Below are 57,671 nucleotides of genomic sequence, written 5' to 3'. Positions count from 1 at the left end.
CTATCAGCTGGAATCTCTGGAATCATGAGAGTCTGGGGCATCTCAGCAAATTGATGAAGCAGATCTACAATCTCACCCAACTTGACATGATGAGTGATAGGTACTGCACAATAACGACCTTCAGGAGTGAAAATTGTATCTACTCCATCAAAGTCACAATGGTGTTCTTCGCCTTTGAGTGCACAAATCATTTCCTCAACAAGGTCATCGATATAGAGAAGCTCCATATCAACGGCTGGGTCATTTACCTGAATAGGGAGATCGTTGGCAATGTTGTAGCAAAAGGTAGCTACGGCTGAGTTGTAGTTAGGACGACACCATTTGCCATAAAGATTAGGGAAGCGATAAACAAGAACCTTTGCTCCTGTCTCTTCACCATACTGAAACATCAGTTCTTCACCAGCCTTCTTACTCTTCCCATACTCGGAAGTGCCAAAGCGACCGGCAAGGGTGGCCTGAATAGAAGAACTAATCATCACCGGACAGTTGTTTTTGTATTTTTTGAGAGCTCTCAGAAGAATGCTTGCAAATCCGAAGTTACCTTCCATGAATTCTTTGGGATCTTGTGGACGATTAACTCCGGCAAGATTAAAAACGAAATTGCAATCTTTACACCAAGCATCAAGCTGCTCTGGAGTAGAATCTATGTCATACTCGTAGACCTCGGAAATAGTTAGATTGCCATAACACTTTGCCTTACCATCCTTGATGTTATTGAGTTGAGCGCAAAGGTTTTTTCCTACAAAACCTCGTGCTCCGGTTACTAATATCTTCATGCTAATTCCCATTAAAATTTACGCCAAACCATCTTGTTGACGATACCTACATAACTTTGAATGATCTTAACTACCTTAGTTGAGACATTCTCTTCAACATAATCGGGAACTGGTATACCGTGGTTGCCGTCTTTACAGAGATTTACTGCGGTATCGACTGCCTGAAGAAGAGAGTACTCATCAATACCTGCAATGATGAAGTCAGCCTTGTCAATTGCCTCTGGCCGCTCGGTAGAAGTACGGATGCAGATGGCAGGGAAAGGATGACCTATGGAAGTAAAGAATGAGCTTTCTTCTGGGAGTGTACCGCTATCACTAACTACAGCAAATGCATTCATCTGAAGGCAGTTATAGTCATGAAACCCAAGGGGTTCCTGCTGTATCACACGTTTATCAAGCTGAAAGCCCGATACTGCTAAGCGGTTGCGTGAACGCGGATGACAGGAGTAAAGAATTGGCATATCGTACTTCTCGGCCATTTTATTGATTGCAGTAAAAAGGCTGAAAAAATTCTTCTCAGTATCAATATTCTCCTCTCTATGTGCTGAAAGAAGTATATACTTACCTTTTTCCAATCCAAGACGTTTATGAACATCAGAAGCTTCAATCTCTGCAAGATTCTCCCGGAGTACCTCGGCCATAGGAGAACCAGTAACGTATGTGCGCTCTTTAGGAATTCCACAATCGGCAAGGTAGCGACGTGCATGCTCTGAGTATGCCATGTTGACATCTGAGATGATATCTACGATGCGGCGGTTGGTTTCTTCTGGAAGACATTCGTCTTTGCAACGGTTGCCGGCTTCCATGTGGAAGATAGGAATATGGAGACGTTTTGCACCTATGACTGACAAACATGAGTTAGTATCGCCAAGTACGAGTACGGCATCTGGCTTAATGGCTACCATCAGTTTATAGCTTGCATTGATTATATTGCCACAGGTTGCACCTAAGTCATCACCCACTGCATCCATGTAAACTTCCGGATCTTTCAGTTTTAGATCTTTAAAAAATACGCCATTGAGATTATAGTCATAATTCTGACCCGTATGGGCAAGGATAACATCAAAATACTTACGTGTCTTGTTGATCACAGCAGCGAGACGGATAATCTCAGGGCGTGTACCAACGATGATGAGTAATTTTATCTTACCATTATCCCGAAAATGGACATCGGAGTAATCAGTACGTAGTTTCATCTTAATATGAAGATTAATTATTATTCTATATATTCAATTCAAACCGTCTCACCACCTGAATCAACGAATGCAAAAAAGCCGATTTGGGTTGATACTTCTTCTCATACTCCTTCGCAGCATCCCGATAAACCGGGTTCTTGGTTGCTATATACATGGCCACCTGAAGGCAGGCCCACGAATCGGTAGCTTGTTTACTGGGAGTATCTTGCGCTATCTCATTCAATTCCTTTTCCACCAGGGCTTGCATTTTCTTGCAGCCGTCCTTGTCTTGGAGCAACCGGGCACAGATCAGCATCATGGCTCTGAAATGGCGGCGACCGGTAGGCGATGAAACGGTGGAGAACCTATATTCCCACACTTTCTTTAATATCTTTCGGTCTTCCTCTTTTTGAGCATCAGTATAAGATGCATCGGTGTGGTGATCAATAACGGTTTTGATGTGGGTTTTCACCCATTCCACAAATTTGTATTCCTGCTTCTTTCGGTCGGGCGAAGTCGTTCGTTCTATATCTTCCTCCTTTAGGTCTTTGATGCGAAGCAGCATCGTGCCGCCAACCACATCCAACCCCACTGTGAAGCGGATGCCGTTCTTGGTACGCTTGCGCTCTATGATGCGGGCTTCCCAATCTTTAAAAGGAGTTGTTTTGAGTTTTACTTTCTCGTTTAATTCCAGATCATCTACGGTGGACCAGATTTCGCAATCAATGCGGCTATCGGCACACATGGCCCTGAATGCCTGCATCTCTTTGTCTCTGATCGTAATAGGCTGCCTGGCATGATTCAGGTAATACCTGAGTTTCGATAATGTCCATGGGTTTCGTTCTTTCAGCAAATCCATTTGCCCTTTGGTTCCTTTCACAAAGAGAAACCGGCGAAGCGACGAATATTTCTGAAGAATTTCCTTATCACTAATATGATAAGTCTTGAACGTAACGTAGGGTATAAAAAACTGAATGGCAGAACCATCCGGTAAGGCTTCGTTTATTTTTATAAGTGTATCGTGAATCTGTTGAGGTTCCGAAGACGTCATGACAATCCAGGATTCCTCTATAGTGTGACTCTCATCGGACATTTTCAACATAGCATTTAGTGATTAAACACTTCGCATACTCCACACGCTATTTTCAAGTCGTGTGTAAAATGCTCATAATCAATTAGATAAAGTTTTCAGTTTTTCATTTCACTTGCCGAAATTCCCGAGACCATCATTGGCTGTTTTCAGCGGAAAACTTATCTTGTATTTGTGCCCTATTATATATATACATATTATATAAGGCTAGAATGATTTTTGCTCTTATTGAACAGCAATCGCCGACAAAGATAATTTTTTTTTCTTAGCTTCAAAAGACTTTTTCACTATTTTTGCACTCTCAAAACAATTTAGTAGAGACAAAGCAGCTATTCCTTCATAAAAATGAAACATGTTTGCAAAAAACAAGGTAAAAAGAGCTATTCAAGTAACCAACCAATTAAAAAACATATTGGCAACAGTCGAATACTTCTACAATAATCCCGAAGTACTTTCCACACGAAATCTTCGTATAATACGAAAAATATGCAAATTGCTCATGGGAATCATCAATATGTTAAACAATCAAAAAGATGACAACTTATGATTTTTGTACACCTACGGACTTATAACCAACTAAAAATGAAGCAATTAACATTTTATAGGTGTACAAAAACAGCTGTTTTTGCCAAAAATATTCTTTGTACATTTACATCGAGATTAAACGTCTAATTTATGGAAAATAACCGTTTACAAAAAGAAAACGCTATGAAAATAACGTATTTCATCAATGTGAGAAGTAAAGTATGCGAAAGCATGAGTTTAGAACAATTTATTGAACGCACCCGCAACGGTACGTGGCAACGCATGACCGAAGAATACCGACAGGCACTGGCCGACGGTAACGAGCAGCGGGCCGCACGGCTCAAGGGCAACCTGCCGGCCATTGCACCCGCAGGAATTTTCGAGGGCGGACACAGTGCTGCCAACCTGGTGCAGCTCAGCGGATTAGTCGATATCGACATCGACAAGTGCAGCGAGCGGATCGAAGAAATCCGTGAACTACTACACCGGCTTCCCTACGTGGTGTACACGCAAGTCAGTCCGTCGAACAACGGGGTGAAGTGCCTCGCGCGGGTCAGCATCAGCCAAGCCTCACAGTACACCCCGCTCTTTCGGCTCATCACCACACACATCAGCAACCACATTCAGTTTCCGTGTGACATGCAGTGCTCGGACGTAAGCCGGTTGCAGTTTGTGTGCCACGATCCCACCGTGTATTACCGTCCCGATGCCATCACCTTTCAGGAACACCTGGACATGGAAGGTGAATTGCCGGTTGAGTTCCCCGAACCGCCACCTGCCACACCGGTACTAACCGATGCAACAGCTCTGCCGGGCAAGGGAACCGCACTGGCGGTACTCGAAGAGGTACTCCGCGAAATTCCCTTTTTGCGGGGACACCGAAACGAGTGCATGCTGCGCTTAGGACAGCGCATACGCGTAAAGGATTTTTCACACGAGGAAGTGGAGAAGATGATTTCCTTAGCCGGTGAGAAGTTGGCTCAACCCGATTTTCCGGAGGAAGAGATACGCCGAACGTTACTATCTGGTTATCAGTATGTTAGCCGTAAGAAAAGTGAAAGCAACAACTCCGCAGAGGGTTCACCAAGGTTCACTTCTCTCGGGGCGAACCCTGCCGCTGGAGAGGACGGTTCCGAAGAAGATGATTTGTTCGATAATACGAACCAATTACGCAACGAGGCACCTTACATTCCCGACGAGGTTTATGAGCAGCTTCCTCCCCTTCTACAAGATGTGGTCAAACATCCGCGTACCCGTCGCGAGCGAGACATCATGCTGATGGCCGCCATTAGCAACCTCAGCATTGGTCTGCCTCATGTGAAGCTCAGCTACGCCAACTCTCTGCACGGCACGCAACTCTTTTTTGCCGTTATAGCTCCCGCCGGGGCAGGTAAAGGGTGTGCGTTCAAGGTCAGTGCCATCATCAATGGCGTTCATCGTCATTATGAGAAAATCTATCATGTGGAGTTGAAAGAGTTCCAAACCAAAATGCAGGTATGGGACGCCGATCGGGATGCAGCTGTCCGCAAAGGCAACTTTAAGGAGCTGAATCCCAAGCCCGAACCTCCCAAAGGCATCTACATCAACATTGCAGCCAACACATCGAAAAGCCGCATCGTGGAACACCTTTGCAACAACGGACCCCTGGGCGCTGTGATGAACTGTGCCGAGATCGACACCCTCTCCTCCTCCAGTAGTCAGGAGTACGGTAAGTTTGATGATTTGCTGCGTTGTTGTTTTGACGGCGACCGCTACGTAAGCTCTTTCAAAATCAGCAACGAGCCCATCTGTGTGGAAGAACCTCGCATGGCACATTGCCTGGCAGGTACACCCGATCAGTTCGTGCGGTTTATCGGAACGTTGGAAAACGGATTGTACAGTCGCTTCATGCTCATCACCATGGGTAACACTGACGAATGGTTGTCGGCCGCTCCGCGTGAAAATGTGGAAGACAGCAACGTACACTTCGCCCGCTTGTCCGATTGGCTATTGAAAATCCACCTCACCCTGGATAAAAGTCCTACGCACGTAAACTTTACCACCGAGCAATGGGCCTCTCACGACGCCTTTTTTAGGGAGAAGCTGAAAGAAGTGCGCGAGCAGGAGAACGATAACATCGATGCCATTGTGAAACGTGCCGGTGTTATGGTGTGCCGCATGGCAGCTCTGTTCACCACCCTGCGCAAGTACGATGAATACCTGTTGCTGCCCGAGCGTATTTGTGAAGATCGTGATTTTAACAATGCCATGAGCATCATGACTGCCTTGCTGGAACACAGCCTGCTGCTGAGCAGTTCGTTTCCGGATGCCAGCAGGAAGAAAGCGAAACCGCTGACTCCTTTTAATAAAATTTCGAACATCATGAAGATTGTACCTGCAACATTTAGCCACAAAGATTTTATAGTAGCAGGAGCTTCACTGGGTATACACCGCAGCACTTGCAAACGACTTATAAAAAAGGCTATAAACTTGGAATACGTCGAGAAACAGGAGGTTTGGTATATCAAAATAGAGAAAGGAGGGAAAAAAAGAAACGCTAAGAGAGAGTGAACCCTGAGTGAACCTCAGCGAACCCTGAAAGCCCCTCCGGTCCGGGTGAGAAATTCGTTTCTCGAAGGGCCGGAAAATAATAAATTTTAGTAACACGAATACCGCTTTGTCTCTTTATTGAATTGTTTGGAAAACCTCTTTATGTTTTCAAAAAACGCCTTTATGTTTTTGGAAAACATAAAGGCGTTTTTATAAAGTCTGTCTAAGGCTCCCCCAGGAAGTGCGCTATGAGTTCCACTTCCCTTTTGAGAAACACATGCCGGTGTTTGTCATACCCAATGCGTTGCAGTTCTCCCGTGAGTTCCCGGTTTTTGCGTATCCACCTGTACAGTCGTTGCAAGGCCGGTGTGGCACACAAACCCGGTGCATAGAGCATGGCAAGTTCCACCTTGGCATAGGATCTGAGGCAGAACACCTCTTCGTTCTTTTCGTCTTTCATACTTATTTTATTACCAATTATTCTTCCATAAAGATAATAAAAGAAGGGGTTTTAAGCAAGTATATTGTCAAATACTTGACAAGAATTTCACAAAAGGCACTATATCTCTGCTAACACTGGCTTTTTCGAGAGCCTCCATATATTCACTTCTTCTTTCAACGGGAATAATCAACCAATCATACCCTCCTGATGCCAACATGGTATTCATCAAAAATCGTCCCACTCGCCCGTTACCATCCATATAAGGGTGAATGTATGTAAAAAGAAAGTGCCCTAGTATGGCCCGTACGCCGGCCTCGGGTTCTTCTTTCAATAGTGAGAATAATGTGTTCATTGCATCACGTAGCGCATCGGGACTGAGAGGTGTGTGCATAGAATTACGTATATAAACCTGATGTGAACGATAACCCACAACATCCGAAGGTTTGATAATGCCGGCTGTCACACAGGGCATAAACATTTCACTGTGCCATATCGACAAATCGCGTTCTGCTATTTCAGCACTATCTTCGCCCTGAAAAATAGCGGAAACACTCTTCTTTACCGCTTGAAAAGCTTGCCAATAGCCACGTGCTGCCAGTGCATTTCTCGCATCCAGATCATCTTTATCCGGCTTCCATTCACCGCTTCTCACTTTATTTATTAATTCATCTGTTACACGATAGCCTTCAATAGAAAGAGAATGATAGGCATCCAATTTATATTGTGCCTCCATTTTTTGCAAAAAAGAATCACCGGAAAGATTGGATTTTTTCTGCAAAAAATAATTCATTACATCAACTCTCATATCCTTCCACATCAATCGTAAACGCGTAGCATAAGGTGAAGAAGACAACTCCATGTTGACAACCTCCGCAAAAGGATCTTCTTCCCGAACGTCATATCCGATACGTTTCATCGTTTCCCTTATCTCATCGGCGAAATCACTTCTTCCAATGTTGCGGAATGCCCCTATGACCCGCCCCGCCCGAACCGTCTGTCCGGTATCAACCAAGATTTTTATTATATCCGAGGGGTCGGTTATCATGGCCAATGCTGTTCGCATCGTAAGCGGATCATTGCCATACATTGACGGTGCAGCTACAATAATAGCCTCAGAAAGAGTATAAAGATTTAGCTTATATCTATTATTCGTATCTATTTTTACCGGTATTTCTGCCGAGAGGTTAAACAGGGATGTAGGGGCTATAAGCTGCAGAGAATTGTTATTCCCTTTGGGAGATCTGATCAATGTTTGTATAGGCACCGTAGTGGAGCCTGTATAAATAGCCAATGATTGTTCTGCCGACAAGCACCACTCATTTCCATATCTTTCGTTAGCATACCTTGAGATGAAATTCCAAAAAGAAGCATACCATGCAGTAGTATCTCCAGGAAGTGTTCTCGGATCTGTTACTACATACCACCCTTTAATTATTGGATATAAAAAATTATTAGCGACCAATCTTTTCAAATGAACAGGAGATAAATCACTGCTTTTGACCACCATAAAATCGTCGTCCTTCTGAATTTCTTTCAATACATCCAATGACTTTGCCAGTAATTCGGTTATGTTTGCCATAATTCTATATGTATCAATACACGTAATTAAACCCGTTGAATTACACGTTTATTAAAACGTAGTATCACACGTTTATTATGCAAATATAGTTATTTATGTTAGAAACCGGACATGAATTACAGTTTTTCCTAACAGGAATTACATGTTTTTATGGTATTTAATGTCTTATATATAAATTATTAAGCCCTAAAAAGGCGGTTAATGTATTAAATATCAGTTGTTATTTCATTTCCGAAACAAGAACTGACCAGGTAATCAATTACAGTTTTTCCTAACCTGAATTACAGTCCAGCAGCGGTGTAGTTGTCTGCTATTCATTTTTGTCTGATCGATAAGAAGTAATAAAAAAAGCGGGAGTTGACTCCCGGAAAAAACCGTTCATCAACTCCCGTCAACCTCAAGCATTGTCTTTTCTATCTCATTCGTTTTATTATTTGGGATCTCTAGCGTCCAGTATCATCTTTTTCTGATTCAGAAACTCAACTTTTTCCTCATCCGTATCGAATATGACCAGTTCATACTGGCCCATCTTTTTTACGTGAACAATTTCATCATGTTCTATCTTGGTGATGTTTTTCACTTCAAAATTCGGAATAAAAAGTGCGTTAGGGTACATTAAAGTTAAGTCACTGATCTTTATCAACCAAATAAGTTCTTTTTTCATTGTATTACATTAAATATTTATAATATAATAGCGGTAGTCATACTCCCATTTGTTAATCGGCTCAAAAATAATAAATAATAAGCTATAATCAGCTCAACTTGATCTGATTTTAATCACTTTAAATGCTATTTTGACCCGATTACTTTTAGTGTATTGCCAATTACACCTTTTTTAATGTCTTATATATCAATTGTTAAGCCTTAAAAAGTAGGTTAATGTATTAAATATCAGTTTTTATTTCATTATTATATAGCTTACAGTGCCGCAGCTATTTTACGTACCTTTTTGAGTTTTTCGATGAATGAAGGTGTACGTTTGGTAGTAATCATATTGTAGCGCGCTTGCATTTTAACCAATGGCTCTGCCGGCAAATCCAAGACGGCTTCAATAAGCAAAGCGTATTCAACGGTTAATTGACGTTTAGCATTCAATATTTCGTTGAGTTGTGAATAGGGAACACCCATTTGCGAAGCAAGTTTTCGTTGTGAAATGCCACGGTATTCAATTTCGTCTTTCAACACTTCACCCGGATGTGTCGGAATGAACGGTTCAATATTGTTTGCAATCATATTTTGTCTTTTTTGTACTACAAATATACTATATTTTTCATGAAATCAGCATATCGTTTCTATCTATTTCATCAAACGTCATCAATTCCCGTCAAACACCATCAAACCCCGTCATTGGAGGTTGGTGCCTGTCGTACCTTTACAGAGTCATAAAGAAACATAAGTATTCACATTTAAAGATTTAAGATTATGCCAAATTCAGTCAATTACTCTGTAGTGGAGCGCAAGAACCCTTCCAAGAAGGATGCTCCGTTGAAATTTTACGCCCAGGCGCAATCCAATGGCGATGTAGATACCGACGAAATGGCTCGTCGTATCGAGAAGTCGTGTACCGTGACCCGCGCCGATGTCGCTGCAGTCCTCACAGCGCTGGAAGATACCATAGTAGAAGGATTGCAGAAAGGCGAGATTGTTCGCCTGGGTAATCTCGGTAACTTCCAGATTGGTCTGAGCAGCAAAGGAGCCGATACCGCCAAAGAGTTCAGCGTGAGTCTGATCCAGAGTGCGAAGATCAATTTCCGTGCCGGCAGTGCTTTGAGAGATGCGGTACACGGACTGAGCTACAGCCGCGTGCGCACCATTCAGGCGCAGAAAGAAACCGGTCAGAAGGAAGACCCTACCCTGCCGGTTGATCCCGTTGACCCCACCAATCCCGGTGGTGAAGACGTGGACGACCCCAACGGTTAATCCCCAGTATTCACCCTTTAATACATGAAGAAGATGAGAAAAGTAATCCAGTTGCTAGTTGAGTGCGTTATCGTGCTGCTTCCGTTTTTCAAGAAGAGAATATGCGAACCATCGATCTCATCGTAGTGCATTGCTCCGCCACGCGCGAAGACCGGCCTTTCAGCCGTGAAGCCCTTGAAGCCGCCCACCGTGCGCGCGGCTTCAGCGGCATCGGCTACCACTTCTACGTGCGCAGAGACGGTCGCATAGAGAGTTGCCGGCCGGTAGAATTTCCGGGTGCACATGCCCAAGGTTACAACACCCGTAGCATCGGTATCTGCTACGAAGGCGGACTCAACACCCGCGGTGACCCTGCCGATACCCGTACCGAGTGGCAGAAGCACTCCCTGAAGGTACTCATCAAAGCCCTCCTGATGGATCACCCCGGCAGCCGCGTGTGCGGCCATAGGGACCTCAGTCCCGACCTCAACGGAAACGGTAAGGTTGATCCCTGGGAGAGATTGAAAGAATGCCCGTGCTACTCAGTTACCGACGAAAGTTTCTAAAAAAGCATGCCCCGATACGCTTTAATCAGTGTACCGGGGCATTTTGTATTAAACATACGTATAGGTGATAAGAAAAGCAGTTTACCAGCTTTTAACGTCAGAGATAATCTGGAGTTTTTGCAACTCCTTTAATATTTTGTTTTCTCGGCGATTATTGCTACGCTGACCATGCGCCAGGGAATAGATGCGCCAAGGAGTTACCCGGTATTTCAGAGCGAGACGAATGTACACAACTCTGTTACTGGAATACATAAATTTCAGGATTGTCATTTTCATATAAAAAAAGCATTAGGTTATTCTTCTGAATTGTACAGTAGCAAATATACTATAAAAATATTAAAAACAGAATAAATACTTGTTCAATAATAAATTGTTTCTATATTTGCAGCCATGTGGTGTTCGAAGGGCAAATTGAACACTACATATAACTATCATCTCAATAAACAAGTCTCCGTGTACCGGAGCATCAACCTTGATGTTCCGGTAGCTGAGCTTCCAAATAAAAAGGGAGTTAACTCACGGCATGACTCGCTCATTAACTCCCTCAGAGTTCTCCTTTTCAAAAAACTATCATCTAAAACAAGCGTTATTTAGAGAACTCCTTTATTTATCTCAATGGATTCTTATCTGACATATACCATTTTACAAATTCGGTGATTCCGTCATGTAAGGACACACAAGGCTTGTAACCAATTTCAGTCTCTAATTTCGTGGTATCCGCATACGTTTGATACACATCACCCGGTTGCATCGGCAGAAACACTTTTTGAGCTTCACGGCCAACGGCCTGCTCAATCTCATTGATGAAATCCATTAACTTCACCGGACTGGAGCAACCGATGTTGTATATGCGGAAAGGTACTTCATTTTCGCAATCAGCCACAACAGGCGCTTTATCCAGCACCTGAATGGTCCCTTTTACAATATCGTCTATGTAAGTAAAGTCACGCGAGAGGTTTCCGTTATTGAATACCTGAATGGGTTCACCACGAGCTATGGATTTGGTAAACAGCATGGGAGCCATATCCGGTCTACCCCAGGGACCATACACCGTAAAATAGCGTAGACCGGTAGCCTTCAATCCGTACAACTTACAATAAGCGTGTGCCATCAATTCATTGGCACGTTTACTAGCCGCATACAAACTAACGGGAGAACCTACGTGATCGGTCTCACTGAAAGGTACCTTACTGTTCATACCGTACACACTGGAGGAAGATGCAAAAACCAATGAATCGACCTTGTAATTGCGACAACACTCCAATACATTCATAAAGCCAACCATGTTGCTGTTCATGTAACTGTAAGGGTTGGTTATGCTGTACCTTACGCCTGCCTGTGCCGCCAAATTGACCACCGCATCAAACTTCTCTTCGTTGAAGAGTTGTTCCATCGCTCCCTTATCCGAAATATCCATTCGCATAAACTTATAGTTTGTAGGGAATAAGGAGCTATGAAAATAGACGTGAAAAGGCATGTCGAGCGTACCGGCATCAATTCCGCCCTCTCGTAATCGTCCGTATTTTAAACGTATGTCATAATATTCATTGATGTTATCTATTCCGATAACCTGGTCGCCTCTCTGAGCCAACATAAAAGCCACCCGACTACCAATAAATCCGGCTGCACCGGTTACTAATATTTTCATAAAGAATCAGTTTTCGTTATTTATAGATTTCCTGTGCCTGCTTGTATGTATCCATCGAACCGATATCAAAGCGGGTTCCGGGCATCACCCAAGCATGAACAGTGGTTTTATCGACCAAATAATGAGCCAGGTTACCCGGTGCATCAAACCCGCATCCGTGATGGAGGCAATCTTTGATCAAAGGCAGATCACGTTTCTGATAGATGTAAAATGGAGGAACTGCCCAGTGGCTAACCGGTTTCTCGGGTTTCTCCTGCATCTCTAGTACTTTCATGTTTTGATCTACCGCAATGACTCCGGTTCGTTGCAACTTCTTCAATTCCGCTTCGTTGTGACACATGATCATGGAAGTTCCCTTTGCGTGAAACTCTTCCACAAATCCACGAAAAGAAAAGTCCAGGATGTTATCGGCCGCCAAGACCAGAATATCGTCATCTATAGAACATGCTTCAATTGCCAACAACAAATCACGAACGGCCCCTAAACGGTTTTCGTTGGTTGTAGTCCCGTCATCCATAATTCGCACCGGCTTGCGATAGGTTTGCCGGCTCACCCACTCTTCAAAGTGATGAGCAAACTTATGGTTTGTCACAATGATGTGTTCGGAGATCTCGTCTATACCATCAATATCATCCATGATACGACCCAGGATGGTGCTTTGGCCGATTTGCAGAAGCGGTTTAGGGAAATTCTCCGTTAACGGATATAAACGGGTAGCATATCCAGCCGCTATAATTATATTTTTCATTGGTTCATCATTTAAAGGAAATCCACTCCATCGGAAGTGGCACAGAAACAACATTCAAAGGTGTCTTTGTATTCTGGGTAACGTTTTAAGTATTCCGTGGTCACAAACTGCCTGATCTCGTTTTCCATGGCTGGATCAACCAAGGCAATGCATGCCCCTTTGAAACCGGCACCGGAAAAGCGACCGCCATAAATACCCGGACATTGCTTCATGATTTCATACAAGGCAATGAGTTCGGGAGAGCCACATTCATAGTTACGGATGCTACTCTGACAACTTTCAAACATCAGTTGCCCGAATTTGGTGAGATTTCCTTCCCTCCATGCATTCACGCCCTCATTGACCCGTTCACATTCCGTGTAAAAATGTCTGGCCCGATTGGCGAAACGTGCCGGCATAGTGGCTTCGTGTTTACTGAAAAACACAGGGGAAACGTTCCGTAAAAAAGTAGCCGACAAATCGTTGAGCGGCCTCTCTTCATACGCCTCTACCATCCAAGCAGCGGTTTTACATTCGCTCACGCGCAGGTTGTAGTCGGTACCCGTTAATTTACGTGTGACGCCGCTAAAGAAAATAGCCAGTGAAGCCGGAAACGGAGTACCTTCTTTTCCCCCGAAAGGAATCAATTCGTACGAACTATCCTGCGTATCGAGGTAAAGCAATTTATCTTTTTCACAAAGCACCACACAAGCCTGATCTAAAATACCATTGGTCAGTCCGATGTATTCACGTTCGGCCAGCGAAGCATATTCAATGACCTGCATCGGTGTCAACTCGATGTGATTGACCTTAGCCAGAGCTTTGACAAAACCGCAAAGCAAGGCTGCCGAGGAGCTTAATCCACCAATAGGCATGGTTCCGCGCAACACACCCCGTACCCCCTTTTCCAAGCGGTGATCTTTGCGCAATGCCCAACAGGCACCCCGCAGGTAATCACCCCAAAAACCTTGTTTTTCATCCATGTCTTTGCTCACAGAAAAAGTGCACAAACCTTCAAAGCTCAAACTGAGGAACTCTACCTTTCCACTTTCGGTAGCCGAAAACAGAAAATCAATTCCTTTGTCGAAAGCAAATCCGGAAACGATTCCTTTTTGGTGGTCAACGTGCGCTCCCAGCGGACATACCCTGTAGGGAGAATAGAGTTCGTACAACGCATCTCCTTTACCAAAAAAGGTTCTGTAAGCTGTATGTAATGTCTGCATCATTATCTTCCTATACAAGAATAATCAAATCCTATTTGTTTCATTTCTGTGGGATCATAGATGTTTCGTCCGTCAATCAACAAAGGCTTATTCATGGTTTTCTTCAAGACGCCCCAACTGGGTAATCTGAATTGTTTCCATTCGGTAATCAGAAGCAAAGCATCCGCATTCAGCGCTGCATCATACATATCAGTAGCGTATGTAACCACATTACCGATGCGTCTTTCACACTCTTCCATGGCAACGGGATCAAATACACGCACCTGGCAACCGGCTTTCAATAACAACTCGATGGTAACCAATGAAGTAGCTTCACGCATATCATCCGTCTCGGGTTTAAAAGCCAAACCCCATATCGCAATATTCTTTCCTTTCAAATCGCCTTGGTAATAAGCATTCAATTTGTTGAATACCACATTTTTCTGTTGATCATTGACACGCTCCACTGCATTCAGCACTTCCATGGTATAACCCATCTTCTCAGCTGTTTTGATAAGCGCCTTTACATCCTTCGGGAAACAAGAACCGCCGTAGCCACAACCGGGATACAAGAATTTGCTTCCGATGCGGGAGTCAGAACCGATTCCTTTGCGCACCATGTTCACGTCCGCACCCACCATTTCACACAGATTGGCGATGTCATTCATAAAGCTGATGCGCGTAGCCAGCATGGAATTGGCAGCGTATTTAATCATCTCTGCCGAAGGGATATCCGTAAATATCACCCTGAAGTTATTTAGCATCAGGGGGCGATACAAAGAGGTCATTACTTCTTTGGCCTTTTCAGACTCCACACCTACTACCACCCGATCGGGACTCATGAAATCTGAGATAGCTGCCCCTTCTTTTAAAAATTCGGGGTTCGAAGCTACATCAAACTCAATTTGCACTCCTCGCTTATCTAATTCTTCCTGAATAGCTGCTTTGACTTTCTTAGCTGTACCTACCGGTACCGTGCTCTTAGTAACCAGCACCACATAGTTGTTGATGTGGCGACCTACCGTACGGGCTACTTCCAGCACATATTTCAAGTCGGCCGAACCGTCTTCATCCGGTGGAGTTCCCACGGCACTAAATACGATTTCTACTTCATCCAAACAAGAAGTTAGTTCCGTCGTAAAATGCAACCGTCCTTCACGGTAGTTGCGTAATACCATTTCATCCAATCCCGGTTCATAAATCGGTACTTTCCCGTTTTTCAGACTTTCTATTTTTCTTTGGTCAATATCCACACAAGTTACGTTGGCTCCCATTTCAGCAAAACAGGTTCCACTCACCAAGCCTACGTAGCCTGTGCCTACAACAGCGATATTCATAGTATGTTAGTTTAAAAATTAGTTTTTATTCCACCGTCACACTCTTTGCCAGGTTACGGGGTTGGTCCACATCCAGTCCTTTCATCACCGCTACGTGGTAAGCCAACAGTTGCAACGGAATGACCGTTAAGAGCGGTGACAGACAGGCCAGTGTAGCGGGTACTTCGATGACATTGTCTGCCAACTTTTTCACCACTTCATCGCCCTCCGTTACAATGGCCAGAATGCGGCCTTTGCGGGCCTTTACCTCCTGAATGTTGCTGAGTGTTTTTTCATACAACTGGTGATGCGTGGCAATAACCACCACGGGCATTTCGGCATCCACCAACGCAATGGGACCGTGTTTCATCTCGGCTGCCGGGTACCCCTCGGCATGGATGTAACTGATTTCTTTTAATTTCAAGGCGCCTTCCAGTGCTACGGGGAAGTTATAACCACGACCCAGATAGATAAAATTGCGGGCGTAGGTGTAGCATTTGGCAAGTTCGGCTATTTGCTTGTCAAACACCAGCATGCGTTCCATCTTATCGGGAATCACTGCCAGCTCCGCTACGATTTCTTCGTATTCGGTTGTTGAAACGGTTTGCTTTTCCTTGCCCAAGCTCAGAGCCAGCATGGTAAGTACAGTGAGCTGTCCCGTAAAAGCTTTGGTAGAAGCCACACCAATCTCGGGACCTACGTGTATGTACGTACCGGTATCCGTGATTCTTGCGATGGACGAACCTACTGCATTGACAATACCAAAAATAAAGGCGCCTCTCTCTTTGGCCAAACTGATAGCGGCCAATGTATCTGCCGTTTCGCCCGATTGAGAAATGGCTATTACCACATCCCGAGCATCGATCACCGGATTCCGGTAACGAAACTCCGAAGCATATTCTACTTCCACCGGTACCTTGGCAAAGGTTTCAATCATCTGCTTGCCTATCAATCCGGCATGCCAAGAGGTACCGCAAGAAACAATGATGACGCGCTTTGCATTCAGCAGGCGTTCGCGGTGATGGGTTACTGCCGACAGCACCACCCGCTTTTCTTGTTCCAGCAAGCGTCCGCGCATGCAGTCTTTCATGGCCTGTGCCTGCTCGTAAATCTCTTTGAGCATGAAATGAGGATAGCCTCCTTTTTCGAGCAGGCCGATGTTCATTTCAATGCACTGCACATCGGGATCCACCGATTCATTCTTCAGGTTGCAAATCTGCATCTCCTCGCCACGCTTCAGTACCACGATCTCTTCGTCGTTGAGGTACACCACGTTTTGGGTGTATTCAACCAGCGGGGTGGCATCCGAAGCTATAAAGAATTCTTCGTTGTTTTCACCCAATCCAATGACCAGCGGACTGCTTTTGCGTGCCGCAATAACCTGGTCGGGGTGGTCTTTATCGACCAGCACAATGGCGTAGGCACCAATCACCCGATTCAGTGCGAGGCGAACCGCTGTCACGGTATCTACTTTGTTACACTCTTTGACGTATTCGATGAACTGCACCAGCACTTCGGTATCCGTTTCACTCTTGAACGTAAATCCATGTTCCAGTAAGCGTTCTTTGATAACCGAATAGTTCTCGATGATGCCGTTGTGCACCAACGCCAATTTACCCGATTGCGAAGTATGCGGGTGGGCATTGCCCGACGACGGAATGCCGTGGGTAGCCCAGCGCGTATGCGCAATGCCCAAGGTTCCCGAAAGGTCACTGCTGGTCAACGTTTCTTCCAACTGAGCCACTTTGCCTTCTTTCTTGTACACATTAAGCATGTCAATTTGCGAAAGAAGTGCCACTCCGGTACTGTCATACCCCCTGTATTCCAGTCTTTTTAAACCCTTAATCAAGACAGGAAAGGCCTGTCGTGTTCCAATATATCCTACAATTCCACACATATAGTTGCTGTATCTCGTTATTGATGTATTTACTTTTCATCCAGTGCTTCAAACCGTGAATTTTTCGATTTGAATTCCGGTACCATGGCTTTCATTAATTTCACCGTATTCATCACTTCCACCCCGCGTGACAGGGTTTCAAACTCGGTGAATGTAGGTAAGATGTCTCCGTACTGATAAGGACGTACCTTGGCTATCATGATCTTTTTGTTATCCGTAGGAAGGGTGTTTTCTTCGTTACTCAACACTTCTTCGTAGAGCTTCTCGCCCGGACGCAGACCCGTGAATTCGATCTTAATATCTTCATAAGGTGTGTACCCTGCCAACTCAATCATGCGGGTAGCCAAATCGACAATCTTCACCGCTTTGCCCATTTCGAACACAAATATTTCATTGCCTTTGCCCATGGTGGCGGCTTCCATCACCAAACGGCACGCCTCGGGGATGGTCATAAAGAAACGGATGATATCGGGGTGGGTCACCGTAACGGGACCACCGTTCTCAATCTGCTCTTTGAAGCGGGGAATCACCGAACCGTTACTGCCCAGCACATTGCCAAAACGGGTGGTAATGTACTTGGTGTGTCCCTTTACGTTGCCTTCACGAATAGCCGTACCCAAGCTTTGTACGTAAATCTCTGCCAGGCGTTTGGAGCATCCCATCACATTGGTGGGGTTCACGGCTTTGTCTGTGGATACCATCACCATCTTCTCGGCTCCGAACTCCAACGCCATGTCTGCCACTTGACGCGAACCGATAACATTCACCAGCACGGCTTCACAGGGGTTCTCTTCCATCAGCGGCACGTGTTTGTAGGCAGCCGCATGGAACACCACCTGGGGGTGGTATTTCTCAAATAAGATGCGCAGGCGCTTCTCGATGCGCACATCTCCAATAACGGGAACAAAGTCCAATTTGGGAAATTTCTTTTCCAGCTCCAGGCGAAGGTTGTGCAGCGGTGTCTCTGCCGAATCAAACAGCACGAGTTGCTTCACCTCCATCTGGGCCAACTGGCGGCAGAGTTCGCTGCCGATGCTGCCGGCTGCTCCCGTAACCAGCACCACCTTACCGGTAAATTCCGAAACCACCTCTTTCATGTTGATGTGGATTTCGTCGCGCCCCAGCAGGTCTTCAATGCGAAGTTCAGGGATGCGACGATTCACCAGCTTGCCGTTCTTGAGTTCGTCCATGGAAGGCAGCATCAGCATGCGCACCTTGGCTTTGGTGCAATAGCGCACCAGGCGATCCTGCTCATTGAGGACATCGCTTTGTTTGGTAAACAGGATGTACTTGATGCAACGGGTTTGAACCACCTCCGTAAACTCTTTGTAACTCTTGGCCGAAAACAAACGATAACCGGCTATGCGAATGGAAGCGTCGCGATCCAGACTGATGTAGCCCGCCACCTGGTAACGCCCTAATTTAGAAATTAGGGAGCTGGTGAATACATTGTTCTCGGCACCGTTCATGTAAATCAAGACTTGATCCCAACTGGTAGAGACGGAATGGATGACGTAATGGTACACCGTAATCATCACCACACGGGTTACTACCAGCAGGAAGAACGTAATAAAACAGTCGGCCAGCAAACCAATGACGCAAAAGCGACTGTCCACGGTATGCACCAACATGCAAAGAACAGGAATCAGGAGAAACATTTTCAGCAAAGCACTCAATGCCAGCCTGCCGGTTTCCACCAAGGTGGAGTGGCGAATGATTCCGCGATAAGTGCCGAGTAGGCGAAAACTAAGGGTGCTGGCAGCCAGTGAGCCTGCCAATACGCCCATAAAAATAGACAGATTAAACGAACAGTTGCTGACATAAATTACCAACAAAATAGCCACAGCGGTAGATATACCGGAAAAAAGAAGGTCGGAAGAGAAAATAATCCAACGATTGAGGTATTTGAAATTCAATAAAAGTTTAAGAATAGAACGCTTGCTTATCATACGAAGAGATTATTTGAGATGTATTTTAAAATAAAGACCTGCTGACAGGTACTTGAAATCATTGAGTTCAGTTACTAGGTTGATGTGGTCTTTCCACAGGGCATAGCCCAATCCGCAATTGACCGTGCGGGAATCATACTCCGCCATCACATTGAGGGCCGGATGAAATTGCGGTTTCCAGTTGGCACCCAGTGCTAGACCGTTGAGCCGATAGTCCGCACGCCGGTTGTACACATAAGCGGCATGAACGCCTAGTTCCCCATAGAGATCAACGTGTTTGGTCGCTGCCAGGTACCAACGGTTCCAGTAACCGTTACCGGTTGCGCTGGAATTGATATAATCCTGATCCTTAAACCCCACACTGGTTAAGACATCGTTTCCCCCGATTACCACCGCCGGCATGTATTGCCAGAATTGACCTTCCTGGATGGCCCTTAACCGCAGAGAGAACTGACGGTCCTGGTTGGTATACTTTCCCCAAGTTGATTCGGGCCAATAATTCCCCTTCACACCTTGAAGTAAAGTACACGTATAACCCACTTCGAAAAATGGGAGTATCGTAATGTTCAGGTAATAATTGTAGGTGTTGTAATTCCATTTGGCAGGGGTGGCTCCTTCGTGTAAATACGAGCCACCCACCATCACCGTTTTATCTCGCTGCATGTCTGCCGTAGGCATGTGCAGCAATCCGGTGGTGCCGTAGGGAAACTGTGCCTGTATGTACAGGCACAGCATCATTCCCCACAGAAAAGAAAGGATTCTTTTCATGTAGTGTTATTTTTGGGTTTCTCCGTAGCCGTAACCGTACTTCTTGCCGTAACGACCGTATTTACCGTACTTGCCATAGCCGTAACCGTAGCCGTAGCGTTTGCTTTCCAGGTTCACCGCATTGACCACCAACGCCATGTGAGGCAGCTTGCGCTCCTTGCGGATTTCATTTACCAGTTCGAAGTCACTCTTATGCGTTACCTCGGAACGACAGACGTACACCGACAGATCGGCCACACGACCGGCAATCAGGGTATCGGTTACCAATGCCACCGGAGCAGTGTCCAACAACACGTAGTCGAACTTTTCTTTCAGCGCATCAATGGCTTTCTCCAAACGGGGGCTTGCCAACAGTTCGGCAGGGTTGGGCGGTACCATACCCGCAGGGAGTACTTTCAGGTTCTCGGTGACACCGGAATCGATCAACAGCGAGAATATATCATTGGTGCCTCCGGAAAGGAATTTGGTGATTCCTTCTAGTTTGTGCGAGAAGCCAAAGTGCTCCGCCAAACGGGGCTTGCGGATATCCAACCCCAACAAGACTACTTTTTTGCCCAGTAAGGCCAAACTCACCGCTAGGTTCACTGAGGTAAAGGTTTTGCCTTCGCCCGGACTGGTAGAGGTAAACAGAATGACTTTGTGGTCTTCGCTGCTCAGCATGAATTGCAGGTTGGTGCGCAGGCTGCGGAAGGTTTCCGCCATCATGTTGTTCTCGTTTTCACGAACCACAATGGTACGGTTGCCATCTGTTTCCGCCTGCAAGGGAATTTCTCCCAAAATGGGCATCGTAGTGAGTTTCTCTACATCGTGACGGGTACCGATCTTGAATTGCAACAGGTCCATCACGTAAATGACGCCTGCCGGTATCACCACACCCAAGATCAAACCGATTAGCAGAATGAGAGATGATTTGGGAGAAACGGGTATGTTGTCTGCCAAAGGTGCATCGATGATCTTGGCATTGTCTGCCGTAGCCGCCATGGTGATGGAGTTTTCTTCGCGCTTTTGCAACAGCATGAGGTACAAGCCCGATTTGATTTCCTGTTGGCGGGAGATGTTGGTCAGGATACGCTCCTGCTCCGGTGCCTGTTCAATGCGCACGTTGTATTTGCCTGCCTGGCGTTCAATGTCTTGCTTGGCAATAAGCAACCCGTTGCGCACAGAGGCGATGGAGTTGATCACATTGGCGTGCTGCGCCTTGATGGAGGTGTTGAGGTTCTGAATCACGGGGTTATTGGGTGAAGAGGTACGCAACAATCGGTCGCGCTCCAGCACCTGGTCGTTGTAGCTGTTAATCAGCGTAGCCAGACTCATGTCCTGCAAACCCACATTGGCCGGAATCACCGACTCCTTGTTGGCGGGGTTCTGCACATACTCCTGCAGGTAAGTAATCAAGTTGATTTGCGTGGCATTTTCAATGCGTTTCTGTTCGTATTGCGAGTTTTCTTGCAAATACACCTGCGCGTCTTGTTTGGGGTCCGTTAAGCCCGAACGGCGTTTGTAGCTCTCCAACTCCTGCTCGGTGCTACCCAGTTCGCCGGAGATAATAGCTATACGGTCGTTGATAAACTGTTCGGTTTTAACACCCACCACGTTTTTGTCGTTGTTGGTGTCACGGTTGTACATTTCCACCAGCTTGGCTAGGAAATCTTCGCCTTTCTTTCTGTTGTGGCATTTAAAGGAAAGACTCGCCACCGAAGTGGTTTTAGAGGTGGGTGCAATACTGAGATTTCCCAAAACTCTTTTGGTCACTGCCATGGCCGGTGAAACCACTACAGTGATTTCGTTGTGTGCCAAAGCCGGTACATCGTGACGGTAAGCAAAGGTTACACGACCGGCGGGGGTATGAATGTAGCCCGGGAGTTTCTTTAATTCCTGCTGAAAGCTTTGCTCATCATAGGTACCGGTTACCTGAATGGAGGAATCAGCCTGCAGTACCACCTCCATTTCAATGTCCGTGTGAAGCAAGTCATTCTCTTGCGGGGTCATCTCTACCAATAGCGGGCTTTCCTTATAGAGCTCCACCGTACGGAGTCCTTGGCGCACGTTGTACGAGCTATAGGCATTCATCTCCAGAATCACTTGCTTGATGAGTGATTTGGATTTGAGCACCTCCAACTCGTTATCGAAGTTGGTGCTTTGGGCAAAGAGACCCAAGTCTTGAAAAGCAGCCATTTCGGAAGCCATGCTGCCCCCCTTCTTATCGTCTTTGATCATGATGGCAGCCGATACGTTGTAAACGGGTGTGGTCATTTTCAGGTAGAGGAAAGCCACCGCCACACACGCCACCACGGAACCCACAAACCAGGGCCAGTAGTTGAGGTATCTGAGTAAGAGTTCCTGAATATTGAGGGATTGTTCCTGTTCGGAATAGTTCTTGGCTGAATTTTCTTGGTTCATGATGAATTACTTAAAGATAGTGACTAATAAACTGGCTACGGACACCAAAATGCTGGTAGCCGATACCCAGAGGGAAGTGCTTGCTGTGATGTCTGATGTTTTGGCCTTGGCTTTATTGGGGGTTACATACAGAATGTCATTCTGCTGCAGGTAGTAGTAAGGAGACAACACCACGTTGGCATCGTTCAGATTGAGAGTGATGATTTGCTTCACACCGCTCTGGTCTTCGCGAATGAGTTTCACGTTGTTGCGCAAGCCGTAAATGGTGAGATCGCCCGCCATGGCCAGGGCTTCGAATACATTGACTTTTTCGTTGGCAATGGTAAAGGTACTGGGGTTATTAACCTCACCAATCACTGATATTTTGTAGTTGATAAAGCGCACATTCACCACCGGCTCTTCTTTGAGGTAGTCTTTGAGTTTGCTCTTAATCAAAGTTTCGGTTTCACTTTTGGTTAAACCGACCACACGCAACTTACCCAATACCGGAAAGTCGATATATCCGTTATTATCCACCAAGTAGCTTTGCAAAGAGGGCTGGCTCATCAAATTACGGTTTTCAGCCGTAACAATGGTAGGTACCGTCAGGTTAAAAGGTACCGCCAGTTCTGCCTGGGTGGTGCTCACCACAATGGTGAGCAGGTCTTTGGGTTGGATGCGGGCATCGTATAACTGGGGGTTCTGTGACACTTGATTGACAATGGAGTCATTCTGCAAATAGGGCACGCTCTTGTACGAGGTGCAGGCTGTAAAGGCCAGAGGCAACAATAACAACCAGAGGTAGCATAACTTTTTCATAATTAGCTTGATTTGTATTTTAGATGATTTTCTAGTATTTATTTGACCTTTTGTAACCGGCTAAGTGGAATCTTAATTCCCATCGCCATCACTTGGGGGATGCGTACCACCACATGCGTTTTACCGTCGATGCGCACCAATTCACCTTCCAAGCCGGTGAAGCAACCTTCGGTAATGCGAACCCGGTCGCCGGGGGCCACTTCATCGAGTTGAACGCATTCGTAATCACCGTTATCCGCACACTGCCCCACAAAACGTATGAAGTTTTGCATGTCTTGCTCGGCAATACGAAGCATACGGCCGGTGCTGTAGTCTTTCAGGTAGCTGATGTGCAAGTGATGGTCGTTGAGCAACGCATAGGCTTCAACAGGTGTGCACTTCACGAAGATAAGGTTACTAATAACAGGTACTTCTACCCGTTTACGGCGATCACTGTAAGTGCGCACCACAAAACGAGTGGGTAGAAAATGGGTTACGTCCAGTTTCTTTAACGACTCACGGAGGCGAATCTCTTGATTGGCGCGTGTGCGGGCTGCAAGCCATAAAGGCTCATTATCAGTCATTTGCATAATTATGTCGTTAGGTTTTAACATAGACAAAAAGCATAGCTTCGCTGTTTGTCCGTCACAGTTTTCTTTTTCATTTTTCATAAAGATCCTGTAGGACAAATGTGTTGCGCAACCGGAAATAAATTCCAACTGCATTTGAGCACAAAATTACTATAGAATTGCATACAAACAAAATATATAGATAACATTTTTCTATTTTTTTTCAGGAAATGCGTTCAAATGCGTGTAAATAAGTACGATAGAGGAAACCAATGTGAAGTATCGGTTACGAACACGAAACTTTTAGCGCAGGAAGACTTATTAATATAGGAGCGAGGTTTAATGACATATTAAAAACTCATTCTTTTTCAAATGGGCCTCTTAAATATGTATCAAATCCATTCTAAAAATTACTAAATAATACTGAATTTCTAAATTATAATAATTACTTTTGCTGGCGAAACAAAAAATACGAATAGTAACGGATATTAAGACTATACAAAATGACACATACCTGGTTTGAATGCAAAATTCGCTACGAGAAGATGATGGAAAACGGCATGAACAAAAAGGTGACGGAACCGTACCTGGTGGATGCCCTGAGTTTTACCGAAGCGGAGGCACGCATCATTGAGGAGATGACTCCTTTTATTACGGGGGAGTTTACGGTATCGGACATAAAACGCGCCAACTACAGCGAGCTGTTTGCCAGTGAAGAGGATGCGGCCGACCGCTGGTTTCGATGTAAACTGCTGTTTATCACGCTCGACGAGAAGAGCGGTGCGGAGAAGAAAACGGCTACCAACGTATTGGTGCAGGCAGCCGACCTGCGCGACGCGGTGAAGAAGCTCGACGAGGGAATGAAGGGTACCATGGCCGATTACCAGATTGCTTCGGTAGCGGAAACGGCTATCATGGATATCTATCCGTACAGCGCGGAGCCTAACGATAAACCGGAGTTTCAGGGATGAGTATTGCAGAGAATCTGAAAGGGGTGCAACAGGACTTGCCCGAAGGGGTGAGGCTGGTGGCGGTATCGAAGTTTCACCCGGTGGAAGCGCTCAACGAGGCGTACGCTGCGGGGCAACGGGTGTTCGGTGAGAGCCGGGTACAGGAGATGTGCGCCAAGCAGGAGGTGATGCCTGCGGATGTGGAATGGCACTTCATAGGGCATCTGCAAACCAACAAGATTAAGTATATGTTGCCGTTCGTGAGCCTGATTCACGGCATCGATTCGTATCGGTTGCTGGAGGAGGTAAACAAACAGGCTGCCCGCGCCGGACGGGTGATTAACTGCCTGCTGCAACTGTACATTGCGCAGGAGGAGACGAAATTCGGATTCAGCCCGGAGGAGTGTCGCAGCATGCTCGCGGCAGGCGAATGGAGAAACCTGACGAACGTGCGGGTGTGCGGACTGATGGGCATGGCAAGCAACACGGACAACGGTGAACAAATAAGCCGGGAATTTCGTTCTCTGCACGGGTTCTTCAACGAGGTCAAAGCGGAGTTCTTTGCGGAATGTCCGGAGTTCAAGGAGCTGTCCATGGGCATGTCTCACGATTACCGCCTGGCGGTAGCGGAAGGCAGCACGCTGGTGCGCGTAGGAAGCCGCATCTTCGGAGAACGGGTGTATTGACCGATAGGAAACCAACAACAAATGACTGAAAGTATATATAATTGAATTATGGCTATATCATTAAAAACACGTTTTGCCGGATTGGAGCTTAGTAATCCGGTAATCATAAGCAGTTCGGGACTAACTAACAGTGCGGAAAAGAACCGCAAACTTTGTGAGGCGGGCGCAGGTGCCATCGTACTGAAATCGCTATTCGAGGAGCAGATCTTAATGGAGGTGGATGCCATGCAGGATTCGGTGTATTACCCGGAAGGAACCGATTACCTGAGGGAGTCGCTGAAGCATCACAAGCTGGGTGAGTACCTGCAACTGATTGCCGACAGCAAGGAGGTGTGCGACGTGCCCATCATTGCGAGCATCAACTGTTACTCGGCCAACGAATGGGCGCACTTTGCAGCCGAAATTGAGAAGGCGGGTGCGGATGCCATTGAAGTGAACATCCTGGCTTTGCAGAGTGATGTGAATTACCAGTACGGGGAGTTTGAGCAACGACACATTGACATTCTGCGCAACGTGAAGGAGCATACGTCTCTGCCCGTGATTATGAAGCTGGGCATGAAGTTAACCAACCCGGTGGCGCTGATCGCTCAGCTGTATGCCAACGGGGCGGCGGCAGTGGTGTTGTTCAACCGCATGTATCAGCCGGACATTGACGTGGAGAAGATGGAGCACAAGAGCGGAAAGGTATTCAGCTCGCCCGAGGAGTTATCTCGTGCATTGCGCTGGGTAGGCATCGCTTCGTCTCAGGTGGATAAGATAGATTATGCCGTATCCGGCGGGGTACATCAGCCCGAGGATGTGGTGAAAGCGATATTGAGCGGAGCGGCTGCCGTGGAGGTGTGCAGTTCCATTTATATGAACACGAACAGGTATATTGACGAATACCTGCGGTTTACCAGTGCCTGGATGGGCCGCAAGGGTTTCGAGAAGGTAAGCCAGTTTAAGGGCTTGCTGCGTGTAAAGGATGTAAAGGGGGTGAATACGTTTGAACGTACGCAGTTCCTGAAGTATTTCAACGAATACAAGAACGAAGAGTAGACTATCATAACAAACTATTCAGTATATTAATTTTGTTAAATATTAAAGTTTTTTATTTGGCGATTGCACCTCGTGAGAAGTGCAATCGTTTTTTTTAGGGGGTTACATGAGGATGCTGGCCAGCTCGCTGAGCATGCTGCGCTCTCCTTTCATGAGGTTGATGTGGGCAAAGAGGTTCTGGTCTTTCATGCGGTCAATCATGTAAACCAGTCCGTTGGACTCGCTATCGAGGTAGGGCTGGTCGATCTGCTGGATGTCTCCGGTGAAGACCATCTTGGTGCCTTCGCCTGCACGGGTGATGATGGTTTTGATTTCGTGCGGGGTGAGGTTCTGGGCTTCGTCCACAATGCAGAAGGTTTCGGAGAGGCTGCGCCCGCGGATGAAGGCGAGGGCTTCGATAACGAGTTGTTCGCTCTTCTGCATCTCTTCGAGGCGTTTCACTTCGGTGGAGGTGGCGGCAAACTGGCGTTTGATGACGTTGAGGTTATCAAACAGGGGTTGCATGTAGGGGGCCACTTTTTCTTTGGCATCGCCGGGAAGGAAGCCGATGTCTTTGTTAGACAGGGCCACGATGGGACGTGCCAGCAGGATTTGCTTGTATTCGTTCATCTGTGCCAGGGAGGCGGCCAGGGCGAGCAGGGTTTTACCGGTGCCTGCCTTGCCGGTAAGGGCCACGAGTTTCACCGCAGGGTCGTTGAGTACTTCGAGTGCGAAGCTTTGCTCGGCGTTGCGGGGTTCGATGCCGTAGCTTTTGCCTTTGAGCACGCGGTTGATAGTATAAGTAAAGGGGTTGTAACGTGCCAGCACGCTGTTGCGCGCACTGCGGAGCACAAAGCATTCGTTGGGGTGCAGTTGGTCTTTGTGGGGAAATTCATCGATGTTGATGCCTTCGTGTGAGGAGTAGATGCGGTCGATGAAGGCGGGGTCCATATCGTCGAACGTTTGGTTGGAGTGTTCGAAGATATCGGCATTCACCACTTTGTCTGTGATATAGTCTTCGCAATGCATGCCGATGGAACGGGCTTTCATGCGGAGGTTGATGTCTTTGGTGACGAGGGTGGTTTTGACGTCGGGTTGTTTCTTCTCTACGTAATCCACCGCAGCGAGTATCTCATGGTCGGGCTTATGCTCCGGAAAGGAGTCGCGCACGCGGTCGGACTTCACACTACCGGTGATGACAAACAAACGGCCCATGCCCTGCCCCAGTGAGGCGCCTTGCTTGAAGAGGTCGTCGTCAGTGAGTTCGTCTATCTGGCGTACAAATTCGCGGGCGTTGAAGTTGATCTGTTCGTTGCCTTTCTTGAATTTGTCGAGTTCTTCGAGTACCACGATGGGTAAGTAGATGTCGTTCTCCTCAAAATTGCGAAGGCAGTTGTAGTCGTGAAGGATAACATTGGTATCGAGCACAAAATTCTTTTTCATTCCCATAGTTCTTCGATTTAAAATGTTGATATTTGCATTTCGTTTATACTAAGATAACAAACAAAAGAGAGAAAGGTCGGTTTAAAGACCTGTTTTTTTATTAAATATGATGAATTATAAAGATACATTGGAGTATTTGTACAACGTGGCACCTATGTTTCAGCAAGTGGGCGGAAAGGCGTATAAGGAAGGATTAGATAACTCAATAAAGCTGGATGCTTACTTTGGACAGCCGCACAAAAAGTTCCGGAGCATTCATGTGGCGGGCACCAACGGTAAGGGGTCGTGCTCGCATACGCTGGCGGCCATTTTGCAGGCGGCGGGTTACCGGGTGGGTTTGTACACCTCACCGCACCTGGTGGACTTTCGGGAACGCATCCGGGTGGACGGGGTACGGGTACCTCAGGAGTATGTGGTGAAGTTCGTGGAGGAGGAACGGGGGTTCTTTGAACCGTTGCATCCGTCGTTCTTTGAGCTGACCACGGCCATGGCGATGCGCTACTTTGCCGATGAGCGGGTAGACGTGGCGGTGATCGAGGTGGGCATGGGCGGCCGACTGGACTGTACCAATATCATTAAGCCTTGCATGGGTGTGATTACTAACATCGGCATGGATCATACGCATTATCTGGGTGATACGCTGGAGAAGATTGCCGCCGAGAAAGCGGGAATCATCAAGGCGGGTGTGCCTGTGGTGGTGGGTGAAGTGCTGCCGCAAACGCGCCCGGTTTTCGAGGCGAAGGCGGCGGAGATGAAGGCTCCTCTCCTCTTTGCGGAGGAGTTGCCGCTACTGGAGGATGCCGCAAGGGGTGCCGACGGGGTGTGGAACTACCACACGAAAGACTATGGCTTGCTGCTGGGTGAGTTGCAGGGATTGTATCAGGTGAAGAACACGCGTACGATTCTGGCGGCGCTCTCGCTGATGGAGAATGCCGGACTGGAGGTGAACGCGGATGCGGTAAAGAAGGGTTTTGCCCGCGTGTGCGAGATGACGGGGCTCATGGGCCGCTGGCAGGTGACGGGCACGGAACCGAAGGTGGTGTGTGACACGGGTCATAATGCCGACGGGGTGCGCCTGGTGTGTGAGCAGCTGGCTACGGAACGTTTCCGGAAGTTGCATGTGGTATGGGGCATGTGTGCCGACAAGGATGTGCCGGGTATTCTACGCTTGCTACCCGCCGATGCGGTGTATTACTTTACGCAGGCGTCTGTGAAGCGGGCGTTGCCTGCTCAGGAGTTGATGACGCAGGGTGTGTCGGTAGGGTTACAGGGTAGCTGCTATGCGGATGTGCCTGCTGCCGTACAGGCGGCACTGGATGTGGCTGCCGCAGACGACCTGGTGTTCATAGGCGGAAGCAGCTTCGTAGTGGCCGACTGGCTGGCTGCCAGGGAGAAGAAATAAGGATGGTGTAATATAAAAACATAGAATAGGATGAAGAAAGTTATCAGCAGTCCGCTGGCTCCTGCAGCTATCGGACCTTACAGTCAGGCTACCGAGGCGGCCGGACTGGTATTTGTATCGGGACAGCTTCCCATTGATGCTGCCACGGGTGACATGCCCGAAGGTATTGAAGCGCAGGCGCGCCAGTCGCTTCTGAACATTCAGCACATTCTGGAGGCTGCCGGACTTACCATGAGTCACATTGTGAAAACAACTGTTTACCTGCAGGACATGAGTCTATTTGGCAGCATGAACGCTGTATATGCCACTTTCTTTGAAGGTGATTACCCGGCTCGTGCGGCGTTCGCCGTGAAGGCATTACCCAAAGATGCTTTGGTAGAGATTGAGTGTATAGCTGCACGGTAATAGTGCAAATACCTTATAACAAAAAAGGCTGCCTGAATGGTAGCCTTTTTTTGTTTATGTATAAACTGCGGTTTATTTGCAATGTTTCTCAATCAAGGCATCGACAGCGGTGTCGCCCAGTTCTTTGGCTTTGGCAAAGTTGGCACAGGCTTCTTTGTCTTGTTTGAGTTGCAGCTGGCAGATGCCTTTGAGGCGGTAGCCTTCACCGTATTTGGGATCGATAGCTAAGGCTGCATCGGCCGACTTGATGGCGTCTTCAAAGCGTGCCACGCGGAGGTTGATCACTGTTTGCTCGGCGTAGTAGCTTACTTCTTTGGGATTGAGTTCAATGGCTTTGGCGATGTCATTGAGTGCCCGCTGAAACTGTTTGCCTTTGAAGGCGGCCTGTTCACGGTAATAATAGAACACGTCGTTGACACTGCCTGCCAGTGTTTCGTAATAGGTGTCGTAATCCGTCAGCGCGGGACGATACATTTCAGCATCCATGTACACGCGGGCACGCTCCAGCAGATAGGGTGCAGTCTCGGCAGTGAAGGGTTTCACGCAACGGTTGACGCAGCTGTCCATCAGGGCAACGACTTCTTTGATATCGGCACCTGCCAGTTCTTTGGCTTTGGCAGCACTGTAGAAGCTAGCCGGTGAAGCAAGGGCGGTACGGGTAACACGCAGATAAGCTTGCGATGCGGCAGCGTACTGCTGAGCAGCAAAGAGGATGTCGCCCTCGAGCTGGATGTAGACAGGCAAGCTGTCGATGGCCTGTGCAGCAGTTATTTCTTTCAGCGCACGATCATAGGTCCAGTCGCGGTAGGTTTCTTTGGGCTTGGATAGCTGATAGCTGTAGATAAGGCGGGCGATGTTGTAATGCACATCGTCTTTCTTATTGCTTACGCGAAGGGCTTGTTCCATATCGGCCGTTGCTTTGTCGAACTGTGCGGGGTTCTCCGCTCCCTGAGCGGCATAGTAGCCGGCACGACGGAGGTAGCCGTCGGCATTGGAGGGATAGCGCGCCACAAATTCGTTGAGCAGGGATTCGTATTCGCTCTGGGGCAACACGCTGGATGCCATGAAGAGGTAAACGAGTGCCTGGTCTTCGACTTCGGGCAGGGCTTTGCGGATGTGGATGCTGGTCAGCGCCAGGTCGTTGAGCGACAGCGGACCGACGTTCTGTGCCAGTGCGAAACCGGCACCCACGGCATAGCTGATGGAAACGGTGTCTTGTCCGGATGACTTTTGTGCCAGTCCGATGACTTGTCCGTCGGCATTCATCACGGGACAGCTCACCATCTTTTCTTTCAGCGGCAAGCTGAGTGTGTAGTAGTGGTGGCTACCGCCGATGGTGGTGACTTCCTTGACCTGCCCTGCCGTCACGCTACCGTTCTTCTGGGTGGAGTAAGGCAAGAGGTAGACCGGTGCGGCAGCTGCCGGTGCCGAGGTGGCCACGGTCAGCGCAGCGATCTTCTTGGCGGGTGCCACACGGAATTTCACCACATCGTATATGCTATTGGCACCGAGGATGGCCTCCACCGGCAGCTGACGGCCGTCGGCATCGATCACCACGGCACGATAGGCGTCTTTGAACAAGGTATAGTCCGACAGGCCGGTACCCGACTCGCTGACGAAGAATCCGTTGCCGGTGCGAAGTATCTTATCTTCCTGGTCATAGGTAATAACGGAGAAGACGGCCTTACGGGCTTTCTCCGCCCATTTGGGTGTTTGTGCCGCAGCCCATTGGGCCAGCAGTACGAAAACGAGTGATAGTAGAATGTTCTTTCTCATGTTTTTCGGAAATATAGCTAGTTAATTATTCCTGAGTGTGACGTTGCTTGACGGCCTCGTAAATGAGGATGCCGGCGGCAACGGATACGTTGAGCGACTCGATGGTGCCCAGCATGGGGATTTTCACCCATTCGTCGCACAAGGCCAGGTGGTCGTAAGACACACCGGTGTCTTCGGCTCCCATGATGATGCACAGCGGACCGGTGTAATCGGCCTTGGAGTACTCGTAATCACCTTTCTCGGTGGCTGCCACAATGCGGAAGCCGCTGTCTTTGAGGTATTGCAGGGTGGTGCGCAGGCTTTGTTCCCGGCATACCGGCAGGGTGTGAAGGGCTCCGGCGGAGGTTTTCACGGCATCGGCGTTGACCGTTACGCTGCCACGGGCGGGGATGATGACGGCATCTACACCGGCACACTCGCAAGTACGGGCTATGGCACCGAAGTTACGCACATCGGTAATGCCGTCGAGCATCACGAAGAACGGGTTCTTGCCTTCTTCGTAAAGGAAGGGAACCAGTTGTTCGGTTTTCTGGTACGTCACGGAAGAAACGAAGGCGATAACGCCCTGGTGGTTCTTGCGGGTGACGCGGTTGATGCGTTCAACCGGTACGCGCTGAACGGGAATCAGCGTGCCTTTGAGGGCTGCGAAAAGCTCCTTGGAAAGGTCGCTCTGTATGTCTTTTTTTACCAGGATCTTATCGATCTCTTTTCCTGCCTGTATGGCTTCGATAACGGCGCGGGCACCGAATATCATTTCACTTTTATCATCCATTCTTTTTCTTGTTTTTAGTGGGTTGCAGTTGGAGCAAAGCTCGTGCGTTGTTGAGCGCTGCCTCCGTCAGGGTGGCGCCGCTCAGCATGTGTGCCAGTTCTTCTACCCGCTCCTCGGCAGTGAGCAGGCGAATGTGGCTGTTGGTTTCGGTATCGTTGTCTTCTTTGTACACCTTGTAATGAGCAGCCCCGCGGGCGGCTATCTGCGGCAGGTGGGTGATGCTGATGACCTGACGGTTGGCAGCGCCCATCTCGTGCATGATGTCGGCCATGCGGTCGGCTATCTCGCCGGAAACTCCGGTATCGATCTCATCGAACACAATGGTAGGCAGTTGCACGGCACCGGCTATCATGGCCTTTACGGAGAGCATGACGCGCGCGATTTCACCTCCCGATGCCACGGAGGTGATGTTTTGAAGCTGCCCGTTCTTGTTGGCCGAGAAGAGGAAGGTGACGGTGTCTTGTCCCGACGGACCTACTTCTTTGCGCTGACCCAGTTCCACCCGGAAGCGGACGTTGGGCATGCCGAGCAGGGCCAGGCGGGAGGCCATCTCCTGCTCTGCCGCAGCGGCTACGGGACGGCGGCTTTCGGTGAGTTCTCCGGCAAGTCGGATCACTTCCTGACGAAGCGTTTCGCAACTTTCGGTGAGCGTGGCTATCTCTTCGTCGAGCGAGGTAATGCCGGTGAGGCGGTTGCGGAATTCATCCGCCAGCGCCATGAGTTCGCCCACGGTAGACACGCGGTGTTTTTGTTGCAGCGTATAAAGGAGGTTGAGCCGGGTGTTGACCTCGTCGAGCCTCACGGGGTTGAACCCGATCTTCTCGTTTTGCAGGGCCAACTCCTGCGCAATGTCTTTGAGTTCGATGTAACTGCTCTCGGCACGCTGCGCCAGTTCCTGCAACGATGCGTGGTAACGGCTCACCGAGCGAAGCGAGGTGTAGCCTTCTTTGAGCGCGGGCAGCAGTCCGCCTTCATCGCCCAGCAAGAGTTGCTCGGCTTTGTAGAGCGCTCCCTTGATTTCCTCGGCGTGCGAAAGGGTTTCGGCTTCCTGTTCCAGCTCTTCCTGTTCGTCGGCCTGCAGGGCTGCCTCATCGAGCTGTTGCAGCTGGAAGCGCACGAACTCTTCGTCGGCCTTGCTTTGTGCCGCCTGTTCGATGAGCTCTTGCAAGCGACGGGTGTGTTGTTTCCAGGCTTGGTAACACTCGCGGTACTGCGACAGCAGGTGGTCGTTGTGTGCCAGGATGTCGATGAAGTTGAGCTGGAAGCCTTCCTGGTTGAGCAGCAGGTTCTGGTGCTGCGAATGCACGTCGATGAGCTGTTCGCCCAGTTCTTTCATTTGCGACAGGGAGGCCGGCGTATCATTGATAAAAGCACGGCTCTTGCCCGAGGCGTAGACTTCACGGCGCAGGATGCATTCGGGTTCATACTCCAGTTCATGGTGAGCAAAGAACGGTTGCATGCCGTAGGCCGAGACGTCGAAACGTGCCTCGATGATGCATTTGGAAGCTCCGGTGCGGAGCGACTTCACATCCGCCCGTTGTCCGAGCAGCAAGCCGATGGCTCCGAGTATGATGGATTTTCCGGCACCGGTTTCGCCGGTAATCACGGAAAAGCCTGACATGAAACGGATGTCGAGCTTTTCAATCAATGCGTAGTTCTGTATGAATAGCGATTGTAACATGGCTGGTTAGGCATTGGTTGAGTTTGAAATACACTCCGCCAGGCGGTCGACAATATCGGCTGCCACCTCGCTCTTTTGTTTGAGCGGATAGGCGGTGCCGCCTGTGCGGTCGATCAGGGTTATTTTATTGGTATCGTGACGGAAACCCGCTCCCTCATCGGTGAGCGAGTTAAGCACGATGAAATCAAAGTTCTTGCGTTGCAGCTTGCTCTGGGCATGCTGTTCGCCGTCATGGGTTTCGAGTGCGAAGCCAACCAGCACCTGGTGCGGTTGTTTCACCTCGCCGAGCGAAGCGGCAATGTCCGTAGTGGGCCTGAGGCGAAGCAACAGCTCGTCGCCCTCGCGCTTGATTTTCTGCGTGGCAGTGGTGACGGGTGTAAAATCGGCCACGGCAGCACAGAGAATGGCGGCATCAGAAGCGGGGAAAGCGGCTTGTGCTTCGCGGCACATCTCCTCGGCCGACTCCACATTGATGCGGCGAATACCGGGGTGGTTGAGCGACAGCTGCACCGGTCCGGCGATGAGTGTGACCTCCGCTCCGCGACGGGCACATTCCTCGGCCAGGGCGAAGCCCATCTTTCCGGAAGAGTAATTGCCTACAAAGCGCACGGGGTCAATCTTTTCATACGTGGGCCCCGCCGTGATCATTATTTTTTTTTTAGCCAGCGAAGCGTTGGCTGCACCGGTAGTCTCTGCCGAAGAAGTTGGCACGGCGCCGTTGGCAAAGTATGCCTCGAGCACTGCCACGATGTTGTCGGGTTCTTCCATGCGCCCCTTCCCCACCAGGTGGCTGGCCAGCTCGCCCGTTCCCGGTTCGATGATGTGGTTGCCATACGAGCGGAGAATGTTCAGGTTTTGCTGCGTGGAAGGATGGGCAAACATGTCGAGGTCCATGGCAGGTGCCACGAACACGGGTGCCTTGGCCGACAGGTAGGTGGTGATGAGCATGTTATCGGCTATGCCGTGCGCCATTTTACCAATGGTGGCGGCGGTAGCCGGTGCGATGAGCATGGCATCTGCCCACAGGCCGAGGTCGACGTGGCTGTTCCACGTACCGTCTCGCTGTGCAAAGAATTCACTGATAACCGGTTTGCTGGTGAGAGCCGACAGGGTGATGGGTGTGATAAATTCTTTTCCTGCCGGAGTGATAACAACCTGCACCTCGGCACCGCGCTTGATCAGTGCACGGATGATGTAGCAGGCTTTATAAGCTGCAATGCTGCCGGTGATGCCCAGCACTATTTTTTTTCCTTGTAAAGAGTTCATCTCGATGTATTTGGTTACTATCTGGCGGTAAGCTCACGAAGTCTGATCTTGGTAAGCATCGCCTTGGTGTTAAGCGTAAAATCACTGTTGAGAATCCAGCTGTAATAGCCCGGGTCTCTTTTCAGAACCTCGGAAACAGACTCGCCTTTGTACTTGCCGAAGTTGAAAACCTCTACCCCTTTGTCATCATAGACCATGCGACCGGCGAAATCGACGTTGCGGTTGTAGCTGGATATTTCGGCCAGGAAAGCCATGTCGTTCTGCAGTTCCGGATACCGGTCGAGCTGCGACATAAGCACTTCATACGTGGCACGGGTATCGGCCTCGGCGGTGTGCGCATCTTCGAGCGTGCGTCCGCAGTAGAACTTATAGGCAGCCGAAAGGGTGCGTTGTTCCATCTTGTGGAAGATGACCTGCACATCGATAAACTTGCGTTTGGTCATGTCGATATCGACGTCGGCACGAAGGAACTCTTCTGCCAGCAAAGGGATATCGAAACGGTTGGAGTTGAATCCGGCCAGGTCGCATCCCTCAATGTCACGGGCGATGTTCTTGGCCACCATGCGGAACGTGGGACAGTCGGCCACATCGGCATCGTAAATACCGTGAATGGCTGACGACTCTTCGGGGATGTGCATTTCGGGGTTGATGCGAAGGGTTTTGGATTCTTCGTTTCCGTTGGGATGTACTTTGAGGTAACAGATTTCAACGATGCGATCTGTATTGATGTTCACTCCTGTTGTTTCCAGATCAAAAAAGACAATGGGATTCTTTAAATTTAATTTCATGAAGGATGTGTTTCAGCAAAACAAAACCGGCCTTTGTCATACGAGGACAACAAAAGAGCCGGCTGTTTGCAGGGGTTTGTTTAATCGTTCAGCATCATAGGCATGAGCAGCATGAGCAAATCTTCGTTCTCGGCCTGCTCAACCGGAATGATAACGCCGGCGCGCGAAGGATCGGCCAACTCTACCACCACCTCGTTTGCCGAGATGTTGTTGAGGATGTCGATGAGGAACGTTGATTTAAAGCCGATGCTCATGGGACTGCCTGCATACTGGCATACCTGGCTCTCTTCCGCAGAGGTAGAGAAGTCGATGTCTTGTGCCGAGATAACCACGAGGTTCTCTTGCACGCGAAGCTTAATCAGACTACTGGCCTGGTTAGAGAAGATGGACACACGACGAAGGGCGCCGAGCAGCTGTGCACGGTCGACCGTAATTTTATGCGGGTTGTTCTGCGGAATCACCGAGTTGTAGTTGGGATAACGGCCTTCGATGAGACGGCATACCATGCGGTAGTGTTCCAGTGTGAAGACAGCGTTGCGCTCGTCGAACTCGATCACTACGTTTTGTGCCTCGCGGGGAAGCAGGTTCTTAAGCAGGTTGGCCGGTTTCTTAGGCAGGATGAATGCAGCACGCTCGTTGCCTTTGGCAGCAAGTGTTTTGCAGCGTACGAGCTTGTGCCCGTCGGACGCCACCATGGTGATGTCTTCCGTGGTGATATCGAAGTAGATACCATTCATCACGGGACGGAGTTCATCATCTGCCGTGGCGAACAGGGTGCGGTTGATACCACCCAGCATAACCGAAGCGGCAATGTCTACCCGAACAGCATTGTCGGCCAGAGCCACCGTGCGCGGATATTCATCGGCATTTTGGCCCATAAGGCTGTATTTACCGTTGGTGTACTGAATCAGGATCTCGAAAGTATCTGTGTTGACCTGGAACGTAAGCGGTTGTTCGGGCAGTTCCTTCAACGCATCGAGCAAGGTCTTCGCAGTAACGGCAAAAGAGCCGTCCGCATCGCTTTCATTGACCTCGATGGTGGTATCCATGGTTGTTTCGCCATCGGATACGGTAACGGACAATGTTCCGTCTTCAAGCCGGAACAGAAAACAATCAAGAATGGGCAGCGCGTTTTTTGAATTTATCACGCGGCTGATGGCCTGTAAATGGCTGGATAACGCAGTACTTGAAACGATAAATTTCATATATTTCTTTTTAGAGTTTTTATTTTTTTATTTAAAGTTTTGCCTGAAAAACGCCTCCATTATCAGGGAGGGGCTTGTATTCTACAAAGTTAGCAAAAGATTGCGGGAGTACAAAAAAACTATGAGAAAAAACAGCAACCATTGGTTTTGTTAAACAGAAAGTATTAACTTCGCCGGCAAAATAGAAAAAATTACAATGGATTTTACAGGAAAAATAATTGCCGTACTCGCGCCCAAAGGTGGAGTCTCTAAAGTAGGAAACGAATGGAAGTCGCAGGAATATGTGATTGAAAACCATGATCAATATCCGAAGAAGATGTGTTTTGAGGTTTTTGGAGCTGAAAAAATCGATCAGTTTGCCATACAGTTAGGCGAAGAGCTGACCGTGTCATTCGACATTGATGCCCGCCAATGGCAAGACAGATGGTTTAACAGTATTCGTGCATGGAAAGTGGAACGTGTTGCTGCCGGAGCACCCCAGCAAGTAGGTTCTCCGTTGCCTCCTCCTCCCCCTTCGGCTATGCCCGACTTTATTTCAGGCGACACCAAGGACGATCTTCCTTTCTAAAAGCCAAAGGTTATTTATTTGAACAAAAGAGCAGGGATTCAGCACAAGAGTCCCTGCTCTTTTGCTTGGTACGTACCGGAATTATTCAACAATGCTAACCGCCTTTGTAGAGTAAGGCGAGGTGTGGTTCCACTTCTCCGTCGGCACAGGTAAACTGAACCGAGAGCACGAAGTGCGAGAAGTAGTCGGCATGCTTGAAAAAGAACGACGGCAGGGTGCGCACGTAGGCAGCCGGTTGGCGGAACACATCGGCCAGATCGGCCATGAGCATGTACTGATAAGAGGGTGCCATGCCCGACACTGCCTCTTCGTAGGCTGTTTTTCCCCGGAGAACTTCTTTCCTGAGCATGAATTCAATGTAGGCGGAAAGGCTCCTGACATCGGGTGCCCAGAACATGCGGTTGTCATAGAAGCAGACAACGGGGTTTAATCCGGGACGGGTGATGCCGGTAAACCGGGCAAAGAGTGTGGTGCGCGGCAAGCGCCAGCATACCACATTTTGTTGTTGCACACGGAGGTACATCCGACTTGGTAGCAGCTGACCGAGGGTATCTGCCGGCAACGAGGTAATCCACTCGCGGAAGCTTTGCTGTGCAGGGGCCATGTCGTTGATGGGTATGGCCATGACCGCACACGGATCGGCCAAGGTATCGGGAGCGTGGAAAAGAGCTGTGGTGAGCGCTTTGCCGGCGTACTGACTGAGGTAGCCGAACAACTCATCGTCACGCTGCTGCACGTAGGATACGGAGCTGTCGCCCCGGAAGTCCCACCCCGACGAATAACGATGCAGCGCCGGGAGGTCGGAGATGGAACGGCGACTGAACATGAAGGTAGATGCCGGCAGGAAAGCACCGGGAAAACTGTCGACTGCCTGCTGTGTGCGCAGGGTGTGCAGGAAGGTGAAAGCCGTATCCGCCACTGCAGTATTGCCCGACAAGAAGAGCGACTCGCTGTTGAAAGCAAAATCGAGCCCTACCCACCCGCTCAGCAAGGCAGAAGGACGGCGACTGTCGGCCAGATTCCCCATGGAAGTGGGCAGCATGCGCACGTAAAGTTTAGCCGGACGGTTGCTGCTCTTCCCGTTGTACACCCCCCGAAAGCCCTTTTCATCGAGCAGGTTGTGCCCCGATATTTCGGTGTCGATGACCGACTCGATGAGGTGTTTCTGGTAGCTGATAACCAGGAAGCGACTGGTGAGGTAGACGGCCAGAAAGTTGCCGTCGGTAAGCGGATAAATCCTTATTTTATGTCCGCGGTACAAAGCTGTCTTCGGCGGGTACTGGCCCGACACATACTTACCCACGAAGCGGTTGACCAGGTTGCGGTCGGTCTGACTCAGCAGGCAATAGAGTACCTGTTCGCCCCCGTTCTCGCCCCCGTGAAAGCTAATGATGACCTTGTTCATCTCCTCACTGAGTCCGTGAGCCGTTTCACCGTCGAGCGAGGCATAGTTGGCACGCACCAGTGCGAACAGAGGAGACACACCGGGTTGCACACCGTTGCGGGTACTGCTCATGCCATTGAGTCCTTCGATGAAGCCCGTCATGTCATCCGTCTCGAAAACGGCTGTGGCATCGGCCGGCACCAACGTATACAGATCAACCTTCCCCCCTTTTTCAATAGCAGTGAGGCGGAAGTAGGAGTACAAGGCAAACCCTGTACAAAGCAGCACTATGGAGGCCGTAACGGCTATTCTGATTAGTAAACGAGGTTTCATGGTAAACTGAATATAATACAGTCACCACAAACATATACATTTTTTTGGAATTATTAAAAAAAGACTGCCAAAATCAGAAAAGAATTTCTTGTCCGTCATACGCCAGGTGCACGTGTGGCGGCAACTGTTGGCTCATGGGTTCGTGCAATCCGAAATGATGGCTCATGTGAATGAGATACGTTTCCTCCGCTCCGATGCGTTGGGCTGCCTGCAACGCTTGCTCCAGTGTTTGGTGCGTGTGGTGCGGCTTGATGCGGAGCGCATTGACAAAGAGCAGTTTGAGGCCGTGTAGTTGCTCGTACGACTCCTCGGGCATGGTAAGCATGTCTGTGATGTAAGCCATGGAGCCGATGCGGTAGCCCAGGATGGGCAGTTTGCCGTGCATGACGCGCAACGGGAGTATTTCCGTAGGGCCTACCGAGAAAGCTTGTCCGGCTTCTATTTCACGAAGAGCGATTTCGGGAACACCGGGATATTTGTGTTCGGCAAAGCAATAAGGCATGCGCGTGCGCAGTCCGTGAGCCGTATGTTTCTCGGCATAGAGCGTGATTTCACCAAAGCGGCAGAAAGGACGCAAGTCGTCAATGCCCCCTACGTGATCGTAATGTTCATGAGTAATCAATACCCCGTCGATCTGCCGGAAAGGCAAGTGGATAACCTGTTCGCGGAAGTCGGGACCGCAGTCGATCAGCAGGCGGGTTTCACCTGTTTCCACCAGCACGGAGGCGCGCAAACGGCGGTCGTGCGGGTCGGCAGAACAACACACTTCGCAGGTGCACCCCACTTCGGGTACACCGGTGGAAGTTCCGCTGCCTAATACTCGAACCAAAGACATACTACACAAATTTTACTTCGGGAGTAATGCGAATACCGAAACGGGCAGCGACAGACTCTTGTATCTCGGCTGCCAGATGAGCTATTTCGGTTCCCGTGGCTCCTCCCTTGTTAACCAATACCAGCGCTTGTTTTTCATGCACACCGGCAGCGCCAACCGATTTGCCTTTCCAGCCACAGCGATCAATCATCCACCCGGCAGGAATTTTCACCCGCTGCGCGTCGACTTCGTAATGCGGCATATCCGGATAGGCTTCTTTGAGCTTTTCGTAATGAGCACGATCAACCACCGGATTCATGAAGAAACTGCCGGCATTGCCCATCACGGCAGGATCGGGCAGTTTGCTGCAACGGATGTCAATGATGGTGTTGCGCACACCCGACAGGCTAAGTGCTTCACCGCGTTTGTTGAGTTCCTCCTGAATGGAGCCGTAGCTAAGGTTGTAAGCCGGTATTTTACTCAACACAAACGTAACGGAAGTCACAATGAGGTGATTCATGCGAGGTTCTTTGAACAAACTGTGGCGGTAAGCATAGCGGCATTCGGCAACGGGATAGAGCAGTTCTTTGCCCGAAGCATCCATGACCTCGACCGACTGGATTAAATCCTTCACCTCGACCCCGTAAGCCCCGATATTTTGTACGGCAGCAGCTCCTACCTCACCCGGAATGAGTGAAAGGTTCTCGGCACCGTACCAGTTGTGTTCCACACAATAAGCCACAAAATCATCCCATACCATACCGGCACCCACGCGTACACACACCTGTGCTTCGTCTTCGTGAATGACCTCCACAAAACGAATGAGCGAGTGCAAAAGGATACCCGGGTAGTTACTCAGGAAAAGCAGGTTGCTTCCTCCGCCGATGTGTAACCACGGTTCCACCAGTTCGCCCGACGTGAGTAAGGTTTGCAAATCTTCTAGGGTATCATACTCGATGAAGCGAGCCGTGCTCACCTCCATGCCAAACGTGTTGTGTGCCAGCAACGGATAATTTTCGTATCGGTTTATCATGTGCTATACTTTTATAATTAGATACCTGTATCTTCAAATTTATACAACTCCCACTGTCCGCCCCTGCGCTGAAAATAAAGCACGTTGGAGAATCCGTTACCGATTCCTTTGAGCGCCAGTATCTTCGTAGCCGAGTTATCGCGGTTGCTTTGTCCGTAGTTGATATTCGACAAACGGTCAGTCGGAAGCGCCGGTTTGAAAGCAAACCATTGGTTGAGCTCCAGCGTGGTTTCGAGAATAGAGAAATCATCGTCGGGATCGTTGGTCACGAATACCAGCGGCTGACGAATGCGTTCGCACTGGAAAAGGCTATCGGTAGCAAAACGCTCGAAGAACTCAACAAAATGTTCGTCTTCGCTCTTATTGATGGGGCGCAGGTTGATGGCTTCGAGCATCCAGCACCCTTTTTTGCGTTGAAAGTAGTACTTCTTAACCATTTGGGTCTTCATGTAGATCCATTCCACCTGAACCGATTTGAGCGACGTGTCACCTACGATGTCCATGTCTTCTTCCTTGTCGAAAAGCAATGTGTAATAGGGCTGCCTGGTAAACAAATCGTCGTGTTTCCAGAAACGCTCTTCAATCTTCGAGGGTACCTCACCGTTGTAGTAAGGCAAAGGAAATACCGTCCGCTGATGCTGAAACTGATCATCGGACGCATAAGCGTAAATGAAGTCGTTGAACGACTCGTCGGCCTCCGTGGGTACCGGTCCGGTTTCCACGGGGACAGCTACCGTATCTTTACGGTGTAAAGCCGAATCGACCAGATTGGTAATAGGTGCAAACGGATCGATCTTTGACTTTTTATCTTTACACGAAACGAACAGTGCAAGGAGCATGACTCCTGCTATTATTTTCTTCATTTTCTCTGAACCTGACGGTTACTGTTTCAATAGTTTGTTTTGTAAGTTACGCAACATGTCCTCCGTCATACTCTCGAGGTTGTACACGGGTTGCCAGTTCCACTCCTTGCGTGCGCAGGAGTCATCCATCGCATCGGGCCAGCTGTCGGCAATGGACTGTTTAAGCGGGTCGACCTCATACACCATGCGAAAATCGGGGATGTGCTTGCAGATGGCTGCATATATGTTTTCAGGAGCAAAGCTCATGGAAGCAATGTTGAACGAATTGCGGTGCACCAGCTTAGACGGATCCGCCTCCATCAGCGAGATGGCGGCATGAAGCGCATCGGGCATGTACATCATGTCCATGTAGGTTCCTTCACTGATGGGACACACAAAACGACTGCCTTTCACGGCCGAATAATAGATGTCGACCGCATAATCCGTTGTGCCGCCTCCGGGAGGAGTGACACTGGAGATGATGCCCGGAAAACGCACCGAGCGCGTATCGACTCCGTATTTGTTAAAATAGTAATCACTCAGTAGCTCCGTGGTAACCTTGGTGACACCGTACATGGTACGCGGCCGCTGGATGGTGTCCTGCGGAGTCATGACATGCGGTGTTTCGGGTCCGAAAGAGCCGATGGAACTTGGCGTAAAGACGGCACAACGATAGGCACGTGCCACTTCGAGCACATTCCACAAACCGTCTATTCCTATTTTCCAGGCCAGTGCGGGTTTCGATTCGGCTACTACCGACAACAAGGCAGCCAAGTTGTAGATAGTGTCTATTGTGTACTTTTTTACTACTGATTCGATGGTGTGCACTTCGGTTACATCGACTATCTCCGCAGGTCCCGACTCTTTCAAGTCTCCATCGGGAGCAGCCCCGGGAATGTATCCGGCCACCACATGCAAATTGCCATAACGTTTTCGTAATTCCATAGTCAGCTCCGAACCAATTTGTCCGGTAGCACCAATAACTAAGATATTTCTCATTTCTTTATACTATAACCTTTATAAGCTAAACGGCGCACAAAGTAAACACTTTTTTTTCACTTAAAGCACAAACAGATATTGTTTATTCCAATAAAAATAGTGTCCTTTGCATGAAAACCAAAAACAAATTGCTATGTACGGTAAAATGAAAGAATATCTCGGCCAGACGCTTGCCGAAATCAAGGAAGCCGGACTTTATAAGGAAGAACGACTCATAGAGAGTGCACAACAAGCCGCTATTACGGTAAAAGGGAAAGAGGTGCTGAACTTTTGCGCCAACAATTACCTGGGGTTATCCAACCACCCGAGACTGATAGAGGCTGCCGGAAAAATGATGAACAAACGAGGTTACGGCATGTCGTCCGTTCGTTTCATTTGTGGTACACAAGATGCGCACAAAGAGCTGGAAGCAGCCATATCCGACTATTTCCAGACCGAAGATACCATTCTGTATGCCGCCTGTTTCGATGCCAACGGAGGTGTATTCGAGCCTTTGTTTTCGGAAAAGGACGCCATCATATCCGATTCGCTGAACCACGCTTCCATCATTGACGGCGTGCGTTTGTGCAAGGCGCAACGTTACCGCTATGCCAATGCCGACATGGAGGAACTGGAGAAATGCCTGCAAGTGGCGCAGGCGCAACGGTTCCGCATCATTGTGACCGACGGGGTTTTCTCGATGGACGGGAACGTGGCTCCACTGGACCAAATTTGTGACTTGGCAGAGAAATATGACGCGCTGGTCATGGTGGACGAATCGCATTCGGCAGGTGTGGTAGGACCTACGGGGCATGGCGTGAGCGAATTGTACCAAACCTACGGAAGGGTGGACATCTACACCGGCACGCTGGGTAAGGCTTTCGGAGGAGCCATGGGAGGCTTCACCACCGGACGAAAAGAGATTATCGACTTGTTGCGTCAGCGCAGCCGTCCGTACCTGTTCTCCAATTCAGTGGCTCCCGCCGTTGTGGGTGCCAGCATCGAGGTGTTTCGCATGTTGAAAGAGAGCAACGAACTGCACAGCAAGCTGGTGGAGAACGTGACGTATTTCCGCGACAAGATGCTGGCTGCCGGTTTCGACATCAAGCCTACTCAAAGTGCCATCTGTGCTGTTATGCTTTACGATGCCAAACTGTCGCAGACCTATGCCGCACGCATGCTCGAAGAGGGTATTTACGTGACGGGATTTTATTATCCGGTGGTGCCCAAAGGCGAAGCCCGCATCCGCGTACAACTGTCGGCCGGACACGAGAAAGCGCACCTGGACCAATGCATTGAGGCGTTCATCAAAGTAGGAAAAGAACTGGATGTTCTCAAATAACCTTTTATTTTAAAACTATAAACGCGATGTAATATGGAAGAATTTACGCTGACCACTCCCGCCCTTTTGTTTTCGGCCATCTCATTGATTTTGCTGGCCTATACAAACCGTTTCCTGTCATACGCTCAGTTGGTGCGTATCCTGAAAGACAAGTACGAAGAAAACCCGTCGGCTGTTGCGGCGGCACAAATTGCCAACCTGCGCAAAAGGTTGTACTTAACGCGTACGATGCAGGAACTGGGCATAGCGAGCCTTTTCATGTGTGTGGTAAGTATGTTCCTCATCTACATTGACCTGTATACTTTTTCGGCCTATGTATTCGGACTGGCCCTGATGCTGTTGATAGGATCACTGGCTGTGTCACTGCGGGAGATACAAATATCCACCCATGCCCTGGAGTTGCATCTGGGCAAGATGGAAGGAAAGGAAGAGAAATAAAAAAGAGCCGGTGAATGTAGCAACTTCACCGGCTCTTTTTATGTTTTTTGATTGAAATTATCGCTGTCCGAGTTGTGAATCGATAAAGAAGATACCCGCATCACCGGCTTTCTTCAGCTTATCGACAATACCCTGAGCGGTAGCTTCTTCTTCAACCTGCTCGCGAACAAATCCCCACAAGAAGTCTTGTGTAGCATTGTCTCTTTCCGAGGAAGCCACGCTAACCAATTCATCGATCAGTTTAGAGATGTGACATTCGTGCTTGTAAGCTGCCTCGAATACTTCGAGCGGAGTGCCCCAACCCTGAGGAACCACATCAATTTTATCTATTTTGGCTTCACCACCTCTTTTGATCAGGTAATCGGCCATGGCACAAGCATGTGCTGTTTCTTCCTGCGACTGTTTTTTCATCCATGAAGCGAAACCGCTGAATCCTTCTTTTTCAAAGTAGAATGACATGGAGAGATAAAGATTAGCCGACCACATTTCGGCTGCAATCTGTCCGTTAATAGCGTCTTGTAATTTTTTCGTGATCATAATTATTGTTTCTTAGTTTAACGATTTACTAAAAAGAACAAGCCCGGCGGCGGATTGTTCGATCAACAGGGATGTTTTTTACCATCAAATCAGTTCATCCGAAGTATATCCTTTGGGCAGTTCGCGGCAATTGTAGCCAGAAGCCATGATTTCTCCGTAAGCTCCTGCGGAACGAAGTGCCAGCAAGTCGCCTCGTTTCACTTGGTTGAGATCAATGGCTTTGCCAAACACGTCGGACGATTCGCAGATGGGTCCTACTACATCGTAAGCCTCAACCGCTTCATCGGAAGTGATGTTCTCTATCTTGTGAAAGGCCTGGTAGAGTGCCGGACGAATGAGATCGGTCATTCCCGCATCGAGAATGGCAAATTTCTTGTTGGTACCCTGCTTCACATAAAGTGCCCGGGTGATGAGACTGCCGCACTGTCCCACCACGGCACGTCCCAGTTCGAAGTGCAGCGTTTGTGAAGGACGCAGTTTGAGGTGCTCGGCATACGTCTCGAAGTAATGGCGAAAATCGGGTATCGGCTGACGATTGGGGTGAGAATAATCAATGCCGAGTCCGCCACCCACGTTGATGTGCTCCACGATGATGCGGCGGGCATACAAACGTTCCTGCAATTCGTTGATGCGGTTGCAGAGAGCCACGAAGTCGCTCATGTCGAGTATTTGCGAGCCGATGTGGAAATGCAGACCGATGAACTTGACATTCTTTAATTCGAGTGCCAGGTCGATGACGTGATCCATATCCTGCATGCTGATGCCGAACTTGTTTTCAGCCAGTCCGGTGGTGATGTTGGCGTGCGTATGTGCACCCACGTTGGGGTTGATACGGAAAGCCACATGAGCCACCTTGCCCTTGGCAGCAGCCAGTTCGTTGATAACCTCCAGCTCGGGGACAGACTCCACGTTGAAGCAGAAGATTCCATAATCGAGCGCCAGATTGATTTCCCAGTCGGACTTGCCCACTCCGGCAAACACGACTTTATCGGCAGGGAATCCGGATTTGATTGCCGCACGAACTTCACCGCCACTCACACAATCGGCTCCCATGCCACTTTCACGAATGATGGTGAGCACTTTGGGATTGGCGTTGGCCTTTACCGCATAATGAACGTGGAAGTTAGGGTAACGTTGCGACTCTTTATTTATACATGCCAGCGTATCGCGAAGCACCTTGGTATCATAATAATAAAAAGGTGTTTGCAATTCTCTGAATTTTTCAATGGGGAATATACCTTTCATAAATTTGACTCATTAAGTGGAAGAGAAAAAGAGCGCTTAAAGTATTACCTGAAAGCGCTCATATTGTATGATGTATTTCTTAATCAACGTTATTGAACAATACATTGCTGAGCGACTGCAAAGCAAGTTTCTTGTCCTCTTCGCGAACCAGGAAAGAAATGTTGTAGTTGCTACCGCCAAACGAAATCATTCGCACGGGAATGTTTCGCATCGCATCGAGCGCTTTGGCTTCGAAACCAACGTTTTCCCATTCCAAATCGCCCACCACGCAGATGATGCACATGTCCTTGTCGACAGTAACCGTACCGTATTTCTTCAGGTCATCGAGAATCTCGTTCAGGTGCTTGGTGTTGTCAATGGAAACAGAAACACCTACCTCCGAAGTACACACCATGTCGATGGAAGTCTGGTAGCTCTCGAAAATCTCGAAAACCTTACGCAGGAAACCGTGAGCCAGCAACATGCGGCTTGACTTGATTTTGATGGCGGTAATATTTTCTTTAGCAGCCACGGCCTTGATCTTACCTTTTTCGGTATCGTTAGAGATCATGGTTCCGGGAGCCTCGGGATCCATTGTGTTGAGCAGACGCACGGGTATGTTAGCATACTTGGCCGGCTGCACACAGGTAGGATGCAGAATCTTGGCACCGAAATAAGCCAGCTCGGCTGCCTCTTCGAAGTGCAACTGACGCACGGGTGCTGTTTTGTCAACGATACGCGGATCGTTATTGTGCATTCCGTCAATGTCAGTCCAAATCTGAATTTCAGAAGCATCTACCGCAGCTCCGATCAGCGAGGCTGTATAGTCACTGCCTCCTCTTTGAAGGTTATCAATTTCACCGTACGCATTGCGACAGATGAAACCCTGTGTGATGTATATTTCAGCATCCGGATACAGCTCCAGCTGAGCAGCCAGTTTGTCTTTGATGTAAACCGGATCGGGCTCCGCATTTTTATCAGTACGCATGAATTCCAAAGCCGGAAGCAACACCGATTTCACTCCGCATTCCTGCAAGTAGAAGTTCACCATAGCCGTAGAGATGAGCTCGCCCTGAGCCAACACTACTTTCTCTTCAAACAGTGTGAAAAGATCTTTGGTATAGGAACGAATGTAGTCAAAATGAGATTTGACAACCTCCATACCTTTCTGTTTATATTCGGCGGTGGCATACAATTCATCAACGTGCTGTTTATATTTAATCTCCAGCTTGTTGATAATTTCATTAGCACCTTCCGGATTCTTCTTGTACAGATAGTCGGAAATCTCTACCAATGTGTTTGTTGTGCCCGACATAGCCGAAAGAACAACAATCTTTTTTTCACCATCGGTAATTAATTTGGCTACTTCTTTCATTCTTTGTGCAGAGCCTACAGAAGTTCCTCCAAACTTTAAAACTTTCATTTTCGTTACTGTATTAAAATGTTATGAATGAATTAATTCTCTATGTTTTCTTTAACTACATATTCATCGGTTACGTCGGTCAGGTGATGGTCTTTACACCGGTACACCTTTCCGGGATATTCTTTGAGCAAGTGTAAATTGTGTGTGGTCATCACCACCGAAGACCCTTGCCTGCTGATGCTGTGAAGCAATTCCACAATGGCTTTTCCGGTTTCCACATCGAGATTCCCCGTGGGTTCGTCTGCCAATATGATTTGGGGCGAGTTAAGTACAGCCCGCGCGATAACGATGCGCTGTTGCTCACCACCCGACAGTTCATTAGGCAGTTTGTAGCCTTTGTTGCTCATGCCCACCTGCTGAAGAACCTCCTCGATACGGTCTTTGATTTCCTGTTTGTTTTTCCAGCCGGTTGCCCGGAGAACAAACTCGAGGTTGTCATACACCGAACGATCTGTTAACAGTTGGAAATCCTGAAAAACGATGCCCAGTTTACGCCTTAACTGAGGAATGTGCTTGCGCTTGATGGTGCGCATGTCATTGCCCAATACAACGGCTTCGCCTTCGGCGATACCCAGTTCGGCATAAAAGGTTTTGAGCAAGCTTGTCTTCCCGGATCCTACCTTACCAATAAGATAAACAAAATCGCCCTTATTTAGTTCCAGATTCACCTCGCTCAATACGCAAAGCTCCTGCTGGTGTACTTCTACATGAGAGTATGTGATTAGTGCTTCGTCCATGATGCTGAATGCCTTTCCATTAATTCACGTGCCAAGTCTTCAATGCGATACCCTTTGGAGGTAAGCAAAACAATGAGGTGATACAGTAAATCGGAGCCTTCATAAATCATTCTTTCGTCCGTGCCGTTGGTGGCTTCAATCACCATTTCGACAGCTTCCTCGCCTACCTTCTGAGCCATGCGGTTCACACCCGACTGGAACAGACTGGTGGTATAGGATTTCTCGGGCATCTCTTCGTATCGCTTCACGATGAAATCCTGCAAATCTTTGAGGAACAGAACGGGTTCTTTTTCATTGGTCTCGCCCCAGCAGGTGTCCGTACCCAAATGGCATACCGGTCCAACAGGAGTGACCAGAATGAGCAACGTATCCTGATCGCAATCTTCTTTTACAGATACAACGTGAAGAAAATTGCCACTTTCTTCTCCTTTGGTCCACAAACGGTTTTTGGTGCGGCTGAAGAAAGTAACCTTGCCTGTTTCAATGGTTTTTTCGTAAGCCTCTTTATTCATAAAGCCCAGCATAAGCACCTTGCGGGTAATATTATCTTGTATGATAGCCGGTACCAGACCGTTCATTTTATTGAAATCTATATTCATATTCAAACCCTATTAAATTCTCATTGTAATACCTTGTGCGCAAAGATACGATTTTAATTCGGAAATTTTAATCTCACCAAAGTGAAAAACGCTGGCAGCCAGAGCCGCATCGGCTTTTCCCAACGTAAAAGCATCCCGAAAATGCTCCGGCGTACCGGCACCACCCGATGCAATGACAGGAATAGACAGACCGTCGGCCAATTGTGCCAACGCCTCATTGGCGTATCCGGTTTTCACCCCGTCGTGATTCATGCTGGTGAAAAGAATTTCGCCGGCTCCCCTCTCCTGCGCTTCGAGCGTCCAGGTCATCAATTCCTTCTCCGTCTCGATGCGTCCGCCATTGAGGAAACATTTCCACAGGCCGTTGTCGCCCAGCTTGGCATCCACAGCCACCACGCATACCTGCGAGCCGAAGTTCTTGGCTATTTCATCAATCAGGTTGGGATTCCTGATGGCAGACGAGTTGATGGAGACCTTATCGGCTCCGGCGTTCAACAGGCGTTCCACATCACCCAATTCGTTGATGCCACCGCCTACTGTAAACGGAATGCTGATGTTGGCCGCCACCCTTTTTACCAAATCGGTAAACGTTTTGCGTCCTTCGTGACTGGCTGTGATATCCAGAAACACCAGTTCATCGGCTCCCTGCTCACTGTAAGCACGCCCCAGTTCCACGGGATCGCCCGCCTGACGCAGATTGACAAAGTTGGTGCCTTTCACTGTTTGTCCGTCTTTTATATCCAGACAGGGAATTATTCTTTTTGCTAACACGCTCTTTATTATTTATTGACTTATACTTCTCATTCAAACACGCGGGTTCTTTGCCCGGGTCTACATAAAATCATACAGTTCCTTCAAGGTGATGCGCCCTTCGTAGAGAGCCTTCCCGAAGATAACCGAAGGTACTCCGGCATCATGCAGTGCACGGATGTCATCCATGCTGCTCACCCCGCCGCTGGCAATGAGGAACAAATCGGGTTGCTGCGACAGAATCTCTTGGTAGAGTTCCAAAGAAGGTCCCTGGAGCATACCGTCACAACTGATATCCGTACAAATAACCTTTTGAATGCCCTTGTGCACATACTCTTGCAAGAAAGGCATTAATTCCGTTTCCGTTTCATCTTTCCATCCGTTAACGGCTACTTTCTTATCTTTCACATCGGCTCCGAGAATGATTTTCTCGCTACCATACTGATTGAGCCAACGGGTGAACAGATCAGGATTCTTCACGGCAATGCTTCCGCCGGTAACCATCTGAGCCCCATTCTCGAAAGCCAGGATCAAGTCCTCATCACTTTTCACCCCTCCGCCAAAGTCAATGATCAGCGAAGTACGTGTGGCAATTTGTTCCAGTGTGCGGTAGTTCACCACATGATGCGAGGCCGCCCCGTCGAGGTCGACCACGTGTAAGCGGCGGATGCCATTGGCTTCAAGCTCTTTGGCAACCTCTACCGGATTCTCATTGTATATTTTCTTGCTGTCGTAATCACCTTGCGACAGTCGCACACATTTTCCATCAATGATATCAATAGCAGGAACCAGTTCGATCATATATCCAGAAAGTTTTTTAAAATTCGTTCGCCTACCGTTCCACTTTTTTCGGGGTGAAACTGTGTAGCATAAAAATTATCTTTGTGAAGAGCCGCACTGAAAGGAAGGATGTAATGAGTCTGCGCAGCTGTACATTCGTTGACCGGTACATAAAAGCTATGTACGAAGTAAACAAACTCTTCCTCCGTAAACCCGTTGAACAAACGACTGTTCACTTCACCAATCGTATTCCATCCCATGTGAGGAACCTTATCTTCGTGACGCGCGGGAACAAAACGTTTCACTTCCGTATCGAAGATGTTCAAGCAGTTTGTATCGCCCTCTTCGGAGTACCGGCACATGAGCTGCATGCCTAAGCAAATGCCCAGCACAGGTTGCCTGAGGTTCTTGATCAGTTCATCGAGCCCGGTAGCGCGAAGGTGATTCATGGTAGTCTCAGCCTCTCCCACTCCCGGAAATATAACCTTATCGGCAGACATAAGCACCTCTTTGTCGGCCGTAATCACAGCCTCCACACCCAGACGCTTCATGGCATAATCTACCGAACGGATATTGCCCGCATTGTATTTTACTATTGCAACGTTCATTCTATTTCAATGTATTCGGGTTATCTCTTAACTGAAAATAACCGTTTTATTCTTATATGCGAGTACTTTTCGTTCAATGTGTTTTTGCACCGCCCGTGAAAGCACTATCTTTTCGAGGTCTTTCCCTTTGTTCACCAGGTCTTCAACCGCATCTTTGTGTGTTATGCGCACCACATCCTGTTCAATGATGGGTCCGGCATCTAATTCCGTAGTAACATAATGGCTGGTTGCACCAATAATCTTCACTCCTCTTTCAAATGCTGCATGGTAGGGTTTGGCACCTACGAAAGCGGGCAAGAAAGAGTGATGAATGTTAATGATCTTATTGGGATATGCATTAATCATGTTTTCGGAAATAACCTGCATGTATCTGGCCAGCACAATAAAGTCCACTTTGTACTTTTTGAGCAACTCCATCTCTTTTTGTTCCTGTTCCTCCTTGGTTTCTTTGGTGATAGGAAACAGGTAGAAAGGAATACCGAAACGTTCGGCCACGTGTTGCAGGTCAGGATGATTGCTTATGATAAGAGGAATCTCCACATTCCATTCGCCGGCAGTATAACGAGCCAGCATATCGAACAGACAATGCGACATTTTTGAAACAAAGATGGCCATACGGGGTTTTACATCGGAGAAATAGAGACGGAAACTCATTCCGTATTTTTGTGCATAAAGCGTTTCAAAATAATCTTCGATTTTCTCCTGCGGGACAAGGAATTCTTGCAATTCCCACTCAATACGCATGAAAAAGATATTTTCCACATGGTCAACGTACTGATCCAGATAAATGATATTCCCTTTGTTTACCGTAATAAAGTCTGTTACCTCCGCCAGAATGCCCGGTTTATCAGGGCAATGCAATAACAGTTTTGCTGTTGTCATATTCACTTTCTTATTATTGTCTGTCACTAATCATCAAATTGAGGCAGCAAAAATAACGAATTATTGCCAATATATAAATAATAAACACAATAAGTTTATTGCAAAAGATAAAAAAGTAACATATAGAAAGATTGTAGCGCTCAAAAATAGTAAACTCTCACAACCGGGCTCTTCACATAGAGAAAAGCCGGACTGTTTTTTTTGATTGCGGAATAGTCTCATTCTGAGGCAACAAGGTCAAAAAGCTATTTTTTCATTAAAAAAAAGTTTGCCAAGCTATTGCAGGTTTCAAAAAAACAGCTACCTTTGCAACCGCAATCGAGAGAGATTACAAATAAAAAAATAATGGTGCGTTAGTTCAGTTGGTTAGAATACATGCCTGTCACGCATGGGGTCACGGGTTCGAGTCCCGTACGCACCGCATCAAAGTCCTGAGGTTCATACTTCAGGACTTTTTTGTTTCGCCCGAGATGAACCACTCCAGGATCTTCCCCGACTTGCCCGCCGGAAGCAGACTGCGCAATACGAGCCATCCGTTCTGAGCTTTACTCCAACCGTCGTAAAATAGTAAGTTTTGTTCTGCACTACTCACCGTGATGTGCCTTTCCGCATCATCGGGATTGATATCAAATTTCTTCCCTGTGGCAATGGGGAGCGGCTTTGAAGCATCCGTTTTCCGGATAATCATCTCGCCGTGCGGAGAATGAGGTATCTCCCGCACCTTACCATCCATGATATAAGTATGCCCCACGTAAAGCATGGGGGCAAATTCAATGTCTAAGCTTGCTATTCCTTTCAACTCATCCGGGATTGGTTGATCCGTCCACACACTGACATAAATTCCCCCATCACCCAGTCGCGCCTGGATCTGATAAATAAAATGTGGGTTATCGTATTTCAGTTGTGCAATAATGAGGTTATTCTTCCGTTCCACCTTTTTTTCAATCAGTATAGAATGCAAATCCCATTGTCCGGGTGCAGGGTTTAGGTGTACATCACCATTCCTGGCCATGCACAAGCCGTGATGCACGATCTCGATGCCTGCCATTTTTGAGTCATCAAACAGGCCATCGTAAGAGTGACTAAACACCATTACATTCAATCCGGGAGCCTCAAAGTAACTAGAGTCATTCAGCACCAATTGTGTCCAGTCAGATCTTGCGGATTTGTTTGAACAAGCGGATAGAAGCAGACATAAAGCTACTCCTATCACGCTTGAAGCAACACCCAATCTTCTACCTATTGTCATACCTATATTGATTAAGACGATGACTAATTGAAAAGAGCCCTTACTTTAGAAATCAACTGTTGAGAAGTGATAGATTCACTGTTCACGGGCATGAGATACCAACGCACCGTATAAGGCAACTTGTCGTATTCGGCTACCGGTGGCCAGTTCCATTCATTCTGAGGACTAGTCCAGAAGGTGCTCCCAAATGTTTCCCGCATGGGTGACTGTGAAATGACTTCAGCGTCCTTGAATTTAAAAGAACGAATCTTAGCTCCTCCGGCAGCATCAATAGTCATCGACAGATTTCCGGTTTCGATGACATATTTTGATTCTCCTATGCTCTTGATTACCGGCTCTGCAGCCTGCATCGGGATGTTCCCAAGTACAGAGACCAACAACAACGAGATCCATTGCTTTTTCATAAACCCTTTTCTATTTTATAGTAAATAAAAGCAAATACCATTATTCCTATTATTTAAACTGTATCCAGTCGACCTCAACCTTCCCTTTATCAGCTGATACAACTGACAAATTGTGTACGCCTTGCGGAATATCTTTAACCGGAACCGTGATTAGTCCGGCTTCTTTGACAGCTATCCGGGCAATGATCTTATCATCCACTTTCACCAGTAGTTTGCCTTTTCCATTGAGGACTTGTGCCGAGACCGATGTTAGTCCGGTCGTTCCAAAATCAACATCGTTATATTGCACGTAAGCATTCCTGGCATTTAAGACAGTCTTCCAACCGGCAAAATAATCGGTCGTATCTACGTAGTTGATAGCGGCACCCATCTTACTTAATTCCGAGTAACGATCAAGCTGAATTTCATCGGTTGCATTCGTAATGCCCACCCCGCGCAATGTCGGTGTCACTTTTTGAATGGTTCCGTCTTCATTGAAGCAGATCTTATCGATACGAACGGAACGATTTTTATCGAATTGTGGCGAGTAATCATTGTGATGATAAAACAGATACCATTCACCTTTGTATTCGACAATGGAATGATGGTTTGTCCAGCATTTGGTAGGTGACTGATCCATAATCAACCCTTTATACTCGAATGGTCCCAATGGACTGTCACCCATAGCATACGACAGATTCTCTGTTTCGCCCTCTTTGGGTACCCACGGGAATGTGAAATAGTACTTGCCATTACGTTTGAAGACAAAAGGTCCTTCTTTCATCCCGTCGGGGAAATTCCCTAATGCCACCGGCTCAGAGTCGAGTTGAAGCATGTTTGGCTTAAGCCGCGCACCCTGCATGCCACGTCCCGACCAATAAATATACGCCTGCCCGTCATCGTCGATTAACGTACAAGGATCAATGCCATAGATACCTTTGATGGGTTCGGTCATGGGTACAAATCCCCCGTCGGGACGATCGGATACGGCTACACCTACCATCATCCCGAATCGTTTGGTAATGGAATCGGGTTTGACTATTGCAGGATAGTAAAAGTAGTACATGCCATCCTTGTATGCACAGTCGGGTGCCCACATAGCATACGCCTCAGCATTCAGCCAGGGCACCTTTTCCTGCGTAAGGATAACGCCATGGTCTGTCCAGTTGGTCAGGTTCTCGGACGAGAACACGTGATAATCCGCCATGCAAAACCAGTCTTTACGAAGATTGGGTTTGTCGGCAGGCGCCGGAATGTCATGCGATGGATAGAGGTACATCTTTCCATTGAAGACTCTCGCCGTAGGATCGGCTGTAAACTGTCCCTTAATAATAGGATTCTGTGCCTTTACAATGCCGATAGACAGCATTGTAAAGGTTAATAACAAATATTTAGCGGTCATGGAAATTCCATTTAGAGTTATCACTATTCATATCGAACAGACCCAACGTTGGCGTACTATCGCCTGCTGATACCAGAACAAGCTCCTTATCAGTTCCCGGCACTTTTTTAGGCATAATACGATACGTACCGTCCGTCAGTTGATCAATTCTCCACAACTGTTCAGGTGACCCGGTAAATTGAGGAACTGCCACGACTTCTGCGTCTGCAGTGGCAGCTAACGCACGATTAGTACCTTCAATCACAATCTTGTAATAAGGGCCGCCCAAGTATCCACCGGCTTCGGGCACTGCGGTAATGGTCCACTTCTGATGAGGACGGAACATGTAGTCACCGATACGTACGTTAATATCCCCTTTCGGCCACGTACCGATTACATCTTCCAACGTTTGTGATTTCAGCGGTGTCATAGGCTGAGCATCTTTCTCCCAGAAGCGATGCATACTGCCTTGCATGCGTACAAAGTCGACAGCTAGTTCGAGAGCATAACCTCTGCGTTCGGATTCAATCTCGTAAGTTCCTTCCTTGAATGCTTCTCCTGCCACGGGCCATCCGTTTTTCCACAAGAGCGGACGTATGGCTAACACGCTACGACCACCCTGATCAAAATCGGCCTCGTAATGATAAGACATTTTTTCCACGCCATCGGCTACCACGAAGCGTCCGAAGTGCCCCGGGCCTGTTTTGCGTTCGCCAGCAGCTATCACCAGCTTGCCACCGCCTTCCAACATGTCTCTACCCACATTGTCGATGTAAGGCCCCGTCACACTGCGCGAGCGTCCGACTACAATATTATAAGTAGAATTCGGTCCATCACAGCAAGTGCCGTGTGTGCCCAGCAGGTAATACCAGCCGTCGCGATACATCAAAGTGGTAGCTTCGCAGTCGATGGCAACGTTGATTTCCTTATTGCCCTCTACGCGCTTGCCGGTCTTTGGATCAAGTTCCACAATGCGAATGAATCCGAAATAGGTGCCGTAGGACAACCAGAGCCGTCCGTCCGTTGGGTCGAGCAATAGTCCGGCATCAATCGCATCGCAATCTTCATCATCAAGTGAATGAGCCACTTCGATAGGTTCGGTAAACTTGAAATCGGGAGATTTGGGATCTAACGTATTGTTCCACATAGTCAACACCCGACCAGCATGTCCGCCGCCTAATCCACCACCGGTAGCACTGTAAGCGATCAGATAGCGATCGCCAATTTTCACTGCATCCGGCGCTGCTCCTCCACCGGGGCGTTCTGCGCCACCGTTCCAAGTCCAGCCGTCCTCGGAAATCAATCCGCCTCCGCCAGTACCGAAAGTATAATATTTCCCCTCACACTCCATAATGGTAGAGGGATCGTGAATATAGGGAGTACCGATTTGTGCAAACGTTCTTTGGGATATCAATACAGACATCAGGGCTGTTGCGCCCAGTAGTATAGCTCTTGTTTTCATGGTCATTGGTTACTGATTGTCATGTTCTTAACAGGTGTTCCGTTCTCATTCAAGAAACGGACGCAAAAATCACTCATGCCCGGGCCATTGATAACGACTCCGCGCAGAATATTCCGGCCTTTCTTGAGGGTCAGACGACGTGATAGGCAGTCGTCGACTACCATGCGGCGGTCGCCCGAAAGAAGAAGAACTTCTTCGCCGTTCAGCCACCACTTAGAGGCAGAGTTGGAGCCCGCCGACAGACGAACATTCTCTATGTCTTCGGGACAATCAATGATAGTAACCGCCCAAAACAGTACGCCATATACCGGTTTTTTCAAAGCAGCAGCGAAACGATAAAGCTTCACGTTGTATAGCTTGCTGTCCAGTGCATGCCAAGTCAACTTCTGTTTCCCTACTTTAACCTTCTCACCGTCTTTAGGAAAGACCGTGAACTGGTTTTTGAAATACAGCGTATCAAATGCCTGATTCAAGTAGCTGTCGGTGAATACTGTATTGGAGCGGTTGGGTTTACTAATGGGTTCCAGTAACATCCAGCGCCGGATAAAACCCTTCTCGTCTGGTACAGAAACATCCTTTGTAGCCGGGACGAAATAATCGGCCAAATAAGTGGGTGTTTGTATTGGTTGTGGTTGTCGCGGGCCGGGCATCATTCCCGGCGTAGGATTTGGAGCACGATTGGTTACCGCACCGGTCTGC

The 57,671-nt window shown here is 48.2% G+C and carries 55 protein-coding genes and 1 tRNA gene (1 of these 56 cut by a window edge); 12 read left to right on the top strand and 44 right to left on the bottom strand.

Going from position 1 to position 57,671, the window contains the following annotated elements; all coding sequences use genetic code 11:
• The 3 genes in view from C511_RS0106250 to C511_RS0106240 are tightly spaced (at most 25 nt apart) and all read right to left on the bottom strand, a layout consistent with a single transcriptional unit that may run on beyond the window.
• Positions 1-776 carry the 5' portion of a capsular polysaccharide biosynthesis protein CapF gene (locus C511_RS0106250; RefSeq protein WP_024996087.1) on the bottom strand. It extends 433 nt beyond the left edge of the window, so only the first 776 of its 1,209 coding nucleotides appear in the window; its start codon is at positions 774-776; its stop codon lies off the left edge, out of view.
• A gap of 11 nt (positions 777-787) precedes the next feature.
• Complete coding sequence (gene wecB / locus C511_RS0106245; RefSeq protein WP_024996088.1) at positions 788-1,972, bottom strand: non-hydrolyzing UDP-N-acetylglucosamine 2-epimerase; 1,185 nt, start codon at positions 1,970-1,972, stop codon at positions 788-790.
• Positions 1,973-1,997: 25 nt separating this feature from the next.
• The gene (locus C511_RS0106240) at positions 1,998-3,053 is read right to left on the bottom strand and encodes a hypothetical protein (RefSeq protein WP_024996089.1); all 1,056 of its coding nucleotides are present in this window, start codon (positions 3,051-3,053) and stop codon (positions 1,998-2,000) included.
• Between the two features lie 663 nt (positions 3,054-3,716).
• Here C511_RS0106240 and C511_RS0106220 point away from each other — a divergent pair.
• Positions 3,717-6,116 carry a DUF3987 domain-containing protein gene (locus tag C511_RS0106220; RefSeq protein ID WP_024996091.1) on the top strand — a complete coding sequence of 800 codons (2,400 nt, stop codon included), beginning with the start codon at positions 3,717-3,719 and terminating at the stop codon, positions 6,114-6,116.
• Positions 6,117-6,318: 202 nt separating this feature from the next.
• Here C511_RS0106220 and C511_RS0106215 read toward each other — a convergent pair whose 3' ends face one another.
• The 4 genes from C511_RS0106215 to C511_RS0106200 all read right to left on the bottom strand — a co-directional run bounded on the left by C511_RS0106215 (position 6,319) and on the right by C511_RS0106200 (position 9,349).
• Positions 6,319-6,555, bottom strand: a complete 237-nt coding sequence (locus C511_RS0106215) for a DUF4248 domain-containing protein (RefSeq protein ID WP_024996092.1) — start codon at positions 6,553-6,555, stop codon at positions 6,319-6,321.
• 67 nt (positions 6,556-6,622) lie between these two features.
• Positions 6,623-8,116 carry a Fic family protein gene (locus C511_RS0106210; RefSeq protein ID WP_027317943.1) on the bottom strand — a complete coding sequence of 498 codons (1,494 nt, stop codon included), beginning with the start codon at positions 8,114-8,116 and terminating at the stop codon, positions 6,623-6,625.
• A 430-nt stretch (positions 8,117-8,546) separates the two neighbouring features.
• The gene (locus C511_RS0106205) at positions 8,547-8,780 is read right to left on the bottom strand and encodes a hypothetical protein (RefSeq protein ID WP_024996093.1); all 234 of its coding nucleotides are present in this window, start codon (positions 8,778-8,780) and stop codon (positions 8,547-8,549) included.
• Between the two features lie 254 nt (positions 8,781-9,034).
• The gene (locus C511_RS0106200; protein ID WP_024996094.1) at positions 9,035-9,349 is read right to left on the bottom strand and encodes a HigA family addiction module antitoxin; all 315 of its coding nucleotides are present in this window, start codon (positions 9,347-9,349) and stop codon (positions 9,035-9,037) included.
• 189 nt (positions 9,350-9,538) lie between these two features.
• Between C511_RS0106200 and C511_RS16295 the strand changes: the two genes are divergently transcribed.
• Positions 9,539-10,036, top strand: a complete 498-nt coding sequence (locus C511_RS16295; protein WP_024996095.1) for an HU family DNA-binding protein — start codon at positions 9,539-9,541, stop codon at positions 10,034-10,036.
• A gap of 101 nt (positions 10,037-10,137) precedes the next feature.
• A complete protein-coding gene (locus tag C511_RS0106190; RefSeq protein ID WP_024996096.1) occupies positions 10,138-10,581 on the top strand; it encodes an N-acetylmuramoyl-L-alanine amidase in 444 nt (147 codons plus the stop codon).
• Between the two features lie 81 nt (positions 10,582-10,662).
• Here the strand turns inward: C511_RS0106190 and C511_RS17835 are convergent, their stop codons facing one another.
• The 11 genes from C511_RS17835 to C511_RS0106140 all read right to left on the bottom strand — a co-directional run bounded on the left by C511_RS17835 (position 10,663) and on the right by C511_RS0106140 (position 23,936).
• Entirely contained in the window at positions 10,663-10,857 is a 195-nt protein-coding gene (locus C511_RS17835; protein WP_148297703.1) for a hypothetical protein, read from the bottom strand.
• Between the two features lie 331 nt (positions 10,858-11,188).
• The gene (locus C511_RS0106185; RefSeq protein ID WP_024996097.1) at positions 11,189-12,229 is read right to left on the bottom strand and encodes an NAD-dependent epimerase/dehydratase family protein; all 1,041 of its coding nucleotides are present in this window, start codon (positions 12,227-12,229) and stop codon (positions 11,189-11,191) included.
• 16 nt (positions 12,230-12,245) lie between these two features.
• Positions 12,246-12,977 carry a nucleotidyltransferase family protein gene (locus C511_RS0106180; RefSeq protein ID WP_024996098.1) on the bottom strand — a complete coding sequence of 244 codons (732 nt, stop codon included), beginning with the start codon at positions 12,975-12,977 and terminating at the stop codon, positions 12,246-12,248.
• Between the two features lie 11 nt (positions 12,978-12,988).
• Positions 12,989-14,182, bottom strand: coding sequence for a GHMP family kinase ATP-binding protein (locus C511_RS0106175; protein ID WP_226992462.1), 1,194 nt, complete (start codon positions 14,180-14,182; stop codon positions 12,989-12,991).
• A complete protein-coding gene (locus tag C511_RS0106170) occupies positions 14,182-15,495 on the bottom strand; it encodes a UDP-glucose dehydrogenase family protein (protein WP_027317941.1) in 1,314 nt (437 codons plus the stop codon). Before C511_RS0106170 ends, C511_RS0106175 begins: the two co-directional genes overlap by 1 nt.
• A gap of 25 nt (positions 15,496-15,520) precedes the next feature.
• On the bottom strand, positions 15,521-17,371 hold the full coding sequence (gene glmS / locus C511_RS0106165) for a glutamine--fructose-6-phosphate transaminase (isomerizing) (protein ID WP_024996100.1): 1,851 nt from the start codon (positions 17,369-17,371) through the stop codon (positions 15,521-15,523).
• A 29-nt stretch (positions 17,372-17,400) separates the two neighbouring features.
• On the bottom strand, positions 17,401-19,320 hold the full coding sequence (locus C511_RS0106160; RefSeq protein WP_024996101.1) for a UDP-N-acetylglucosamine 4,6-dehydratase family protein: 1,920 nt from the start codon (positions 19,318-19,320) through the stop codon (positions 17,401-17,403).
• Positions 19,321-19,329: 9 nt separating this feature from the next.
• Complete coding sequence (locus C511_RS0106155) at positions 19,330-20,088, bottom strand: YjbH domain-containing protein (RefSeq protein WP_024996213.1); 759 nt, start codon at positions 20,086-20,088, stop codon at positions 19,330-19,332.
• Positions 20,089-20,094: 6 nt separating this feature from the next.
• Positions 20,095-22,488 carry a GumC family protein gene (locus C511_RS0106150; protein WP_027317939.1) on the bottom strand — a complete coding sequence of 798 codons (2,394 nt, stop codon included), beginning with the start codon at positions 22,486-22,488 and terminating at the stop codon, positions 20,095-20,097.
• A 6-nt stretch (positions 22,489-22,494) separates the two neighbouring features.
• Positions 22,495-23,289 (bottom strand): polysaccharide biosynthesis/export family protein, encoded by a 795-nt coding sequence (locus tag C511_RS0106145; RefSeq protein ID WP_024996102.1) that lies wholly within the window; start codon positions 23,287-23,289, stop codon positions 22,495-22,497.
• A gap of 35 nt (positions 23,290-23,324) precedes the next feature.
• Positions 23,325-23,936 (bottom strand): UpxY family transcription antiterminator, encoded by a 612-nt coding sequence (locus C511_RS0106140; RefSeq protein ID WP_051260467.1) that lies wholly within the window; start codon positions 23,934-23,936, stop codon positions 23,325-23,327.
• A 401-nt stretch (positions 23,937-24,337) separates the two neighbouring features.
• Between C511_RS0106140 and C511_RS0106135 the strand changes: the two genes are divergently transcribed.
• From C511_RS0106135 to C511_RS0106125, 3 genes are read left to right on the top strand one after another with little or no spacing between them, the layout of a single operon-like run.
• The gene (locus C511_RS0106135; protein ID WP_024996104.1) at positions 24,338-24,805 is read left to right on the top strand and encodes a DUF4494 domain-containing protein; all 468 of its coding nucleotides are present in this window, start codon (positions 24,338-24,340) and stop codon (positions 24,803-24,805) included.
• A complete protein-coding gene (locus tag C511_RS0106130) occupies positions 24,802-25,470 on the top strand; it encodes a YggS family pyridoxal phosphate-dependent enzyme (protein WP_024996105.1) in 669 nt (222 codons plus the stop codon). Before C511_RS0106135 ends, C511_RS0106130 begins: the two co-directional genes overlap by 4 nt.
• A 48-nt stretch (positions 25,471-25,518) precedes the next feature.
• Entirely contained in the window at positions 25,519-26,508 is a 990-nt protein-coding gene (locus C511_RS0106125) for a dihydroorotate dehydrogenase-like protein (RefSeq protein ID WP_024996106.1), read from the top strand.
• A gap of 102 nt (positions 26,509-26,610) precedes the next feature.
• Here C511_RS0106125 and C511_RS0106120 read toward each other — a convergent pair whose 3' ends face one another.
• Entirely contained in the window at positions 26,611-27,936 is a 1,326-nt protein-coding gene (locus C511_RS0106120) for a PhoH family protein (protein WP_024996107.1), read from the bottom strand.
• A 103-nt stretch (positions 27,937-28,039) separates the two neighbouring features.
• Here C511_RS0106120 and C511_RS0106115 point away from each other — a divergent pair, with 103 nt between their 5' ends.
• Together C511_RS0106115 and C511_RS0106110 are read left to right on the top strand one after the other, a co-directional pair.
• A complete protein-coding gene (locus tag C511_RS0106115; RefSeq protein WP_024996108.1) occupies positions 28,040-29,332 on the top strand; it encodes a bifunctional folylpolyglutamate synthase/dihydrofolate synthase in 1,293 nt (430 codons plus the stop codon).
• A 30-nt stretch (positions 29,333-29,362) separates the two neighbouring features.
• Positions 29,363-29,737, top strand: a complete 375-nt coding sequence (locus C511_RS0106110) for a RidA family protein (RefSeq protein ID WP_024996109.1) — start codon at positions 29,363-29,365, stop codon at positions 29,735-29,737.
• Between the two features lie 72 nt (positions 29,738-29,809).
• Here the strand turns inward: C511_RS0106110 and C511_RS0106105 are convergent, their stop codons facing one another.
• The 6 genes from C511_RS0106105 to dnaN form a co-directional block, all read right to left on the bottom strand.
• Positions 29,810-31,513 carry a tetratricopeptide repeat protein gene (locus C511_RS0106105; protein ID WP_024996110.1) on the bottom strand — a complete coding sequence of 568 codons (1,704 nt, stop codon included), beginning with the start codon at positions 31,511-31,513 and terminating at the stop codon, positions 29,810-29,812.
• Positions 31,514-31,538: 25 nt separating this feature from the next.
• Positions 31,539-32,285, bottom strand: coding sequence for a 23S rRNA (guanosine(2251)-2'-O)-methyltransferase RlmB (rlmB, locus tag C511_RS0106100; protein ID WP_024996111.1), 747 nt, complete (start codon positions 32,283-32,285; stop codon positions 31,539-31,541).
• Positions 32,278-33,966, bottom strand: a complete 1,689-nt coding sequence (recN, locus tag C511_RS0106095; protein ID WP_024996112.1) for a DNA repair protein RecN — start codon at positions 33,964-33,966, stop codon at positions 32,278-32,280. The genes rlmB and recN overlap by 8 nt, the downstream gene beginning before the upstream one ends.
• Before the next feature lie 6 nt (positions 33,967-33,972).
• A complete protein-coding gene (coaBC, locus tag C511_RS0106090) occupies positions 33,973-35,232 on the bottom strand; it encodes a bifunctional phosphopantothenoylcysteine decarboxylase/phosphopantothenate--cysteine ligase CoaBC (protein WP_034781777.1) in 1,260 nt (419 codons plus the stop codon).
• A 17-nt stretch (positions 35,233-35,249) separates the two neighbouring features.
• Complete coding sequence (locus tag C511_RS0106085; protein WP_024996113.1) at positions 35,250-36,020, bottom strand: 3'-5' exonuclease; 771 nt, start codon at positions 36,018-36,020, stop codon at positions 35,250-35,252.
• Positions 36,021-36,100: 80 nt separating this feature from the next.
• Positions 36,101-37,225 (bottom strand): DNA polymerase III subunit beta, encoded by a 1,125-nt coding sequence (gene dnaN / locus C511_RS0106080; RefSeq protein WP_024996114.1) that lies wholly within the window; start codon positions 37,223-37,225, stop codon positions 36,101-36,103.
• Positions 37,226-37,421: 196 nt separating this feature from the next.
• On the opposite strand from dnaN, the gene C511_RS0106070 reads away from it, so the two are divergent.
• Positions 37,422-37,793: a DUF3127 domain-containing protein gene (locus C511_RS0106070; protein ID WP_024996115.1), complete on the top strand. Its 372-nt coding sequence runs from the start codon at positions 37,422-37,424 to the stop codon at positions 37,791-37,793.
• Positions 37,794-37,887: 94 nt separating this feature from the next.
• Here C511_RS0106070 and C511_RS0106065 read toward each other — a convergent pair whose 3' ends face one another.
• From C511_RS0106065 to C511_RS0106045, 5 genes are all read right to left on the bottom strand, one after another.
• Positions 37,888-39,510 (bottom strand): DUF3352 domain-containing protein, encoded by a 1,623-nt coding sequence (locus C511_RS0106065; protein WP_024996116.1) that lies wholly within the window; start codon positions 39,508-39,510, stop codon positions 37,888-37,890.
• Positions 39,511-39,583: 73 nt separating this feature from the next.
• Positions 39,584-40,345, bottom strand: a complete 762-nt coding sequence (locus C511_RS0106060; protein WP_034781774.1) for an MBL fold metallo-hydrolase — start codon at positions 40,343-40,345, stop codon at positions 39,584-39,586.
• 1 nt (position 40,346) lies between these two features.
• A complete protein-coding gene (gene murB, locus C511_RS0106055; RefSeq protein ID WP_024996117.1) occupies positions 40,347-41,357 on the bottom strand; it encodes a UDP-N-acetylmuramate dehydrogenase in 1,011 nt (336 codons plus the stop codon).
• A gap of 17 nt (positions 41,358-41,374) precedes the next feature.
• On the bottom strand, positions 41,375-42,220 hold the full coding sequence (locus C511_RS0106050; RefSeq protein WP_024996118.1) for a DUF4348 domain-containing protein: 846 nt from the start codon (positions 42,218-42,220) through the stop codon (positions 41,375-41,377).
• Positions 42,221-42,238: 18 nt separating this feature from the next.
• Positions 42,239-43,198: an NAD-dependent epimerase/dehydratase family protein gene (locus tag C511_RS0106045; RefSeq protein ID WP_024996119.1), complete on the bottom strand. Its 960-nt coding sequence runs from the start codon at positions 43,196-43,198 to the stop codon at positions 42,239-42,241.
• Positions 43,199-43,331: 133 nt separating this feature from the next.
• Here C511_RS0106045 and kbl point away from each other — a divergent pair, with 133 nt between their 5' ends.
• Entirely contained in the window at positions 43,332-44,519 is a 1,188-nt protein-coding gene (kbl, locus tag C511_RS0106040) for a glycine C-acetyltransferase (RefSeq protein WP_024996120.1), read from the top strand.
• A 33-nt stretch (positions 44,520-44,552) separates the two neighbouring features.
• Positions 44,553-44,957: a DUF2721 domain-containing protein gene (locus C511_RS0106035; protein ID WP_027317934.1), complete on the top strand. Its 405-nt coding sequence runs from the start codon at positions 44,553-44,555 to the stop codon at positions 44,955-44,957.
• 57 nt (positions 44,958-45,014) lie between these two features.
• Here C511_RS0106035 and C511_RS0106030 read toward each other — a convergent pair whose 3' ends face one another.
• The 9 genes from C511_RS0106030 to purU form a co-directional block, all read right to left on the bottom strand.
• Positions 45,015-45,494 carry a ferritin gene (locus C511_RS0106030; RefSeq protein ID WP_024996121.1) on the bottom strand — a complete coding sequence of 160 codons (480 nt, stop codon included), beginning with the start codon at positions 45,492-45,494 and terminating at the stop codon, positions 45,015-45,017.
• 84 nt (positions 45,495-45,578) lie between these two features.
• Positions 45,579-46,739, bottom strand: a complete 1,161-nt coding sequence (lysA, locus tag C511_RS0106025) for a diaminopimelate decarboxylase (RefSeq protein WP_027317933.1) — start codon at positions 46,737-46,739, stop codon at positions 45,579-45,581.
• 79 nt (positions 46,740-46,818) lie between these two features.
• Complete coding sequence (locus C511_RS0106020; RefSeq protein WP_024996122.1) at positions 46,819-48,141, bottom strand: aspartate kinase; 1,323 nt, start codon at positions 48,139-48,141, stop codon at positions 46,819-46,821.
• A gap of 32 nt (positions 48,142-48,173) precedes the next feature.
• Entirely contained in the window at positions 48,174-48,878 is a 705-nt protein-coding gene (locus C511_RS0106015; RefSeq protein WP_034781770.1) for a cell division ATP-binding protein FtsE, read from the bottom strand.
• Complete coding sequence (gene hisIE / locus C511_RS0106010) at positions 48,863-49,477, bottom strand: bifunctional phosphoribosyl-AMP cyclohydrolase/phosphoribosyl-ATP diphosphatase HisIE (RefSeq protein ID WP_024996124.1); 615 nt, start codon at positions 49,475-49,477, stop codon at positions 48,863-48,865. Before hisIE ends, C511_RS0106015 begins: the two co-directional genes overlap by 16 nt.
• 12 nt (positions 49,478-49,489) lie before the next feature.
• A complete protein-coding gene (gene hisF / locus C511_RS0106005) occupies positions 49,490-50,248 on the bottom strand; it encodes an imidazole glycerol phosphate synthase subunit HisF (RefSeq protein ID WP_024996125.1) in 759 nt (252 codons plus the stop codon).
• 60 nt (positions 50,249-50,308) lie between these two features.
• Positions 50,309-51,028 (bottom strand): 1-(5-phosphoribosyl)-5-[(5-phosphoribosylamino)methylideneamino]imidazole-4-carboxamide isomerase, encoded by a 720-nt coding sequence (hisA, locus tag C511_RS0106000; RefSeq protein WP_024996126.1) that lies wholly within the window; start codon positions 51,026-51,028, stop codon positions 50,309-50,311.
• Positions 51,025-51,615, bottom strand: a complete 591-nt coding sequence (gene hisH / locus C511_RS0105995) for an imidazole glycerol phosphate synthase subunit HisH (protein ID WP_027317932.1) — start codon at positions 51,613-51,615, stop codon at positions 51,025-51,027. Before hisH ends, hisA begins: the two co-directional genes overlap by 4 nt.
• A 27-nt stretch (positions 51,616-51,642) precedes the next feature.
• On the bottom strand, positions 51,643-52,497 hold the full coding sequence (purU, locus tag C511_RS0105990) for a formyltetrahydrofolate deformylase (RefSeq protein WP_024996127.1): 855 nt from the start codon (positions 52,495-52,497) through the stop codon (positions 51,643-51,645).
• A 347-nt stretch (positions 52,498-52,844) separates the two neighbouring features.
• Between purU and C511_RS0105980 the strand changes: the two genes are divergently transcribed.
• A tRNA-Asp gene (locus tag C511_RS0105980) sits at positions 52,845-52,918 on the top strand.
• Between the two features lie 24 nt (positions 52,919-52,942).
• On the opposite strand, the gene C511_RS0105975 is transcribed toward C511_RS0105980, so the two are convergent.
• The 5 genes from C511_RS0105975 to C511_RS0105955 are packed head-to-tail and all read right to left on the bottom strand — an operon-like array spanning position 52,943 to position 57,625.
• Complete coding sequence (locus C511_RS0105975; protein ID WP_024996129.1) at positions 52,943-53,746, bottom strand: hypothetical protein; 804 nt, start codon at positions 53,744-53,746, stop codon at positions 52,943-52,945.
• Positions 53,747-53,769: 23 nt separating this feature from the next.
• Positions 53,770-54,150 carry a hypothetical protein gene (locus C511_RS0105970; RefSeq protein ID WP_024996130.1) on the bottom strand — a complete coding sequence of 127 codons (381 nt, stop codon included), beginning with the start codon at positions 54,148-54,150 and terminating at the stop codon, positions 53,770-53,772.
• Positions 54,151-54,199: 49 nt separating this feature from the next.
• Entirely contained in the window at positions 54,200-55,531 is a 1,332-nt protein-coding gene (locus tag C511_RS0105965) for a family 43 glycosylhydrolase (protein WP_027317931.1), read from the bottom strand.
• A complete protein-coding gene (locus C511_RS0105960; RefSeq protein ID WP_024996131.1) occupies positions 55,521-56,972 on the bottom strand; it encodes a family 43 glycosylhydrolase in 1,452 nt (483 codons plus the stop codon). Before C511_RS0105960 ends, C511_RS0105965 begins: the two co-directional genes overlap by 11 nt.
• Before the next feature lie 2 nt (positions 56,973-56,974).
• Positions 56,975-57,625 carry an acetylxylan esterase gene (locus C511_RS0105955; RefSeq protein WP_081698273.1) on the bottom strand — a complete coding sequence of 217 codons (651 nt, stop codon included), beginning with the start codon at positions 57,623-57,625 and terminating at the stop codon, positions 56,975-56,977.
• Between the last annotated feature and the right edge of the window lie 46 nt (positions 57,626-57,671).

Source organism: Bacteroides graminisolvens DSM 19988 = JCM 15093 (assembly GCF_000428125.1).
GTDB lineage: Bacteria > Bacteroidota > Bacteroidia > Bacteroidales > Bacteroidaceae > Bacteroides > Bacteroides graminisolvens.
Note: the sequence above shows the minus strand (reverse complement) of the source record. Positions and strands in the feature narration are given on the sequence as shown.

Excerpts from the sequence above, each read along its gene's own strand:
- C511_RS0105965 (WP_027317931.1), bottom strand. The coding sequence starts at position 55,531 with ATGACCGCTAAATATTTGTTATTAACCTTTACAATGCTGTCTATCGGC.
- hisH (WP_027317932.1), bottom strand. The coding sequence starts at position 51,615 with ATGAACGTTGCAATAGTAAAATACAATGCGGGCAATATCCGTTCGGTA.
- C511_RS0106120 (WP_024996107.1), bottom strand. The coding sequence starts at position 27,936 with ATGGGAATGAAAAAGAATTTTGTGCTCGATACCAATGTTATCCTTCAC.
- C511_RS0106175 (WP_226992462.1), bottom strand. The coding sequence starts at position 14,182 with ATGATGCAGACATTACATACAGCTTACAGAACCTTTTTTGGTAAAGGA.
- C511_RS16295 (WP_024996095.1), top strand. The coding sequence starts at position 9,539 with ATGCCAAATTCAGTCAATTACTCTGTAGTGGAGCGCAAGAACCCTTCC.
- C511_RS0106105 (WP_024996110.1), bottom strand. The coding sequence starts at position 31,513 with ATGAGAAAGAACATTCTACTATCACTCGTTTTCGTACTGCTGGCCCAA.
- C511_RS0105975 (WP_024996129.1), bottom strand. The coding sequence starts at position 53,746 with ATGACAATAGGTAGAAGATTGGGTGTTGCTTCAAGCGTGATAGGAGTA.
- C511_RS0106160 (WP_024996101.1), bottom strand. The coding sequence starts at position 19,320 with ATGATAAGCAAGCGTTCTATTCTTAAACTTTTATTGAATTTCAAATAC.
- rlmB (WP_024996111.1), bottom strand. The coding sequence starts at position 32,285 with ATGGATGATAAAAGTGAAATGATATTCGGTGCCCGCGCCGTTATCGAA.
- C511_RS0106155 (WP_024996213.1), bottom strand. The coding sequence starts at position 20,088 with ATGAAAAGAATCCTTTCTTTTCTGTGGGGAATGATGCTGTGCCTGTAC.
- C511_RS0106060 (WP_034781774.1), bottom strand. The coding sequence starts at position 40,345 with ATGTCTTTGGTTCGAGTATTAGGCAGCGGAACTTCCACCGGTGTACCC.
- C511_RS0106140 (WP_051260467.1), bottom strand. The coding sequence starts at position 23,936 with ATGAAAAATGAAAAAGAAAACTGTGACGGACAAACAGCGAAGCTATGC.
- dnaN (WP_024996114.1), bottom strand. The coding sequence starts at position 37,225 with ATGAAATTTATCGTTTCAAGTACTGCGTTATCCAGCCATTTACAGGCC.
- glmS (WP_024996100.1), bottom strand. The coding sequence starts at position 17,371 with ATGTGTGGAATTGTAGGATATATTGGAACACGACAGGCCTTTCCTGTC.
- wecB (WP_024996088.1), bottom strand. The coding sequence starts at position 1,972 with ATGAAACTACGTACTGATTACTCCGATGTCCATTTTCGGGATAATGGT.
- C511_RS0106240 (WP_024996089.1), bottom strand. The coding sequence starts at position 3,053 with ATGTTGAAAATGTCCGATGAGAGTCACACTATAGAGGAATCCTGGATT.
- C511_RS0105960 (WP_024996131.1), bottom strand. The coding sequence starts at position 56,972 with ATGAAAACAAGAGCTATACTACTGGGCGCAACAGCCCTGATGTCTGTA.
- C511_RS0106085 (WP_024996113.1), bottom strand. The coding sequence starts at position 36,020 with ATGAAATTAAATTTAAAGAATCCCATTGTCTTTTTTGATCTGGAAACA.
- C511_RS0106030 (WP_024996121.1), bottom strand. The coding sequence starts at position 45,494 with ATGATCACGAAAAAATTACAAGACGCTATTAACGGACAGATTGCAGCC.
- C511_RS0106150 (WP_027317939.1), bottom strand. The coding sequence starts at position 22,488 with ATGAACCAAGAAAATTCAGCCAAGAACTATTCCGAACAGGAACAATCC.
- C511_RS0106210 (WP_027317943.1), bottom strand. The coding sequence starts at position 8,116 with ATGGCAAACATAACCGAATTACTGGCAAAGTCATTGGATGTATTGAAA.
- C511_RS0106185 (WP_024996097.1), bottom strand. The coding sequence starts at position 12,229 with ATGAAAATATTAGTAACCGGTGCAGCCGGATTTATTGGTAGTCGGGTG.
- C511_RS0106020 (WP_024996122.1), bottom strand. The coding sequence starts at position 48,141 with ATGAAAGTTTTAAAGTTTGGAGGAACTTCTGTAGGCTCTGCACAAAGA.
- C511_RS0106115 (WP_024996108.1), top strand. The coding sequence starts at position 28,040 with ATGAATTATAAAGATACATTGGAGTATTTGTACAACGTGGCACCTATG.
- C511_RS0106170 (WP_027317941.1), bottom strand. The coding sequence starts at position 15,495 with ATGAATATCGCTGTTGTAGGCACAGGCTACGTAGGCTTGGTGAGTGGA.
- C511_RS0106035 (WP_027317934.1), top strand. The coding sequence starts at position 44,553 with ATGGAAGAATTTACGCTGACCACTCCCGCCCTTTTGTTTTCGGCCATC.
- C511_RS0106200 (WP_024996094.1), bottom strand. The coding sequence starts at position 9,349 with ATGATTGCAAACAATATTGAACCGTTCATTCCGACACATCCGGGTGAA.
- purU (WP_024996127.1), bottom strand. The coding sequence starts at position 52,497 with ATGACAACAGCAAAACTGTTATTGCATTGCCCTGATAAACCGGGCATT.
- C511_RS0106205 (WP_024996093.1), bottom strand. The coding sequence starts at position 8,780 with ATGAAAAAAGAACTTATTTGGTTGATAAAGATCAGTGACTTAACTTTA.
- C511_RS0106220 (WP_024996091.1), top strand. The coding sequence starts at position 3,717 with ATGGAAAATAACCGTTTACAAAAAGAAAACGCTATGAAAATAACGTAT.
- murB (WP_024996117.1), bottom strand. The coding sequence starts at position 41,357 with ATGATAAACCGATACGAAAATTATCCGTTGCTGGCACACAACACGTTT.
- C511_RS0106050 (WP_024996118.1), bottom strand. The coding sequence starts at position 42,220 with ATGAAGAAAATAATAGCAGGAGTCATGCTCCTTGCACTGTTCGTTTCG.
- C511_RS0106190 (WP_024996096.1), top strand. The coding sequence starts at position 10,138 with ATGCGAACCATCGATCTCATCGTAGTGCATTGCTCCGCCACGCGCGAA.
- C511_RS0106065 (WP_024996116.1), bottom strand. The coding sequence starts at position 39,510 with ATGAAACCTCGTTTACTAATCAGAATAGCCGTTACGGCCTCCATAGTG.
- C511_RS0106125 (WP_024996106.1), top strand. The coding sequence starts at position 25,519 with ATGGCTATATCATTAAAAACACGTTTTGCCGGATTGGAGCTTAGTAAT.
- C511_RS0105955 (WP_081698273.1), bottom strand. The coding sequence starts at position 57,625 with ATGATGCCCGGCCCGCGACAACCACAACCAATACAAACACCCACTTAT.
- C511_RS0106015 (WP_034781770.1), bottom strand. The coding sequence starts at position 48,878 with ATGGACGAAGCACTAATCACATACTCTCATGTAGAAGTACACCAGCAG.
- C511_RS0106070 (WP_024996115.1), top strand. The coding sequence starts at position 37,422 with ATGGATTTTACAGGAAAAATAATTGCCGTACTCGCGCCCAAAGGTGGA.
- C511_RS0105970 (WP_024996130.1), bottom strand. The coding sequence starts at position 54,150 with ATGAAAAAGCAATGGATCTCGTTGTTGTTGGTCTCTGTACTTGGGAAC.
- C511_RS0106110 (WP_024996109.1), top strand. The coding sequence starts at position 29,363 with ATGAAGAAAGTTATCAGCAGTCCGCTGGCTCCTGCAGCTATCGGACCT.
- C511_RS0106045 (WP_024996119.1), bottom strand. The coding sequence starts at position 43,198 with ATGAGAAATATCTTAGTTATTGGTGCTACCGGACAAATTGGTTCGGAG.
- hisIE (WP_024996124.1), bottom strand. The coding sequence starts at position 49,477 with ATGAATATAGATTTCAATAAAATGAACGGTCTGGTACCGGCTATCATA.
- C511_RS0106180 (WP_024996098.1), bottom strand. The coding sequence starts at position 12,977 with ATGAAAAATATAATTATAGCGGCTGGATATGCTACCCGTTTATATCCG.
- C511_RS0106215 (WP_024996092.1), bottom strand. The coding sequence starts at position 6,555 with ATGAAAGACGAAAAGAACGAAGAGGTGTTCTGCCTCAGATCCTATGCC.
- kbl (WP_024996120.1), top strand. The coding sequence starts at position 43,332 with ATGTACGGTAAAATGAAAGAATATCTCGGCCAGACGCTTGCCGAAATC.
- hisA (WP_024996126.1), bottom strand. The coding sequence starts at position 51,028 with ATGATCGAACTGGTTCCTGCTATTGATATCATTGATGGAAAATGTGTG.
- lysA (WP_027317933.1), bottom strand. The coding sequence starts at position 46,739 with ATGAAAGGTATATTCCCCATTGAAAAATTCAGAGAATTGCAAACACCT.
- C511_RS0106130 (WP_024996105.1), top strand. The coding sequence starts at position 24,802 with ATGAGTATTGCAGAGAATCTGAAAGGGGTGCAACAGGACTTGCCCGAA.
- coaBC (WP_034781777.1), bottom strand. The coding sequence starts at position 35,232 with ATGAACTCTTTACAAGGAAAAAAAATAGTGCTGGGCATCACCGGCAGC.
- C511_RS0106135 (WP_024996104.1), top strand. The coding sequence starts at position 24,338 with ATGACACATACCTGGTTTGAATGCAAAATTCGCTACGAGAAGATGATG.
- recN (WP_024996112.1), bottom strand. The coding sequence starts at position 33,966 with ATGTTACAATCGCTATTCATACAGAACTACGCATTGATTGAAAAGCTC.
- C511_RS17835 (WP_148297703.1), bottom strand. The coding sequence starts at position 10,857 with ATGAAAATGACAATCCTGAAATTTATGTATTCCAGTAACAGAGTTGTG.